Source organism: Paracoccus sp. NFXS7, assembly GCF_040148865.1.
GTDB classification, from domain to species: Bacteria; Pseudomonadota; Alphaproteobacteria; order Rhodobacterales; family Rhodobacteraceae; genus Paracoccus; species Paracoccus marcusii.
The window spans coordinates 56351-111176 of record NZ_JAKEKV010000007.1 but is presented as its reverse complement, the minus strand read 5'-3'; the positions used below and the strand labels follow the sequence as shown (position 1 = coordinate 111176).

The following is a 54826-nucleotide window of genomic DNA, read 5'->3' as shown; positions in this document are numbered from 1 at the left end:
AAGGACTGTCCCATGCCCCGATCGTTCCTGACCGCGCTGGCCTTGGGTGCCCTGACCGCCCCGGCGGCCTGGGCCCAGACCGGGCCGCCCCAGGCCCCGGCGCCCGCGCCCATCGTGATCCCCGCCCCCCAGGACGCCCGCACCCCCGATGCCCCCCTGCCGACCAATCCGGCCATGACCGGCAAGCGGTCCTGCGGCGGGGCCCGGCAGGTCACATCCTGACAGGCGCACGGCCTCGACAAGGTCCGCGCAGGCGGTGAACCGCGCGTCTCGGCCTGCGCACATGCGCCGCGGTGGCAGGTCGTGATCTGCACAGGCCCCCTGTGCGGCCCCATGCACGGGTTCGGCTGGCGTCGCTCACGCGGGTTCACAAGCCTGTGGTTGCGACCATGCAACGCCGCGCACGGGCATCCCGGGCGTCAACCTTTCGGCAGCAGGGTCAGACGGTTAGGTCTGCCCCGTCATCAGACTGAGAAGGACCCCCATCATGAAACTTGCATTCGCAACCCTGGGCGCAAGCCTGTTCGCCGTCACCGCCCATGCCGGCGGCTATGTCGCCCCCGTGGTCGAGCCCGCCCCCGCACCCGTCGTCGCCCCCGTCGCGGCACCCGTGTCCGACTGGACCGGCTTCTATGCCGGTCTGCAGTACGGCCAGGGCGATGCCGACCTGAGCGACGCCGACTCGCTGGACTTCGATGCCTACGGCGTCCACGGCGGCTACAACCGCGATTTCGGCCAGTTCGTCCTGGGCGGCGAGCTGGACTACAACCGCATCGACCTGGACGAGGCCGGCGAAGGCGACCTGGTCCGGCTGCGCGGCCGCGCGGGCTATGACCTGGGCCGCTTCATGCCCTACGTCTCTCTGGGCGCTGCGCACGTCGAAACGGACGACCTGTCCGAAACCGCCTTCACCTATGGCATCGGCGCCGACTTCAAGGTCACCGAGCGCATGACCCTGGGCGCGGAATACACCCGCCAGGACTTCGACGACGTCAACGACGTGTCGGGTTTCGACATCGATTCCGACATGGTGCAGGTGCGCGCCTCGTTCCGGTTCTGATCGAAACGGTCCGAATGCGAAAGGCGGCCCCCGCGGGGGCCGCCTTTTTCATTGCCGCAACAGGTGCGATCAGCGTGTGAACTTCTTGTACTTCACGCGCTTGGGGTTCACCGAATCAGGGCCCAGGCGGCGGATCTTGTCCTCCTCGTAGGCCTCGAAGTTGCCTTCGAACCATTCGACATGCGCGTCGCCCTCGAACGCCAGGATGTGCGTGCACAGACGGTCCAGGAAGAAGCGGTCGTGGCTGATGATCACCGCGCAGCCCGCGAAATCGTCCAGCGCCGCCTCCAGCGCCTGCAGCGTCTCGACGTCCAGGTCGTTGGTCGGTTCGTCCAGCAGCAGCACGTTGCCGCCCGACTTCAGCAGCTTGGCCATGTGCACGCGGTTGCGTTCGCCGCCCGACAGGGTGCCGACCTTCTTCTGCTGGTCGCTGCCCTTGAAGTTGAAGGCGCTGCAATAGGCGCGGCTGTTCATCGTCGCGTCGCCCAGGGCGATCAGCTCGGCGCCGCCGCTGATCTCCTCCCAGACGTTGTGGTTGTCGCCCAGCGCGTCGCGCGACTGGTCGACATAGGACAGCTGCACCGTCTCGCCCAGGGTGATCGTGCCCTCGTCGGGCTGCTCCTGGCCGGTCAGCATGCGGAACAGCGTCGACTTGCCCGCGCCGTTCGGACCGATCACGCCGACGATGCCGCCGGGCGGGATGGTGAAGTCCAGGTTCTCAATCAGCAGCTTGTCACCCATCGCCTTCTTCAGGCCGATGACCTCGATCACCTTGCCGCCCAGGCGCTCGCCGTTCGGGATGATGATCTGGGCGCTGGTGATGCGCTCCTTCTCGGTCTTGTTGGCCATCTCGTTATAGGCGTTGACGCGGGCCTTCTGCTTGGCCTGACGGGCCTTGGCGCCGGCGCGGATCCATTCCAGCTCCTTCTCAAGGACCTTCTGCTTGGACTTGTCCTCGCGGGCCTCCTGCGCCACGCGCTTGGCCTTGGCGTCCAGCCACGAGGAATAGTTCCCCTCGTGCGGGATGCCGCGGCCGCGCTCCAGCTCCAGGATCCAGGTCGTGATGTCGTCCAGGAAATAGCGGTCGTGGGTGACGATCAGGATCGTGCCCTTGTACTCGATCAGGTGCTTTTGCAGCCAGGCGATGGTCTCGGCGTCCAGGTGGTTGGTCGGTTCGTCCAGCAGCAGCATGTCCGGCGCCTCAAGCAGCAGCTTGCACAGCGCGACCCGGCGGCGTTCGCCGCCCGACAGGGTGCTGACATCGGCGTCGTCGGGCGGGCAGCGCAGGGCCTCCATCGCGACATCGACCTGGCTGTCCAGGTCCCACAGGTTCTCGGCGTCGATCTGGTCCTGCAGGGCGGACATCTCCTCGGCGGTCTCGTCCGAGTAGTTCATCGCCAGCTCGTTATAGCGGTCCAGCTTGGCCTGCTTGGCCGCGACCCCCAGCATGACGTTGCCGCGCACGTCCAGGCTTTCGTCCAGATGCGGCTCCTGCGGCAGATAACCGACGGTCGCACCCTTGGCGGCCCAGGCCTCGCCGGTGAAATCCTTGTCGATGCCGGCCATCACGCGCATCAGGCTGGATTTGCCCGATCCGTTGACGCCGACGACGCCGATCTTGACGCCCGGAAGGAAGTTCAGCTTGATGTTCTCAAACACCTTCTTGCCGCCGGGATAGGTCTTGGACACGCCGTCCATGTGGTAGACGAACTGATAGGACGCCATCGGAAACTCCTGTGAATTTGCCGCTTTGTAAGGGAAACGGGCGTCCGATGGAAGATCAGCGCACCTCGTCCACGAAATCGCCGCCCATGATGTCGCGAAGCGCGTCCATCTGGGGGGCCAGGCGCGCCTCCAGCGCGGCGATGGCCGCGGGGGGCGGCATCGGGCCGTCGGGATTGGCGAACACCTTCTGCGTCAGGTTGGCGTAGAAGCAGGGGCCCAGCCCCAGATGCGCCTCGACCGCGTCCATCACCCGGTGCGGCGCGCGCGCGATCCGACCGAAGGGCAGGACCAGCATGTCGGGATAGCGCCGAAGCCAGCGCGGCAGATAGGCGGCATAGTCGCCCCGTTCGTCCAGGACCGGGTTCGCGACCTCGGCCAGCCAGTCGGCCTCGGTCACAGGCACGCGCTTTTCCCGGCGCAGGTTCATGCGCAGCTGCGATATGGCGCGATCGACGGGGTGGCGGATCAGATAGATCACGCGCGCCTTGGGCAGCAGGTCGCGGACCGCCTGCACCCCCTCGTCCGGCAGGCCGGAATATTCCGGGGTGAAGTCCATCGGCATCGCGTGTTCGGGCGCGGGGGCGAAGACGCGCTTGTACCACTGGTTGTGGAACATCTTGCCGCTGGTGATGGCCGTCAGATAGGCGTCCAGCTCGGGCTGCAGCTCGACCTTGCGCACCTTGTGGCGGTCGCGGATCTCCTGCGGCTTGTTGCGGTAATGCCAGGCGATCCAGCGGCGGTGTTCGGGGATGTGCAGATGGTTGAAATACTGCACCTCCTTGAAGGGCGGGATCCAGACCTGCGGATGCTGGCCCAGCATCTGGGCCAGCCAGCTGGTCCCGGCCTTCTGCGCACCGATGCACAGCGCGCCGGGCTTGCGGGGCTGGCCCTGGGGATCGAAGGCCGGGCTGATCGTCAGCGTGGTGACCAGGCGCGACAGGGCGTCAGCGCTCAAGTGTTCCCCAAAGGTCATAATCGTCCGCCTCGTCCACCGTCACGGTCACAATATCGCCCGGCGACAGGGCGTCAAACCCCTCGTCGATGAACAGGTTTCCGTCGATCTCGGGGGCGTCGGCCTTGGTGCGGCAGGTGGCGCCACGCTCGTCGACCTCGTCGACGATCACCTGGATGCGCTGGCCGACTTTGGCCTCCAGCTTGGCGGCGCTGATGGCCTGGGCCTTTTCCATGAATCGCGCAAAGCGGTCCTGCTTGACCGCGTCGGGCACGTGGTCGGGCAGGTCGTTGGCCCGCGCGCCCTTGACGTTTTCGTACTGGAACGCGCCGACGCGGTCCAGCTGCGCCTCGTCCAGCCAGTCCAGCAGGGTCTGGAACTCTGCCTCGGTCTCTCCGGGATAGCCCACGATGAAGGTCGAGCGCAGGGTGATGTCGGGGCAGATGTCGCGCCAGGCGGCGATCTCGTCCAGGGTCTTGGCCGCCGCCGCCGGGCGCGCCATGCGGCGCAGGACGTCGGGGTGGGCGTGCTGGAACGGGATGTCCAGATAGGGCAGGACCAAGCCATCCGCCATCAGCGGGATCAGGTCGCGCACATGCGGATAGGGATAGACGTAATGCAGCCGCACCCAGGCCCCAAGGCTGCCCAGATCGCGCGCCAGATCGGTGATGTGGGCGCGGTGCCCCCGGTCGGTCGCGTGCTTCAGGTCCAGCCCATAGGCGCTGGTGTCCTGGCTGATGACCAGCAGTTCCCGCACCCCGGCCTGCACCAGGCGCTCGGCCTCGCGCACCACGGCATGGGCCGGGCGGCTGACCAGACGGCCGCGCATGTCGGGGATGATGCAGAACTTGCACTTGTGATTGCAGCCTTCCGAGATCTTCAGATAGCTGTAATGGCGCGGCGTCAGGCTGACCCCGCTGGCGGGCAGCAGGTCGATGAACGGATCGGGCTGCGGCGGCACGGCGGCATGGACCGCGTCCAGCACCTGTTCGTATTGATGCGGACCGGTCACGGCCAGCACCTTGGGATGCGCACCGGTGATGTAATCCGGTTCCGCCCCCAGGCAGCCTGTGACGATGACGCGGCCGTTCTCGCGCAGCGCCTCGCCGATGGCATCCAGGCTTTCGGCCTTTGCGCTGTCCAGGAACCCGCAGGTGTTGACCACCACGGCATCCGCACCATGGTAATCGGCGCTGATCGCATAGCCTTCGGCCCGCAGACGCGTCAGGATGCGTTCGCTGTCCACCAGGGCCTTGGGGCAGCCAAGGCTGACCATGCCGATGGTCGGCTGACCGTCACGGCGGTCATCCGGGACGCGCGCACGCGCAAGGTCGGGGCGAAGTTCGGGCGGGTTCTGCTGCATCCGCCGCACATAAGCGATTCTGGATCGCGGGGAAAGTCCGTTCCGCGGTCAGCGGCGGCCCATGAAACGACGGATCATCTTGAAGATGGCAAACAGCTTGAGCAGGCGGAACATGGGCTTCTCCGATATGGGTTCGCGGGCCCAACGTCCCCCGCGGGCAACCGGTTCACGGCAATGCGCGTTCCCGATGCCCGTCGTCGCCGGAACGTGATTTCACCACAGCCCGAAAAAAGGACCAGATGTCGCCATGATGAAACCCCGCCGCCTTGCCCTGATCCTTGCCGCCGCCCTGACGGTCGCGACCCCCGCTTTGGCCCAGCAGCCGCAAGGCATCCAGCGCGCGGGAGAGTTCATCGACGTGTGGAACAACCGCGGCGGCAACGTGCTGGAGATGGTGCAGACCCGGCAGGAGCTGGCATCGTCGGGCCGCACGGTGCGCATCCGCGGATATTGCCGGTCGGCCTGCACGATCCTGACGACGATGCCCAATGCCTGCCTGGGGCCGCAGGCGCGGATCGGGTTTCACGCGCCGCGCATCCAGGGCACCCAGATCATCCCGCCCTATGTCGATCAGATCATGGGCAACTTCTATCGTGGCGGCATCCGCGAGCGGTGGTTCGGGGGCTGGAACCGCTCGATGGAGATGAAGATCATCTCGGCCCGCGAATACGTGCGCCTGGACCCGCAGGCGCGGATCTGCGGCAGCCTGCGCCCCTAGTCGCGCAGGCGCCAGCCGGTGGCAAAGATCCAGCGGATGATGGCCAGGCAGATCACGACCATGATCCCCACCGCCACCAGCGACACCCCCACCGGCACGTCGGCCAGTCCGAAGAACGACCAGCGGAACCCCGAGATCAGGTAGAGGACCGGGTTCAGCTTGGCCACGCCCTCCCAGAAGGGCGGCAGCATGCTGGCCGAATAGAAGGCGCCGCCCAGGAAGACCAGCGGCATGATGACCATCATCGGCACGATCTGCAGCTGTTCGAACGACTTGGCCCACAGCCCGATGATGAAGCCCAGCAGGCTGAAGCCGATCGACGACAGGACCAGGAAGGCCACCATCCAGAACGGGTGCAGGATGTGGACGCCGACGAAGACGAAGCTGGTCAGCAGGATCACCAGCGCGATCAGGATCGACTTGACCGCCGCCGCGCCGACGAAGCCCATCGTGACCTCGATCCAGCCGACGGGCGACACCAGGTATTCATAGATCGTGCCGCTGAACTTGGGGAAATAGATGCCGAAGCTTGCGTTGCTGACGGCCTGCTGCAGCACGGTCAGCATCATCAGGCCGGGCACGATGAAGGCCGCGTATTCGACCCCCTCGACCGACTGGATGCGCCCCCCGATGGCCGCGCCGAAGACGACGAAATACAGCACCGTGGACAGCACGGGCGATGCCAGCGACTGCCAGATGGTGCGGAAGAACCGCATCATCTCGTGGTGAAAGATGGACCAGACGCCAAACCAGTTGATGCTCATGCCGCGTCCTCGGAGACCAGGGAAAGGAAGACGTCCTCGAGGCTGGATTGCCGCGTGGACACGTCGCGCACGGTGATGCCGCGCGCGGCCAGATCGCCCAGAAGGCGCGCGATGCCGGTGCGTTCGGCCCGCGTGTCGTATTCGAAGGACAGCCGCCGCCCGTCATCCGACAGCGACAGCCCGCGCCCGGACAGATCGTCGGGGATCGCGGCCAGAGGCTGGTCCAGCTCGATCGACAGGGTCTTCTTGCCGAACTCTCCCATCAGCTCGCTGGTCGGCTTGACCAGCAGCAGGCTGCCCTTGGCGATGACGCCGATGCGGTCGGCCATCTCCTCGGCCTCCTCCAGGTAATGGGTGGTCAGGATGATCGTCACGCCCTCGCGGCGCAGATCGCCCACGACCTGCCACATCTCGCGGCGCAGGGCGACGTCGACGCCCGCCGTGGGTTCGTCCAGGAACAGCACCTTGGGCTGGTGCGACAGCGCCTTGGCGATCAGCACGCGGCGCTTCATGCCGCCCGACAGTTCCCGCGTGGCGGCGTCGCGCTTGTCCCACAGCGACAGCGACCGCAGGATGCGCTCGATATAGGCCTCGTCCGGGGGCATGCCGTACAGCCCGCGGGTGAAGCGGACGCAGTTGATGACCTTCTCGAACGGTTCCAGCGCGATTTCCTGGGGGACCAGGCCAATCAGCTTGCGCGCGGCGCGCCAGTCGGTGCGGATGTCGTGCCCGCCCACGCGGACCGTGCCGCCGGTCGGCACCACCAACCCGCAGATGATCGAGATCAGCGTGGTCTTGCCCGCCCCGTTGGGGCCCAGCAGGGCGATGATCTCTCCCTCGTCGATGGACAGGGTCACGTCGTCCAGCGCCTTGGTGCCGCTGCCATATTCCTTGGACAGGTGGTCGATGTCGATGATCGCGCCCATGCGCCTCTCCTGTAGGTGAGTTCGGGGACCGTGGCGCGCCTCGCGCACAGCTGTCCGGTCCCGCAGATAGGCCCTGCCCGCCCCGATTGCCAGTGCGGGACCGCGGATTCAGCCGTCCGACGTCCTCAGCCGCCCCCGGCTCATGTGGCGCTTTCGCCCGAAACCGGGGTTGCGAAGGACCTCGAACCCGGCATCCGACAGCGCCTGGCGGACATGGCCCGCGGCGGTATAGGTGGCGAACGTGCCCCCCGGCGCGGTATGCGCGCCCACCTCGGCCATCACGTCCGCGCCCCACATCTGCGGGTTCTTGGCCGGAGAGAACCCGTCCAGGAACCACGCATCCGCCGCGTCCCGCCACACGGGCAACGTCCGGCGCACATCGCCCAGGACCACGGTCAGCGCGACCTGTCCCACGCGGATCACCCCCTGCCCCCACCCGTCGCGCAGCTGCGCCGCCAGCGCCGACAGGTCGGGAAAGGCCGCATGCGCCTGCTCCAGCTGGGCGCGGCTCATCGGAAAGGCCTCGAAGCTGGTCATCCGCACGGGCACCGTCGCCACCTGCGCCAGCGCCAATGCGTTCAGACCGGTGCCGAACCCCGTCTCGGCCACGTGGAACCCCGGCCTCAGCCGCGCGGGCAGGTCGTTGCCTGCAAGGAAGACGTGCCGCGTCTCCTCCAGCCCGCCGCCCAGGCTGAAATAGGGGTCGTCGAACTGCTGTGACACGGGAACGCCCCCATCGCGCCAGTCCAGCGCAGGCTCGTCATCGGGGCGGGGATGGGTTAGGTCGCTCATGACGCATCTGTCGGGAAAGGACGCGGCTTTGGCAAGGGTGATCCATGTGGCGGGGGCCGGCGTCTTCGGGCTGGCCTGTGCCTGGGCGCTGATCCGGCGCGGCGCACAGGTCACCGTGTTCGAGGCCGCGACCATCGGCGCAGGATCCTCGGGCGGCCATGTGGGCGCCCTGGCCCCCCATGCGCCCGACCCCTGGAACATTAAGAAACAGCTACAGCTGGACAGCCTTCTGGCCGCGCCAGGCTTCTGGGCCAGCGTCGAACTGGCCTCCCGCCTGCCCACGGGTTACGCCCGCACCGGCCGCCTGCAACCCGTGCCCGACATGGATACCGCCGCCCGCCTGCCGGACCGCATCGCGGCCGCCGCGCGCCAGTGGCCCGCCGCCATGGGCATGGCACTGACCCGCGATCCGCACGGCCCGCTGATCCCGCCCAGCCCCATCGGCCTGTGGCTGACCGACGGGCTGACGGCCCGCCTGAACCCCCGCGCCTCCCTGCAGGCCCTGGCCGCGGCGATCCGCGCCGGGGGCGGCCAGATCCATGAACATACGCCGGCCCCCGATGGCCACATCCCCACGATCTGGGCCACGGGCACGCCGGGACTTGTGGCGCTGAACAGCGCGCTGGACCGCAAGATCGGCCAGGGGGTCAAGGGTCAGTCGCTGCTCCTCTCCCACGCCGCCCCTGACAGCCCTCAAATCTTTGCCGACGGGCTGCATATCGTGCCCCATGCGGACGGCACCACGGCCATAGGCTCGACCTCGGAAAACACCTACGACACCGTACACCCCGATCATCAGGCCCAGGACCTGCTGGCCCGCGCCGTCGCGATCTGCCCGGCGCTGGCCGATGCACCCGTCCTCGACATCTGGGCCGGCCTGCGCCCCCGCGCCCGCTCGCGCGCGCCGGTGCTGGCCCCGTGGCCCGGCCGCCCCGGCCACCTGATCGTCAATGGCGGCTTCAAGATCGGCTTCGGCATGGCCCCGCTGATCGCAGACCTGACCGCGCAGATCCTTCTGGACGACCGCCGGGACATCCCCGACCTCTTCGCCCTGCCCTGAGACTTCTCCTTTGCCCAAATACCCCGGGGGGAGTCCGGAGGACGGGGGGCCGCGCCCCCCTGCCCGCTTGCCACCCGCGCGCGCCCCGCGCACACTCCCCGCGAACCAGCCGGAGCCCGCGATGACCCGCCTCGACCATGCCTTCACCGCCATCGATGCCGCCAATGCCCAGGACCCGAACCTGGACGACGGCAAGCCTGCGAACCTCCTCTATGGCCAGCGCATGACGGCGGAACAGCAGCGCCTGTTCCCCGACGCCGATGACGTGCTGCGCATCGCCTGCCGGGGCCAGCATGTCGAACGCTGGCTGCTGCCGCGGGCCGACTATCCGATGAACCGCCCCGGCTATCTGGCCTGGCGCCAGGAACAGGGCCGTCGTCACGCCGACCGCATCGCGGGCATCATGGCCGATGCGGGATACGACACCGATGACATCGACCGCGCCCGCAGGATGCTGACCAAGCAGGGCCTCAAGCGCGACCCCGAGGTCCAGGCGCTGGAGGATGTGATCTGCTTCACCTTCATCCGCTGGTATCTGGGCGATTTCATGGCCGAACAGCCCGACCACAAGATCCCCCGCATCATCGAGAAGACCGCCCGCAAGATGTCGGCCGAGGCCCGCGCCCGCGCCCTGGCCGAATTCCCCATGCCCGAGGCGTTGGCCCAGTATTTCCATGACGCCGATCAGCCGCAGACCCTGTCGCGCGCCGTCATCGTCTCGCATGGCCAGCCCGGCGACCCCGCACCCCAGCAGGCCGCCATCGAGGCGCTGGCCGCCCAGGTCGCGGCCCACGCCCCCGGCGTCGAGGTCCTGGGCGCGACGCTCGCCGACCCCGACGCCCTGCCCCGCACCTGCCGCAGCGACTGCATCATCTATCCGATGTTCATGGCCGAGGGCTGGTTCACCGGCGTCGAACTGCCCCGCCGCCTGACCCAGGCCGGCGCACCGGGCGCGCATATCATGCGCCCCTTCGGCACCGATCCCGGCCTCGACGCGCTGGTCGTCGAAAAGGCGCGCCAGGCGGCGGACGCCCAGGGCTGGGCGCTGTCAGATACGACCCTGCTCCTCTCCGCGCATGGATCGCAGCGTGGGCAGGCCAGCCACGACATCACCATGGCGCTGGCCGCCCGCATCGCGCCGCATTTCGCCCGCGTCGTCGCGGGCTTCGTCGAACAGGAGCCCATCATCGCCGACGCCGCCCGCGGCTTGGATCGTGCCATCAGCCTGCCGATGTTCGCGCTGCGCGCGGAACATGTGCTGGACGACCTGCCGCAGGCGCTGGATCAGGCAGGCTTCACCGGCCCGCGCCTGGACCCGGTGGGCTTGGCCCCCGAAGTGCCTGCGATGATCGCAGCCTCCATCGCCAGAGAAGTTTCAAGCTTGAAATGATTTCGGACCCGTGCCAGCCTGCATCGCAGGAGGTGGCACGGGATGAAGATTCTCTGTCTGGGTGGCGGGCCTGCGGGCCTTTACTTCGCGATCTCGATGAAGCTGCGCGATCCGTCGCATGACGTCACCGTGCTGGAACGCAACGGCGCGGGCGACACCTTCGGATGGGGCGTGGTGCTGTCCGATGACGCCCTGTCGCGGCTGCAGAAGAACGACCCGCCCTCGGCCCAGGCGATCCGCGACCACTTCATCTATTGGGACGACATCGCGGTCATACGCGACGGGCACCGGCAGGTTTCGGGCGGGCACGGTTTCGCGGGCATCGGACGGCGTCAGCTGCTGATCCTGCTGCAGGAGCGGGCGCGCGAGCTGGGCGTCACCCTGCAATTCCAGACCGAGTTCCAGACCGCCGAAACTTATCGCTGCGACTATGACCTGGTCGTCGCCTGCGACGGGCTGAACAGCAAGGTCCGGGCGGAATATGCGGATGTGTTCCGCGCCGACATCGACATGCGCCGCTGCAAGTTCGTCTGGCTGGGCACGAAACAGAAATTCGACGACGCCTTCACCTTCATCTTCGAAAAGACGCCGCAGGGCTGGCTCTGGGCGCATGTCTACTCCTTCGATGCCGACACCGCGACCTTCATCGTGGAATGCGCGCAAGAGACCTGGGACGCGATGGGCTTCGAGGGCATGACCAAGGAGCAGATCGTCGAGACCTGCCGCGATGTCTTCAAGGACCATCTGGGCGGGCATGATCTGATGTCGAACGCGGCGCATCTGCGCGGCTCGGCCGTCTGGATGAACTTTCCCCGCGTCATCTGCGACCGCTGGTATCATGAGAACGTCGTGCTGATGGGCGATGCGGCGGCGACGGGGCATTTCTCGATCGGGTCCGGCACGCGGCTGGCGCTCGACAGCGCCATTGCGCTGGCCGATTACCTGCATTCCGAACCCGACCTGCCCCGCGCCTTCGAACGCTATCAAGAGGAACGGCGGGTCGAGGTGCTGCGCCTGCAATCGGCGGCCCGCAACAGCCTGGAGTGGTTCGAGGAGGTCGAGCGTTACCTGGACCTGGACCCGATCCAGTTTACCTATTCCCTGCTGACCCGCAGCCAGCGCATTGGCCATGAGAACCTGCGCCTGCGCGACCCCGATTGGGTGCGCGAGGCCGAGGACTGGTTCCAGGCCCAGGCCGGCGGCCAGCCGGGCCGCGCGCCGATCTTCGCGCCCTTCCGCCTGCGCGACATGGCGCTGAAGAACCGCATCGTCGTCTCGCCCATGGCGCAATACAAGGCGCAGGACGGCTGCCCCACCGACTGGCATCTGGTCCATTACGGCGAACGCGCCAAGGGCGGCGCGGGCCTGGTCTTCACCGAGATGACCTGTGTCAGCCCCGAAGGCCGCATCACGCCAGGCTGTCCGGGGCTCTACGCGCCCGACCATCAGGTGGCCTGGCGACGGATCACCGATTTCGTCCATGCCGAGACGGATGCGAAAATCTGCTGTCAGATCGGCCATTCGGGCCGCAAGGGCTCCACCCGCATCGGGTGGGAGGGGATGGACCAGCCGCTGGCAAATGGGAACTGGCCGATCATGGCGGCCTCCGCCCTGCCCTGGTCCGACGGCAATGCCGTGCCGCAAGAGATGACCCGCGCCGATATGGAGGCAGTGACCGCGCAATTCGTGGCCGCGACTCGCATGTCCGATGCGGCGGGCTTCGACATGATCGAGCTGCATGCGGCGCACGGCTATCTGCTGTCGGGCTTCCTGTCACCGGTATCGAACCGGCGGACGGATGATTATGGAGGCAACTTGGAGAACCGCCTGCGCTGGCCGCTGGAGGTCTTTGCCGCCATGCGCGCCGTCTGGCCCGAGGCGCGGCCCATGTCGGTGCGCATCTCGGCCACGGACTGGACCGAGGATGGCGTGACGCCCGACGAATCAGTCGCCATCGCGCAGGCCTTTCACGCGGCGGGGGCGGATATCATCGACGTGTCCGCGGGCCAGACGACGCCCGACGCGCGGCCCGTCTATGGGCGGATGTTCCAGACGCCGTTTTCCGACCGCATCCGCAACCAGGCGGGGCTGGCCACGATGGCGGTGGGCAACATCACCGATGCGGATCAAGCCAACGGCATCCTGATGGCGGGGCGCGCCGATCTGGTGGCCATCGGGCGACCGCACCTGGCCGATCCCTACTGGACGCTGCATGCGGCGACGGCGCTTGGCGATGGGGCGGACTGGCCCCTGCCCTATCACGCGGGTCGCGATCAGGCGCGCCGCCTGGCCGCAAAGCAGGCCGAGGAGATCCGCGCATGACCCGCGTCCTGATCACCGGCGGGGGCAGCGGCACAGGGGCCGACATGGCCCGCGCCTTTGCCGCGCAGGGCCATGAGGTCGTCATCACCGGCCGCGATACCGCGCGACTGGAGGCGGTGGCGGGCGGCCTGATCCGCGCCGTGCCGGGCGATGTCAGCGACGAGGATCAGGTCCGCCGCATCTTCTACGACGCCGGCCCCTGCCAGGTGGTCATCGCCAATGCCGGCATCGCCGAGGCTGCGCCCTTTGCCCGCACCACGCTGGACCAGTTCAGCCGCATCATGGCGGTCAACCTGACGGGGGTCTTCCTGACCTTTCGGCAGGCGCTGTCGCAGATGGGACCGGGGGGGCGGTTGATCGCGGTATCCTCGGCGGCGGGGCTGCGGGGGGCGGCCTATGCCTCGGCCTATGCGGCCAGCAAGCATGGGGTGATGGGGCTGGTGCGGTCGATCGCGCTGGAGGTGGCTGCAAAACAGATCACCGCCAACGCCATCTGCCCCAGCTATCTGGACACGGAGATGACCGGCCGCACGCTGGACGGGATCATGGCCAAGACCGGGCGCGACCGCGACGCGGCACTGGCCGCGCTGACCGCCCGCAACCCGCAGGGCCGCCTGATCGCGCCCGCCGAGGTGACCGGCGCGGCGCTGTGGCTGGCCTCGGACGCGGCGGCGGGGGTGAACGGCCAGGCCATCGTCCTGGACGGAGGCGAGAGCGCATGACCGACCTGTCCAAGCGGCGGCTGAAGACCTGGATCCGCCTTCTGGGCGTGACGCGGGGGGCCGAGAACCACCTGCGCGACTATCTGCGCCGCGCGCATGGCACGACCCTGCCCCGCTTTGACGTGATGGCGGCGCTTTGGCGCAGGCGCGAGGGCGTGACCATGTCCGAGCTGTCGCGCCTGCTGCTGGTGTCGAACGGCAATGCCACGGCGGTCGTCGACCGACTGGAGGCCGACGGCATGGTCCGCCGCGAGGCCGAGGATGGCGACCGACGCCGCATTCGCGTGCGCCTGACGCCCGAAGGCCTGGAGGCGTTCGAGATCATGGCCCTGGGCCATGAGGCCGAGGTCGACGCGATCCTGGGTCGATTGTCCGAAACCGATCTGGAGGCGCTGCGCGACATCCTGTCCCGCGCCGGGAGGCCCGAATGAAACCCGTCACCATGGCCAATCTGGCGCCCGAACATTTCCTGTGGGAGGTCACGGACCGCGTCGCGGTGATCCGCCTGAACCGCCCCGAACGCAAGAACCCCCTGACCTTCGACAGCTATGCCGAGCTGGGCGCCTGCTTTCGACAGCTAGCCCATGCGTCGGACGTGGATGTGGTGGTGCTGGCCTCGAATGGCGGTAATTTCTGTTCGGGCGGTGACGTGCATGAGATCATCGGCCCGCTGGTCGGCATGGAGATGCCGCAGCTTCTGGCCTTTACCCGCATGACCGGAGAGCTGGTCCGCGCGATGATCCATTGCGGCAAACCGGTGATCGCCGCGGTCGAGGGGATCTGCGTCGGCGCGGGCGCGATCATGGCCATGGCCAGCGACCTGCGGCTGGCCGCGCCTTCGGCCAAGGCCGCGTTCCTGTTCACCAAGGTGGGGCTGGCGGGCTGCGACATGGGCGCCTGCGCGATGCTGCCGCGCATCGTGGGACAGGGGCGCGCGGCGGAGCTTTTGTACACCGGCCGCGTGCTGCGCGCCGAGGAGGGCGAGCGGTGGGGGTTCTGGAACAGCCTGCATGACGACGTGTTTGCCGCCGCGATGGATCTGGCGCGGGCGATCGCGGCGGGGCCCACCTGGGCGCATGGGATCACCAAGACGCAGCTGTTGCAGGAATGGACCATGGGTCTGGACCAGGCGATCGAGGCCGAAGCGCAGGCCCAGGCCATCTGCATGACCACGCGCGATTTCGAGCGGGCCTATCGGGCCTTCGTCGCCAAGCAGACGCCGGTCTTCGAGGGCAATTGAGGGCGCCGGGGCTCTGCCCCGGACCCCGGGATATTTGGGTGAAGAAGACGATGGATCGCAGCTTTCTGGACTGGCCGTTCTTCGAGGACAGGCATCGCGCGCTGGCCCAGGGGCTGGAGGACTGGGCCCTGGGCGCGCTGCCGGTGGATCACGGCGATGTGGACGGGGCCTGCCGGGGGCTGGTGCGGGCGCTTGGCGATGGCGGGTGGCTGGCGCATTCGGGGGGCGAGGCGCTGGACGTGCGCGCGCTGTGCCTGATCCGCGAGACGCTGGCGCGCCATGACGGGTTGGCCGATTTCGCCTTTGCCATGCAGGGCCTGGGCATGGGGGCGGTGACGCTGTTCGGCAGCGGGCCTCAGCGGGCGTGGCTGGAGCGGACGCGGGCGGGCCGGGCGATTTCGGGGTTCGCGCTGACCGAGCCTGCGTCCGGGTCGGACGTCGCGCGGCTGGCGACCACGGCGCGCCGGGATGGCGACGGGTGGGTGCTGGACGGGGAGAAGACCTATATCTCCAACGGCGGGATCGCGGATGTCTATGTGATCGTCGCGCGGACCGGGGAGGCCCCGGGCGCGCGGGGGCTGTCGGCCTTCCTGCTGCCTGCGGACACGCCGGGGCTGGAGGTGGTCGGGCGCATCGACGTGATGGCCCCCCATCCGCTGGCGCATCTGCGGCTGACTGGGGTACGGCTGCCGGGGGACGCGCTGATCGGGCAGGCGGGACAGGGGTTCCGCATCGCCATGACGGTGCTGGATCATTTCCGGCCCACGGTCGGGGCCGCGGCCCTGGGCTTTGCGCGTCGCGCGCTGGACGAGGCCTTGGCCCGCGTGCGGTCGCGCCAGATCCAGGGTGCGCCGATGGCCGAGCTGCAGATGGTCCAGGGGCATCTGGCCGACATGGCGCTGAAGATCGACGCCGCCGCCCTGCTGATCTATCGCGCGGCCTGGGCAAAGGACCAGGGCGCGCCCCGCATCACGCGCGAGGCGGCGATGGCCAAGCTGTACGCCACCGAGATCGCGCAGGAGGTCATCGACCAAGCGGTGCAGCTGCATGGCGGCGACGGCGTGCGGACGGGCAGCACGGTCGAGAGCCTGTACCGCGAGATCCGCGCCCTGCGCATCTACGAGGGGGCCAGCGACGTGCAGCGCGTCGTCATCGCCCGCAGCATCCTGGAGGGCGCATGACCTATACCCGCACCATTCCCATCGAATTCTGCCACTGCGACCCGGCCGGAATCGTCTTCTATCCGCGCTATGCGGAGATGGTGAACCACATGGTGGAGAACTTCTTCCTGGAGGTCGTGGGGCATGGCTTTGGCCCGATGATGGCGGCCGGCCAGGGCATGCCCACCGTCGCGCTGGAAATGGCGTTCCGCAAGCCCGCGCGGCTTGGCGACCGGCTGGACTGGACGCTGGTGGTCGAGCATCTGGGCCGGTCCAGCGCGCGCTTCCTGGTCCGCGCCGAGGATCGGGTCGAGGCGCGGACCACGGTGGTCTGGATGGACCGCGACTTCACCCCCTCGCCCTGGCCCGACGACATGCGACAGACCCTGGAGGCGCATCATGCATGAACCCCTGCATCCGGCGACGTGGAAGCGCGCCTCGGGCTATTCCAACGGGATCATGGCGCGGGGGCGGATGATCTTTACCGGCGGGCTGGTGGGCTGGAACGCGGATCAGGTCTTTCAGACCGACGATTTCGCGGGACAGGTCCGGCAGGTGCTGGAGAACATCGTGGCGGTCCTGGCCGAGGGCGGCGCGGGGCCACAGCATCTGGTGCGGCTGACCTGGTATGTCACCGACAAGCACGAATACCTGGGCGCGCTGCGCGAGGTGGGAGCGGCCTATCGCGACGTGATCGGGCGGCATTACCCGGCCATGGCGCTGGTGCAGGTCGTGGCGCTGGTCGAGGACCGCGCCAAGGTCGAGATCGAGGCCACGGCCGTGGTGCCGGAATAGGGGGACGATCATGCTGGGACCAAGCGGGCACGAGGACAGCTTCACGCGCGACAACCTGCCCCCGCGGGAGGCCTGGCCGCGGATCGACCTGTCCGGATACGACTATCCCGACTGGCTGAACGCAGGTGCGGAACTGACCGACCGCATGGTCGATCGCGGCTTCGGCGACCGGGTCGCGCTGGTCGGCAACGGGCGGGCGCGGACCTACAAGGAGCTGTCGGACTGGACCAACCGGCTGGCCCATGCGCTGGTCGCGGATTATGGGCTGCGGCCGGGCAACCGGGTGCTGATCCGGTCGGCCAACAACCCCGCGATGGTCGCCTGCTGGCTGGCCGCGACCAAGGCGGGGGCGGTGGTCGTGAACACCATGCCCATGCTGCGCGCCAAGGAGCTGTCCCAGATCATCGACAAGGCGCAGGTGACGCATGCGCTGTGCGACACACGCCTGATGGATGAGCTGGTGGCGGCGGCCAAGGGCTCGGCCACGCTGACCACCGTGGTGGGGTTCGACGGCACCGCGAACCATGACGCAGAGCTGGACCGCGCGGCGCTGACGAAACCCGTGCGGTTCGAGGCGGTGCGGACCGGGCGGGATGACGTGGCACTGTTGGGGATGACGTCGGGTTCGACGGGCGAGCCCAAGGCCACGATGCATTTCCACCGCGACCTGCTGATCATCGCCGACGGCTATGCGCGCGAGGTTCTGGGGGTGACGCCCGACGATGTGTTCGTGGGATCGCCGCCGCTGGCGTTCACCTTCGGGCTGGGCGGGCTGGCGGTGTTCCCGCTGCGGTTCGGGGCCAGCGCGGTGCTGCTGGAGAATGCCTCGCCCCCGAACATGATCGAGATCATCGAACGCCACCGCGCCACGATCTGCGTGACCGCGCCCACGGCGTACCGGGTGATGCTGCGCGCGATGGACCAAGGGGCGGACCTGTCCAGCCTGCGCGTGGCGATCAGCGCGGGCGAAACCCTGCCCGCCCCGATCTGGCAGGACTGGCACGACCGCACCGGCAAGCCGATGCTGGACGGGATCGGCGCGACCGAGATGCTGCACATTTTCCTGACCAACCGTCTGGACGACAGCCATCCGGGCTGCACCGGGCGGCCCGTGCAGGGATACCGCGCGCGGATCGTGGACGATGCGGGACAGGAGGTGCCGCGCGGAGAGATGGGGCGGCTGGCGGTGGTCGGGCCGACCGGCTGCCGCTATCTGAACGATGCGCGGCAGGCAGAGTATGTGCAAGGCGGCTGGAACCTGACCGGCGACACCTTCTGGCAGGACGATGACGGGCGGTTCCATTTCGCGGCGCGCTGCGACGACATCATCGTGTCGTCGGGCTACAACATCGCGGGGCCGGATGTGGAGGCCGCACTGCTGGCGCACGCGGACGTGCTGGAATGCGCGGTGATCGGGGTGCCGGACCCGGAGCGCGGCCAGATCGTCGAGGCGCATGTGGTGCTGGCCCCCGGCGTCGCGCCCGACACCGCGACGGCGGAGCGGCTGCAGCGTCATGTGAAGGACGTGATCGCGCCCTTCAAATATCCCCGCCGGGTGGTCTTCTGCGCGGCCCTGCCCAAGACCCAGACCGGCAAGATCCAGCGGTTCAGGCTGAAGCAATGAGTATCGACCCTGCACAGGAAGGCGCGCGCATGTCGTTCGACGGGCGCATGTCCTATGGCGATTATCTGGGGCTGGACCGGCTACTGACATCGCAGCATCCGCTGTCGGATGCGCATGACGAGATGCTGTTCATCATCCAGCACCAGACCTCCGAATTGTGGATGAAGCTGGCCTTGCTGGAGATGGGGGCGGTGCGGGAACGGATTGCCGCGGGCGACTTGCGGCCCGCCTTCAAGATGCTGACCCGCGTGGCGCGGATCATGGAGCAGCTGAATTCGGCCTGGGACGTGCTGCGCACCATGACGCCGTCGGAATATTCGACCTTTCGCCCCGCGCTAGCCGAAAGCAGCGGGTTTCAGTCGCATCAGTACCGGATGATCGAGTTCGTCGCGGGCAACCGCAACATGGCGATGATCGCGCCCCATGCGCATCGGCCCGACCTGGCCGAGGCGCTGCGGGCGGAGGCCGCGCGGCCGTCGCTGTACGACGAGGTTCTGGGGCGGCTGAGAGCGGCGGGGTTCGACGTGGCGGCGCGCACCGCGCTGGACGCGCCCCATGCGCCGGACGCGGCGGCGCGGGCGGCCTGGGCGGCGGTGTATCGCGACCCTGTGCGGTATTGGGAGCTGTATGAACTGGCCGAGAAGCTGGTGGATTTCGAGGATTACTTCCGCCGCTGGCGATTCAACCATGTGACGACGGTGGAGCGGATCATCGGCTTCAAGCGCGGATCCGGCGGCACGTCGGGGGTGAATTATCTGCGGCGGATGCTGGACGTGGTGCTGTTCCCCGACCTGTGGGAGCTGCGGACCGAACTGTGAGCGGGGCGGACGGCCTCGCCTGACCGGCCCTGACGGGCCGGGGTCGCGGCCGTCGGTGGCGCCCGGACCTGCGGTCCGGGCGCGGTCGGTCCGGTGGCTCAGGCGGCGGGGCCGTAATAGGCGTAGCTGCCGGCGGCGGTGAAGCCGAGGCTGGCATAAGTGGCATGGGCTGCGGTATTCGCGCGGCTGACGGCCAGGCCGATGCGTGTGGCACCGAGATCCTGGGCCCAAGCGGCGGCTTGGCGCATCATCCAGCCGGCGAGACCCTGGCGGCGGAAGGCAGGCAGGACTTCGACGGCGTGGACCATGGCGGTGCGGTCATGCAACGCGACGAAGCCTGCGCCTGCGGCGCGGTCCCGGATGCGGCCCAAAAGTGCGGCCTTGGGCAGGGGCACGCGGTCGATCACGGCCTGTCTTGCGGGAGTGATGTTGCCCGCGCCCCAGATCTGGCGCTGGATCGCCAAGGGGGGCCAGATGGCAAAGGCGGTCACGGGCGGGATTGGCCGGTCGGTCAGCGCGGCGATGGGTGCGGCCATGACCTGGGTCGGGATATGCGCGCCGAGGCCGCGCGCGGTCAGGGTGGCGATCAGGTCAGTCTCATCGTCCCAGGCACGGAACAGCGGCGGCTGACCCCATGCGGCATGACGGGCGCAGGCGGCGTCGATGTCGGCATCGCCCCACGGGCCCACCACGATGGCCGAGCTGACGCGCCCGCCCGCCCCTGCGCCCCGCCCAACCAGGAAGCCGCCGCAGCGGACGGTGTCAAACGCGGGCCAGGTCGCCTCGAAGGCGGCGGCCAGATCGGGGTCGGGCCTCACAGACCGATGCGTCCGCGCAGCGCGGCCATGGCCTGATCGACGCGGGCGGCATCGAGGCCCCGCACGACCAGGTTCGTCCCCCAGCCCGTATCGTCGCGGAACGGATACGACCCCAGGGACAGGTCGGCATATTCGGCGGCGACGGCCTTGAGGTCCTCGGCCACCTCGCTCTCGCCGCGGCGGACCTCGACGGTCAGGGATTGCACCGGGCGGCCCACGGGCAGCTGCGGGATCAGCCAGGCGACCATGGCGCGGAACACCTCGGGGACGCCCGCCATCACATGCGTCGCGCCGATGGAGAAGCCGGGCGCGGCCGACACGGCATTGTCGATCAGCGTCGCACCCACGGGGATGCGGGCCATGCGCAGGCGGTTCTCGTTCAGTTCGACCCCCATGCGGTCACAGCGCTCCTGCAGCAGGGCGCGGGCGGTGGGGTTGACCTCGACCGTGGTGCCATGGGCGGCGGCCACGGCATCGGCGGTGATGTCGTCATGCGTGGGCCCGATGCCACCGGAGGTGAACAGAAGGTCGTATGCCCCGCCCAGGGTCCGGTCCAGTGCGCGGATCGCATCCACGATGCGGTCGGTGTCGTCGGCCACGACGCGGATCTCCTGGAGGTCGATGCCGGTGGCGGTCAGCACCTGGGCCAGGTGATGGGCGTTCCCTTCGCGGGTGCGGCCGGACAGGATCTCGTCGCCGATGACCAGGATGGCGGCTGTGGGGTTGTCGGACTGCATCAGGCTCTCCCTTGGGTGTCGCGCCCCATCTATGCCCGCAGCCGGGGCTGGAACAAGTGGGCGCGCGTCTCTATCTAGGGCGGCAGACAGAAAGGATCAGCGATGGACGAAGGCCGTATCACGAGGGAAGGCATCCGCCTGCACATGCCCGGGGATTTCGCAGGCATGCGGGCGGCGGGCGCCCTGGCCGCGCGGATCCTGGACGAGGTGGGGCCGATGGTCGCACCGGGCGTCACCACCGGCGCGTTGGACGATTTCATCCGGGGCCGGGTGACGGAGCTGGGCGCGACCTCGGCCACGATCGGCTATCGCGGGTACCAGCATGCCAGCTGCATCAGCGTGAACCACGTGGTCTGTCACGGCATCCCGGGCGACAAGAGCCTCAAGGACGGCGATATCCTGAACATCGACGTGACGGTCATCCTGGACGGCTGGTTCGGCGACACCAGCCGGATGTATGTGGCGGGCAAGCCGTCGCTCAAGGCGCAGCGGCTGCTGCAGGTGACCCATGACGCGCTGATGAAGGGGATCGAGGCCGTGCGCCCCGGCGCGACCTTCGGCGACATCGGCGCGGCGATCCAGACCTATGCGGAGGAACGGCGGATGTCCGTCGTGCGCGATTTCTGCGGCCACGGGATCGGGCGGGTGTTCCATGCGCCGCCGAACGTGCTGCATTTCGGGCGCGCGGGCAAAGGTCCGGTGCTGGAGGAGGGGATGTTCTTCACCATCGAGCCGATGATCAACCTGGGCCGCCCGGAAACCAAGGTCCTGGCCGATGACTGGACGGCGGTGACGCGCGACAAGTCGCTGTCGGCGCAGTTCGAACATTCGATCGGCGTGACGGCCGACGGATGCGAGATCTTTACCCCTTCCGACCGGTTCTTCCCCGAACTGGCGTGATCGATTGCGTCCCGCGGTGGCCGGGGGCGCTCCGCCCCCCGGACCCCCCGGAGGTCGCAATCATTCATTGGTCAGGAAAACACCGCAAGGCGTCCTCCGCCCCAGGGGGTCCGGGGGGTGGAACCCCCCGGCGCCGCGCGGGACGCAAAGCTCAGGCGCGGCCGGACGCAGCCGACAAAAGCGACGGATCGATCCCCTGCGCCCGCAGCGCGCGCTGCCACTTGTCCTCGTGCGACAGATCAAAGATCAGATCCTCGGCGCCATCTCCGGTCAACCAGCCATTGGCCAGCATCTCGGTCTCCAGCTGCCCCGGCCCCCAGCCTGCATAGCCAAGCGCCAGAACCGCAGGGTCGGGGCCATAGCCCTGCGCCAATTCGACCAAGATGTCGCGCGTCGTGGTCATCGCCAGCGCCTGGCCGATCCGCAAGCGACCCTCGGGGTCCTGCCCGTGCTCGGCCACCTTGTGCAGCACGAATCCCCGGCCCGGCTCGACCGGGCCGCCAAAGCGAACCTCGATCGGCCGCGCATCCTCCTCGGCCTCGATGCCCAGCTGGTCCAGCAGATCGCCAAAGCCGATCTCGGGCAGCGGGCGATTCAGCACCAGCCCCATCGCCCCCTCGTCGGAATGCGCGCAGACCAGCACCACGGACCGCTCGAAACGCGGATCGCTCATGCCTGGCATGGCGATCAGGATCTTGCCGGTCAGGTTGCGGTCTTGGGCGGAATCACCGGTGATGCTGGTCATCATGTCTCCTTTTCATGACAGATCGGCACTGGGGCAGGATGTTGCAAGGCTTGCGCGGAATTGTGACTTTCCGCCCCCGCCGCGCGGGCGCTAGGACAGGGGCATGACACATTTCCCCCGCCCGCTTCTTGCCACCGCCCTGGCGCTTTTCCTGACCGGACCCGCCATCGCCCAGGACGACCTGCCGCCCGGCCTGCGCGGCGCACAGCTGCTGCCCGGCTGGACCGAACCCGGCGGCGCGCGCATCCTGGCGCTGGAACTGCTGCTGGAGCCGGGCTGGAAGACCTACTGGCGCAGCCCCGGCGACACCGGCCTGCCGCCCCAGCTGGACTGGGCGGGGTCACGGAACCTGTCCCATGTCACCCTGCACTGGCCCGCGCCCCAGGCCATCCGGTCCGGAGAGACGCTGGAGATGGGCTATCACGACCGCCTCGTGCTTCCGCTGACCGCCCATCCGCAGGACCCCGGCAAGCCCGTCGACATCTCCGCCCAGATCGATCTAGGCCTGTGCGAGAACATCTGCGTTCCCGTGCACCTTGAACTGCAGGCGCCGCCCGTGGGCAGGCAGTCGGACCCGGTGATCGCCAGCGCCCTTGCAGCGGAGCCGCAGCGCCTGGACGGCAATCCCGCCTGCGAGGTGACGCCCCTGGCAGACGGGCTGCGCGTCGCGATGGACCTGCCGCAGGGCCCGGCCACGCTGGCCGCGGTCGAACTGACCGACAATCCGCAGATCTGGGTCTCGGCGGCGGACATCCTGCCCGGACCCACGGGCCCCCAGGCGGTTGTCGAAATGGTCGCCCCCTCGGGCAAGCCCTTCGATCTGGACCATGACGCGCTGCGCCTGACGGTGATCCCGGCCGATGGGGGCCGGGCGACCGAAACCACCGGCTGCACCGCGGACTAGGTCCCCGCGCGGCGCCCCCGCCGGACCTGCGCCAGGGTTGCCCCCGCCATGATCGCCGCCAGCATCGCCAGATAGGCCAGCAGCGCGCCCCCCGCCCCCGGCCACCCGCCGGGCGCGGCCAGGCCCATCGCGGGCAGCACCGTCACCGGCCCCAGGATCAGCAGCAGCCCCGCGACGGCCGCGATCACCGCGCCGCGCATCACGACGCGCACCGGCCCGGCCCGCAGGCTGCGGCGAAAGGCCCGGCGGGCGCGGGCCAGATCGTCGCCTGCGACCAGCACGGCCGGCACCACCAGCAGCACCAGCACCATCCCGAACCCCAGCCCATAGGCCAGCGTGACCACCGTGGGCTTGAGGAACAGCGCCTGCGACGAACGTTCGTACAACAGCGGGGCCAGGCCCAGGACCGTGGTGGCCGTGGTCAGCAGCACGGGGCGGAACCGGTCGGCGACCGCATCGACGATCGCGGGCCGCAGGGCCCGGGTGGCCCGGTATTCGTCGATGGTCGAGATCAGCACGATGGAATCGTTGATGATGATCCCCGACATGCCGATCAGGCCCACCACGGAAAACAGGCTCAGCGGCAGGCCCCAGGCCGCGTGCCCCCAGACCGCGCCGATCAGTCCGAAGGGGATGACCGACATCACCACCAGGGGCCGCGTCCAGCTGGCAAAGATCCACGCCAGCACCATGTAGATGCCGGTCAGCGCCAGCGCGAATCCGATCAGAGCTTCTGACAGGAACGCGCGCTCCTGCTGGGCCAGGCCGGTGACGTCATAGGTCACACCGAACTGCGCGGCGATGTCGGGCAGCAGGCGCGTCTGCAGGTCGGCGGTGATCGCCGCCGCCCGCGCCGGATCGTCGCCCGAGATGTCGCCGGTGACCTCGATCATCCGCTCGCCGTTCTCGCGGCGGACGACCGAGAAGCCCGCCTCGGTGCTGACCGACACGATGTCGCCCAGGGGCACCCAAGCCCCGGACGCGGTGCGCATCTGCATCCGGTCCAGGAAATCGGCGCGGCGGTCGTCTTCGGCCAGTTCCACGGTGATGGCGCCGGTGCGGGTGCCCTCGGGCCAGGTTGCGGCCTCGATCCCGCCAAGGCGCTGGCGCAGCTCGCGCGCAAACCCGTCGGTGGTGAAGCCCAGGGCCTCGCCCTGGGGCGTCAGGCGCAGCGCCAGCTCGTCCTTGTCATAGTCCAGGCTGTCCTCCAGCGCCGAGACCTCGGGCGCCTCGGCCAGCCGCGCCTTCAGCGCCTCGGCGGCGGCCTTCAGCGTCGCGGCATCCGCGCCGGTCATCAGCACCGAGATGGCATCGCCGCCCGGTCCCGACCGCCCGCCGCGAAAGCTGATCGTTTCCAGCTGAGGGTCGGTGGGCATGGCCTCCTGCAAGGCGGCGACCAGCTCGAAGCTGGAATAGGGGCGGAAATCGGGGTCGATCAGCTCCATCTGGACGGCGCCCAGCAGGTCGGCATCCTTGGTCTCGGCCCCCGGCAGGGGACGGCCCGCATTGCCGCCGACCTGGGTCATCACATGGGTCAGCGGGCTGACGCCGTATTCGGCCTCATATTCGGCCGCGACCCGGTCCACCGCGTCCTGCACCAGTCCCATGACGCGCAGGGTGTCGTCGCGGGTGGCCCCCTCCAGCATGGCGAAATTGCCCGACACACTGCCCTGTTCGGGCGAATCGAAGAACCGCCACGGCACCGACCCGCTGATCAGCGCCGCCGTGGACCAGGAAAAGCCCACCATGACCAGCGCCAGCACCGGATAGCGGGCGACAAGCACCAGACGCGCCAGCGGGCGCAGAACGCCCGCCACGAACCGGTCCAGCCAGCGGTTCACGACGACCGACGGCCGGTCGTACCAGCGGTCCTTGCCGTGATGGGCCAGCGCATGCGCCATGTGGTTGGGCAGGATCAGGAAACATTCGATCAGCGATGCCGCCAGCACCAGAATGACGGTCAGAGGAATGTCCGACACCAGCGACCCGAACTGTCCGCCGATCAGCACCAGCCCGGCAAAGGCGATGATCGTGGTCAGGGTCGATGCGATCACTGGTGCGCCCATCGCGCCCGCCGCCCGTTCGGCGGCGATCAGCGGCGGCTCGCCCAGCTTGCGGGCGCGATAGTCGGCATGTTCGCCCACCACGATGGCGTCGTCCACGATGATGCCCAGCGTCAGGATCAGCGCGAACAGAGAGATCATGTTGATCGTCATGCCGACCGCGTACATCATCGCCACCGCCGCCAGCAGCGCCGCCGGGATGCCCGCCGCGACCCAGATCGCGGTGCGGGCGTTCAGAAACAGGAACAGCAGGCCCAGGACCAGCGCCAGCCCCATCAGCGCATTGTCCATCAGCAGCGACAGCCGGGCCGAGATCTGTTCCGCCCGCGCCCGAACCAGTTCCGCCGTGACCCCCTGCGGCAGGGTCGGCGCCAGCGCGTCGACGGCCGCCTGCACGTCCTGCTGCATGCCGATCGCGTCGCCCGATGCGCTGCGCTGGACGGACACCGTGACCGCCGGGTTGCCGTCGACGAAATAGGCCACGCCACGGTCGATGCCCGTGTCGCGCACCTGCGCCACGTCGCCTATGGTCAGCTGCGTCCCGTCGGGCAGCGCGGTCAGGACCAGAGCCGAGACCTGTTCGGGGGTGCGTGTCTCGGCCCCCGTGCGCACGCGCGATATGCCCGATGCCACGTCGCCCGCAGGCGTGGGCGCGGCGGCGGCGGCGATGGTCGCCGCGATCTGGTCCAACGTGATGTCGTGCTGCACCAGGTCGGCCATGCGCAGCTGGACCAGGGTTTCGGGGGCGGACAGGCCGGTGACGGACAGCCGCGTCACCCCACGGGCGTACAGGCGGTTGGTCAGGTCGTCCGCGATGCGGCCCAGCTGATCCAGGCCCACAGGGCCCGAGATCACCACGTCGGTGACCGCGTCGCGCCAGGCGCGGCGCGTGACCTCGGGGTCCTCGGCGCCCTCGGGCAGGTCGCCCGCGGCGGCGATGGCGGCCTCGACCTCGCCGGTGGCGCGGGACATGTCCCAGCCCGGCTCGAACTCCAGGGTGATGCGGGCGCTGCCTTGGCTGGACTGGCTTTCGGTCAGGGACACGCCCTCGACCGCGATCAGCGCGGGTTCCAGCACGCCGACCACCGAGCGGTCCACATCATCCGCCCCGGCCCCGTCCCAGCGGACGGCCACCTGGATCTGCTGGACGACCGTGTCGGGAAAGAATTGCGCCCTGAGGCGCGGCGCGGAATAGAGGCCCGCCACCACCATCACCGCCAGCAGCAGGTTGGCCAGCGTAGCATGGCGCACAAAGGTGCCGATCAGGCCCGGGCGCCTATCCACGGGTGGGACCCCGGCCCTGCGCCCGCTGATCGGGCCCCTGCGCGGGCACGGGGGCTGCGGCGTCGCGGACGCGGATGCCGGTGCCCAGCTGCGGCGCGCGTTCGGCTACGATGCGCGCCCCTGCCAAGTCGGCCGGCACCGCGATGATCAGATCGTCACCCTGCCGGCGCAGCACGGTCACGAGCGTCGCCTGCAGGCGGCCGTCCGCCCCCGCGACAAGCACGCCGCCATCCGACCCCAGGGTCGCCGCCGGGATGATCGCCGCGTCGGACAGCGCCGGTTCGGCGATGCGCGCGGTCACGAAATCGCCCGGGCGCAGCGCCTGCGCACCCTGGACCAGCCGGGCATAGACCACCCGCCCCGCCGTCCCTTCCGCGACCGAGGCCGCCGCCCGGTCCAGCCGCGCCTGCGCGACCACTGCGCCGGCGCTGCCGTCCAGCGTCACCGTCACCTCGCGGTCCAGCAGGGCACCGTCCGGGCCCAGCAGGCGCCCGAACTGGTCCAGCGACAGCGGGATCTGCAGTTCCAGCGCCGCGGGGTCGATGATCGTGGCCAGCTGTTCGTTCACGCCGACCAGCGCGCCCTCGACCGCGGTGACGGCGGTGACGCGCCCGTCGAAGCCCGCGCGCAGTTCCGTGTCGGCCAGTGCGCGGCGGGCCTCGGTCACGGCGATCTCGGCCCGGCGCAGGGCGTTCTCGGCCGCGGTCACGGCGCTTTGCGCGTCGGCCTGGGAGGCGCGGGCGGCGATCACGGTCTGGCTGGCGGTGGATGCGGCCAGTTCGGCGGTCTCGCGGTCCAGGCTGGTGCCCAGGCCGCGGTCGGCCAGCTGCTCCTGCCGCGTCACCGCGGCGGCGCGCAGTTCGGCCTGGCGGTCCGCCGCGGCCACGTCCTGGGCCGCGATGTCGACGCGGCGGCGCGCATCCTCCAGCACGCCCTGGGCGTCTGCGCGTTCGGCCTGGCTGCTGTCCAGCGCCGCCTGTGCGGCGGACGGGTCGATGCGCGCCAGCAGCTGGCCCGCGACGACCGTGCCGCCCTCCTGCAAGGCGGGGTCCAACTGGACGATGCGGCCCCCGGCACCCGCGCGCAGCTGCAGTTCGCGTCGCGACAGGACCTGGCCGAACACCTGCATCTGCGGCTGGACCACCCCCGGCGCGACCGTGACCAGCCGCGCGGCATAGACCTGTTCGGCAGGGGCGCGCACCGCGGGTCCATCCCCGTCCGGCGTCACCGTACGCCACAGGATCCCCGCGGCCAGCATCAGCAGGGCCAGCGTCAGGAAGGTCAGGAACAGCCCCAGAAGGCTGCGGGACAGGAAATGCATGCGGATGGTCCATCTATGGGATGGCCGGGATAGCGCATGATGGGCAAACGAAACCTAAACGGAAAGCGATTCCAGCCGCGCCTGCAGCGACAGAAGGTCCGCCCAGGCCTCGCGCTTGGCGGCGGGGTTGCGCAGCAGATAGGACGGGTGCGTCATGGGCAGTGCGGGCCGTCCGAACGCCTGCACCCACTGGCCGCGCAGGCGCAGGATGCCGCGTTTCTCGATCGCCGCCTGACAGGCAATGTTGCCCATCAGCACGATCAGGTCGGGCGCCACCAGATCGACATGGCGGCGCAGGAACGGCAGGCTCACGGCAATTTCATCGGGCTCGGGGTCGCGGTTGCCGGGCGGGCGCCATGTCAGGACGTTCGTGACATAGAAGGCGCGTTCCGCATCGACCCCGTCGCGCGACAGCCCGATGGCCGCGAACATGCGGTCCAGCATCTGTCCCGCGCGCCCCACGAAGGGGCGGCCCTGCCGGTCCTCCTCGTCACCCGGCGCCTCTCCAAGGATCAGGACGCGGGCCTTGGGATTGCCATCGGCAAAGCAGAAATTGCGGGCGCCCTTCTTCAGCTCGATCCCGTCAAACCCCTGCTGGGCCTCGGCCAGCGCGGCCAGGGTGCCGGCCCCGTCGGCCAGTGCCTGCGCCAGGGCCACGCTGCCGGCCAGATCGTCGTCGGCGGGCGGCGGCAGGGCCTGGGGCACGGGGGCCGCGGGCGCCACGCGGGTCGGCAGGTCGAACCGGTCGACCGGCGCATCCAGCATGGGCACGTCGCAGCCCATCTCCAGCTGCCAGTCCAGCAGCGCCAGCGCGCTGTCCCCGTCCAGCGTGATTCCCCGATATGTGGCCTGATCGTTCATCGCCGCACGCTAGGGCCGCGGACCGCCCTAGTCCACCACCAGCATGTAACCGGTGCCCCGCACCGTCTGCAGGAAGCGCGGCTCTCGCGGGTCGGGCTCGATCTTGCGGCGCAGGCGGGTGATCTGGACGTCGATGGCGCGCTCTCCGTTCTCGTCCTCGCCGCCGCCCCGGCCCAGGTCGTCGATCAGGTCGGCGCGGCTGACCGGCTGGCCCCGGCTGGCCGCAAGACGGCGCAGCAGCGCGGTTTCCGTGCCCGTCAGGCGCAGCGGCGCGTCGCCGTTCCACAACTCGCCCTTGTCCGTGTCATAGCGCAGCGCGCCAAGCGTCAGGTATTTCGGCTGCGCCACCTCGACCACCGGCACCCGGCGCAGGATCGCACCGATGCGCAGCAGCAGTTCGCGCGGCTCGAAGGGCTTGGGCAGGTAATCGTCGGCGCCGCTTTCCAGCCCGCTGATCCGGTCCTCTGTCTCGCCCTTGGCGGTCAGCAGCAGGATCGGCGTGTCGATGCGCTCGCGCAGCGCCCGCGTCAGGGCCAGGCCGTCCTCTCCGGGCATCATCACGTCCATGACGATCAGGTCGAATTCCAGCCCCGCCAGCAGGCGGCGCGCCTGGACCGCGTCGCGGGCCATGGTGACCATGTATCCGTTCTTGCGCAGGAACCGCCCCAGCAGCGCGCGGATGCGTTCGTCGTCGTCGACGATCAGCAGGTGGCAGTCGGTATGCGTCATGGCGGCCTCAGCGGTCTTCGGGAAGATCCTTCAGCGCCTGATACTGCGCCCGGGTCTCGGGGTCCATCATCGCTTCCAGAACCTGGCGGAACCCCGACACGGCCTGGGGCCCGGCATTGCGATAGGCGGCGCGCATCCGTGCCCGCTGCGCCTCGGACAGGCGGCGTTCCAGGGCGGTGCCCTTGGCCGTCAGGTGCAGCTGGCGTTCGCGCCGGTCGCGCCGGCCGATGCGGCTGTCGACCAGCCCGTCCTCGATCAGGGTGCGCAGCACGCGGTTCAGCGACTGCTTGGTCACGCCCAGCACCGCCAGCAGCGAGGTGACCGTCAGCCCCGGATCGCGGTTGACGAAATGCAGCGCGCGGTGATGGGCGCGGCCGTAATCCAGCTCGGCCAGGATCAGGTCCGGATCGGCGGTGAAGGCGCGATAGGCAAAGAACATCGCCTCGATCCCGCGGCGCAGCTGGTCGTCGGTCAGGAACAGCAGGTCCTCGCCCATCATCGCCTGGATCCGCGCTTTTTCCTGCATCTGCACCCTCTGTTCGTCACCTGCCCCGGATATGGCAGCGTTGTTGACTTTCTAATCCGTGATTGCTAGCCGTCAAGCATCTTGCGTAACAAACATGCCAAATCCGCCCTGACAGGCGCAAGAATCGAAAAACCGGGCGGCGGATGGAGACATATGATGCTGGCTTACGACGATCGCGACGGCAAGATCTGGATGGACGGGGATCTGGTGGACTGGCGTGACGCCAAGGTACACATCCTGACCCATGCGATGCACTATGCCAGCTCGGTCTTCGAGGGTGAGCGGTGCTATGACGGCAAGATCTTCAAGGGCCACGAACATTCGCTGCGCCTGATCGAATCGGGCCGCCTGCTGGACATGCCGATCCCCTATTCCGCCGAGGAGATCGACGCCGCCAAGGAGGCCGTGCTGAAGGCCAACGGCTTCGAGAACGCCTATGTCCGCGTCGTCGCATGGCGCGGGTCGGGCCTGGACATGGGCGTGTCCGCGGCGCGCAACCCGGTCCGCATGGCCGTCGCGGCCTGGGAATGGGGCAGCTATTATGGCGACGCGAAATGGCAGGGCGCGAAACTGGACGTGGCCAAGTGGAAACGCCCCAGCCCCGAGACCATCCCCACCGCCGCCAAGGCCGCGGGCCTCTACATGATCTGCACCATGTCCAAGCACGCGGCCGAGGCCAAGGGCTGTTCGGACGCACTGTTCATGGACTGGGAGGGTTACGTGGCCGAGGCGACCGGCGCCAACATCTTCTTCGTCAAGGACGGAGAGGTCCACACGCCGCTGGCCGATCGCTTCCTGAACGGTATCACCCGTCAGACCATCGTGCAGATGCTGAAGGACAAGGGCTATACGGTCCACGAACGCCGCATCACGCCCGACGAGCTGGAGGGGTTCCAGGAATGCTGGCTGACCGGCACCGCAGCCGAGGTGACGCCCGTGGGCCAGATCGGCGACTGGCATTTCCAGGTGGGCCAGATCACCCGCGACGTGGCCGAAAGCTATGAGGCCTTGGTCCGCGCCTGAGGTCTGAATGCGGGACCGCCCCTGCGGGCGGTCCCCCTCGGGGTCACCGCAGGTGACCCCGCGCGATGCGGGCGTATTCGGCGGCCTTGCGGCTGTCCTCGGCCCGGGCATGGGGGCGCGCGTGCAGGGCGCGGATGGCACTGTGCATCCCGCCCTCGCGGTCAAGGCGCAGGAATTCGCGCAGGCGCGCCGCCCCCTGCATCCGCGGCTTGTCGGCATGATGTCTGGTCATGGTCAGCCCTCCCGTGGGTGTCACCCCCTGGACTATAGGGCCGATCCGGTCCGATTTGAACAGTGTTGTTCGAAATGCAGGCTCAGGCGGCCTTGATCCCCTGTGCCGCCGACAGGACCGCGTGCAGCGCGACGGGGTCGTCATTGGCGCGCAGCTTGGCGCGCAGGTCCTGATCGCGCAGCGTGCGCGACACCAGCGCCAGCGCCTTGAGATGGTCCACGCCGCTGCTTTCGGGGGCCAGCAGCGCAAAGATCAGATCGACCGGCTGGCGGTCCACCGCGTCGAAATCCAACGGCTTGTCCAGCCGCAGGAACAGCCCCGCGACCTTGTCCAGCCCGTGCAGCCGCGCATGCGGCAGCGCCACGCCCTGCCCCACCCCGGTCGGCCCCAGGCTTTCGCGTTCCTGCAGCGCATCCAGCACCTCGGAGGCGTTCAGCCCGTATTCCGCATGGGCCAGATCGGCCAGCTCCTGGAACAGCCGCTTCTTCGAGGTGACCTGTCCCAAGGAACGGACCGCCCCGGGCCGGAGGATTTCAGCAAGTTGCATGGCGCCTTTGTCTTTCCCAAGCTGTCCGCCCCCCGGACATGGCTGTCAGGGGGGCGGCATCCAGTGCGGCCGTCGTCCCGCGTCGTCTGGACGCGGACGTGCGGTCAGCCGTTTCCGCGCGGATCGATCCAACCGACGTTGCCGTCGTCGCGGCGGTGGACGACATTGACGCCGCCGTGTTTCTCGTTGCGGAACACCAGCAGAGGGGTGCCCGACAGTTCCATCTGCATCACCGCATCGCCGACCGACAGGGTGGGCACGCGGCTTTGCATTTCGGCGATGATGATCGGCTGCAGGCTGTCATCCTGCGATTCCCACGCATCCTCGTCGGCGGCCAGCACATAGCTGCCTGCCTCGCCGAAGACAACCGGTTCGGGCCGTTCCTTGTGGTGGTCCTTCAGGCGGCGCTTGTAGCGGCGCAGCTGCTTGTCCATCTTCTCGCGGCAGGCCTCGAAGGCGGCATAGATGTCGGTATCCGTCCCGCGCGCGGCCACGTTCAGGCCGGTGGACAGGTGCACGACCGAATCGCACATGAACTGATGCGCGTCCTTGGAAAAGGTCACCGCCGCATCGGTCGGACGCTGAGAGTACTTCTCGATCGTGGCGCCCAGTTCGGTCTTTACATGCGTGCTGAGGGCATCACCCACATCGATGTGTTTTCCGCTGATGGTATAGCGCATCGTCACTCCTCTCCGGTTGCCCGTCGTCGCGGCGCCTGCCCGCACTGGTGCCGGCAAGGGCGCGAACGGGTTGAACGGGGCGGCATCTCCGCACCCGCATATCTCAATTTGGTGACAGCGCGCGCCGACTGTCAACGGCCCACACGGGGGCGTGACCCTGAATCGGATTTCCGCGCGCTCAGGACAGCGAGAAGCTGTCGCCCAGATAGACCTCGCGCACGCGCGGATCGGCCACGATCTGGTCGGTCGTGCCCGACATCAGCACATGCCCGTCATGCAGGATATAGGCCCGGTCGACGATGCCCAGGGTCTCGCGCACGTTGTGATCGGTGATCAGGACGCCGATCCCGCGCGACTTCAGCGCATGGACCAGGGTTCGGATCTCGCCCACGGCGATTGGATCGACGCCCGCAAAGGGTTCGTCCAGCAGCAGGAAGCCCGGATCGGACGCCAGGCAGCGGGCGATCTCGGCCCGCCTGCGTTCGCCGCCCGACAGGGCCAGCGCCGGCGCCCCGCGCAGATGCGTGATCGAGAAGTCGGCCAGCAGCTCCTCCAGCCGGTCGCGCCTGTGGCGGGGGTCGTCGACCGCCACCTCCAGCACCGCCATGATGTTCTGCTCGACCGTCAGGCCGCGAAAGATCGACATCTCCTGCGGCAGATAGCCGATGCCCATGCGCGCGCGGCGGAACATCGGCAGGCGCGTGACGTCGCGCCCGTCGATCAGCACCTGTCCGGCATCGGCCGTGACCAGCCCCGCGATGCAGTAGAAGCACGTCGTCTTGCCCGACCCGTTCGGGCCCAGCAGCGCCACGACCTCTCCGCGCTGCAGGCTGACGGACACGTCGCGGATCACGGGGCGGTTGCGATAGGACTTGCGCAGGCCGCGCACGTCCAGCCCGGAACGGTCGGTCATCAGTTGGACCCCGGCTGCAGGACGGACCGCACGCGACCCTGGACCTGCGCCGCGCCCGTCGCCAGGTCGACCGTCATGCGCTCTCCGGCCAGCACGTTGCCCCCCTGGGTCAGCAGCACGTCCCCGGTCAGCAGGACCGACCCCGCGGCGACGTCATAGACCGCCTCGGCGGCCTCGGCCGCGTCCTCCCCAGACACCAGGGTCACGTTGCCGGTCGCGGTCAGGCTGTCGATGCGCTGCTGGTCGCCGGATGCGTACTGCACGGCGACGCGGTCTGCCGACAGGCGCATCTCTCCCTGGCCGATGACCACGTTGCCGGTGAACAGCGCGGTGCCGTCGGCCTGGTTGACGTCCAGATTGTCGGCCGACACCTCGACCGGGGCCGAGGTGTCGGCCTGCATCCCCCCGAAGGTGGTCTGCGCCAGGGCGGGCATCGGCGCGGCCAGCGCCAGCGCGATCAGCAGGGGGCGAAGGGTCATCGGGTCCTCGATAGGGCTTCGGGCGGAAAGCGGCCCGGTGTCAGGGTTGGTATATCAGACGCACGCCGTCCGAGAAATTCAAGACTGCGGCCCCGTCGCCCGCCGAATCGCCGGCGGCGGCCCCGGCATCGGCATCGGTCGCAGCAGGGGCCAGCCGCATGCGGCCCGCGGTGATGCGGCCAAAGGGCGCCTGCGCCTCGACCCCGCGGTCGGCCTGAAGGACCGACGTATCGGTCCGCGCGTCGATCTGCGGCGTGTCCAGCTGCCAGCCGCTGCTGGTGGTCATGCGCACGCCGCCCTCCAGCCGCACCAGCCCGTCCAGCAACCCGCCCTGCGGCGCGGTCAGATCGGCACGCAGCCCGTCAGGGCGCAGCCAGTCCAGCGCCACGTCCCCCGCCGCCCCGCCGGACCCGCCCGGCGTGACCCGCGCCGCGCGCAGGGTCAGCTGCGCCCCGTCGCCGGTCACGCCGCTGTATTCGGGCGCGACGATGCGGTTGTCACGCGCCGCGGCCTGAGCATCGACCTCGGCATAGGGAATGCGCGATTCCACGTCAGAGCCCCGGCTGAACAGGAACATCGTCGACAACATCGCCAGCGCCACCAGCGGCAGCAGCACGCGCAGCCAGCGAACGATGCGGGTCCGCGACATGGTCAGACCAGCCCCGCACGCAGGCAGTCGTGGATGTGCAGGATGCCGCGGGGGCGCCCGTCCTCGACCGCGAACAGGCAGGTGATCTTGCGCTCCTGCATCTGCGCCAGGGCGGCCTCGGCCAGGGCGCCGGGCCCGATGGTGCGCGGGGCGGGCGTCATCACGGCGCGCGCGTCCAGGTCCAGCAGGCCCTGCATGTGGCGGCGCAGGTCGCCGTCGGTGATGATCCCCGCCAGCGCACCGTCCCCGTCCACGACCCCGGTCACGCCATAGCCCTTCTGGCTGATCACCAGCAGTGCCTCGGACATGGGGGCATCAAGCCCGACCAGCGGCAGGTCGGTGTGCATCAGGTCGCCCACCTTCGCCAGCAGCGCGCCCAGCTTGCCGCCGGGATGAAAGGTGCGGAAATGTTCGGGCGTGAACCTGCGATGCTCCATCAGCGCGATGGCCAGCGCATCGCCCAAGGCCAGCGTCATCGTGGTCGACGTCGTGGGCACGATCCCGTTGCCGCAGGCCTCCTGGGCGGCGGGCAGCACCAGCCCCAGGTCTGCCTGCCGCATCAGCGTCGATTGCGGCCGCGCCGCAACCCCGATCAGCGGGATCGAGAACCGCCGCGTATGCGCGATCAGATCGGCCAGCTCGGGCGTCTCGCCGCTGTTGGACAGAACCAGCGCCAGGTCGGATTCGGTGACCATGCCCAGATCGCCGTGGCTGGCCTCGGCCGGGTGCACGAACTGCGCGGGCGTCCCGGTGGAGGCGAAGGTCGCCGCGATCTTGCGGCCCACATGGCCCGATTTGCCCATGCCCGACACGACCACCCGGCCGCGCACCGCCAGGATCATCTCGACCGCGCGCGAGAACTCGTGGCCCAGACCCGCCGACAGGGCCTCCAGCCCTGCGATCTCGACCCCGATCACCCGTCGCGCCGTCTCGATGTAATCCGCCACGCCCTGCCCTTCTTCTTTGTCCAAATACCCGTTGCCCGCTCAGTGGCGAAAGATGTCGCCCTCTTCGCCCCAGCCCAGCAGGTCCAGATGGGCACGCGCGGGCAGAAAGTCAAAGCAGGCCTGCGCCAGGCCCAGCCTGTTCTCGCGCTTCAGCCGCTCCTCCAGGGCATCCTTCAGCTTGTGCAGGTGCAATACGTCCGACGCGGCATATTCCAGCTGCGCGTCCGACAGGTCGGCCGCGCCCCAGTCGCTGGTCTGCTGCTGCTTGCTGACATCGACGCCCACCAGCTCCTGCAGCAGGTATTTCAGCCCGTGCCGGTCGGTAAAGGTTCGCACCAGCCGCGAGGCGATCTTGGTGCACCAGACGGGCGAGGTGACCACCCCGAACGCGTTCTCCAGCGCGGCGATGTCGAAACGGCCGAAATGGAACAGCTTGACCACCTTGGGGTCGGTCAGCAGCTTGGTCAGGTTCGGAGCCTCGGTCTGGCCCCGGTCTATCTGGACCAGATGCGCCTCGCCGTCGCCCGACGACAGCTGCACCAGGCACAGCCGGTCACGGCGCGGGTCAAGGCCCATCGTCTCGGTGTCGATAGCCACGACCGGGCCCAGCACCAGATCGTCGGGAAGGTCGTTCGGGTACAGATGGATGCTCATCGCCGGTCCTGCCTGAATTGCGCGCCGCCCGGCCCGTCCCCGGACCCGCGGCTTGGCGCCCCTTCGACCAGAAACCGGCCCGCCAATCCAGCGAAAATCGCGTGACCGGTCAGGCAGGGGGCGTCCAGGCCGGGGGCGCGGGCTCCTCGCGATGCGCAAACCGCATCAGGTGGCTTTCGATCACCGCGCGCAGACGCTCCAGCGCCGCGGCGTCCGGGGCCTCCAGCGCCAGGTGCAGGGATGCCTCCCGCGCCTCGATCCGGGCCTGTCCCATCTCAAAGCTCAGCACAGCTTGGCGGTCGTCGTGGGTCACCGGGATCTTGTGACCGAAATGCTTGGCCATCGTGCCGGTCAGCGCGGCGGCGCGGGCGGTGGGGAAATCGGCAGTCATGCGCATGGGATGTCCTTTCGCGAATGCCCCGCAGCTAGGATGCCAAAGTGATTGAGTCAACAATTCGCCGCGATACTCCGACAAAAAGACCCTGACATTCTTGCGCGGCGCGCACGACGGCGCTAAGCCCGCCCTGCGTGCAGCCAGGATCCAGCCACCACGCGCAACCTTGATCGAAAGGATCGCCATGCGCCGCATCGCATCGCCCGCCCTGTTGGCCACCGCCCTGATGACCGCGCCGGTCGCGGCCCTGGCCCAGGTCACCGTCGATACCGCCCAGGGGCCCGTGACCCTGCAGGACACCCCCGACAGCGTCGCGGTCTATGACATGGCCGCGCTGGACACGATCACCGCCCTGGGCGTGACGCCCACGGGCAGCATCGACAACATCCTGGTCCCCGCCCTGCGCGATGCGGCGGCGGGCGCCACCCCCGTCGGCACCCTGTTCGAACCCGATCTGGAGGCGCTGGCGGGGCTGGCGCCCGACCTGGTGATCGTCGGCGGCCGCTCCTCGACCCAGCTGGCGGCGGTGTCTCAGGTGGCACCGGCGATCGACATGACCTTCGGCCCGGATCTTTTGGCCGATACCCGCGCCCGGATCGACGCCTATGGCGCGCTGTTCGCCAAGACCGCCCAGGCCGAGGAAATGACCGCCACCCTGGACGCCAGGCTGGCCGACCTGCGTGCCGCCGCCGATGGCCAGGGCACCGCGCTGATCGTGATGACCAACGGCCCCAAGATGTCCGCCTATGGCGCCGGGTCGCGCTTTGGCTGGATCTTCGACGCCACCGGGCTGGAGGAGGCCGTGCCGGGGCTGGACGACGCCACCCACGGGCAGGCGATCAGCCATGAATTCATCGCCCAGGCCAATCCCGACTGGCTGCTGGTCGTCGACCGCGGCGCCGCCATCGGCGAGGACGGCCAGGGCGCGATGGAGACGCTGCGCTCGGACCTGGTGGCGGGCACGACCGCCTGGCAGCAGGATCACGTGATCCAGCTGGACCCGGCGGCGACCTATATCTCGGCCGGGGGCTACGGCTCGACCATGGCGGTGCTGGATCAGCTGACCCAGGCCTTCGCGGACTGATGCGCCCCCTGCCCGCCCTGGCATCGGCGCTGGTCGCGCTGATGCTGGCCAGCCTGACGGTCGGCGCTGCCGACATCCGCGTGACGCAGGCGTTCAGCGATCCGCAGGCCCTGCTGGTCCTGCTGGAATCGCGCCTGCCGCGCACGCTGTCGGTGGTGCTGACCGGGGCCGCCCTGTCGGTGGCGGGGGTGCTGATCCAGGCGCTGGTCCGCAACCGCTTCGTCGGCCCCGACACGTCGGGCACGGCCGAGGGCGCGGCGATTGGCCTTCTGGCCATCACCATCCTCTGGCCCGCCAGTCCCCTGTGGCTGCGCATGGTCGCGGCCAGCCTGTCGGCCATGGTCACGACCGCGCTGTTTCTGGCCGTGATCCGCCGCCTGCCCGTGCGCGAGGTGATGCTGGTCCCCATCGCGGGGCTGGTCCTGTCGGGGGTGCTGGGCTCGGTCGTGACCTTCGTGGGCTGGCAGAGCGACCTGATGCAATATGTCGGCACTTGGCTGTTCAGCGGCGAATTCTCGGGCGTAATCTCGGGGCGCTATGAACTGCTGTGGATCGCGGGGGTGGCGGCGGGGCTGGCCTGGTTCTCGGCCGACCGCTTCGCGATCCTTGGCCTGGGCGATCAGGTGGCGACGGGGTTGGGCCTGTCCACGGCGGCGGTGATGCGACTTGGGCTGGCGGTGGTGTCGGTGCTGACCGCGATGGTGGTCACGACGGTGGGGATGATCCCCTTCGTGGGCCTGGTCGTGCCGAACCTGGTGGCGCGGATCATGGGCGACAACCTGCGCGCCTCCCTGCCCGTCGTGGCGCTGGCCGGGGCGGTGCTGGTCCTGGCCTGCGATCTGGCCGGGCGGCTGGTCATCCACCCCTACGAGGTGCCCGCCGGCACCATCCTGGGCGTGCTGGGCGCGGTCCTGTTCCTGTGGCTGCTGCATCGCAGGCCACCGCGGTCGAAGCCCGCCCATGGATAGGCGGTCGGGGCTGATGCTGGGCGCGATGGCGCTGCTGCTGGCGGGGCTGTCGGCGGTCTGGATGCTGCAGGGCATCGGCGGCGGCAACCGCGCCTTTATCCTGGGCCTGCGCGGGACCAAGCTGGCGGCGCTGATCACCGTGGCCACCGCTATCGGCGTCGCCACGATCCTGTTCCAGACCGTCGCCGCGAACCGGGTGCTGACGCCGTCGATCATGGGGTTCGACGCGCTTTACGTGCTGCTGCAGACGGCGCTGGTCGTGGCCTTGGGCGGCGCGGGCCTGACCGGCCTGCCCGCGGGCCCGAAATTCCTGGCCGAGATCGCGGTAATGACCGCCCTGGCAGCCCTGCTGTTCGGCACGCTGCTGCTGCGCGGCGCGCGGGACCTGCCACGAATGATCCTGACCGGGGTGATCCTGGGCGTGCTGTTCCGTTCGCTGTCGGGGTTTCTGGGCCGCATCCTGGACCCCAACGAATTCGCGGTGGTGCAGTCGGTCAGCTTTGCCAGCTTCAACCGGGTCGATGCCACGCTGCTGCCTTGGGCGGCGGCGATTACCGCGGCGGCGGTTCTGGTCGCCTGGCGGCTATCGGCGCGGCTGGACGTGCTGGCGCTTGGGCGCGATCCGGCGGTGTCCCTGGGGCTGGCGCATCGCGCCATGGTGCTGGGCGTGCTGGCGCTGGTCGCGGTGCTGGTCGCGGTCTCGACCGCGCTGGTCGGGCCGGTGGCCTTCTTCGGGCTGATCGTGGCGGGGCTGGCGCATGGACTGATGCGGACCGCGCGCCACGCGGCGCTGCTGCCCGCAGCGGCGCTGTCGGCGGCGATCCTGCTGGTGGGGGGGCAGTGGCTGTTCGAACGCCAGCTGGGCCAGGCCGCCACGCTGTCGGTCGTCGTGGAATTCGCGGGCGGCCTGTTTTTCCTCTATCTGCTGCTGAAGGGGCGCATCCGATGATCCAGATCGAAGGGGTCAGCCACGCGATCGGCGGCACGCCGATCCTGCATGACATCACCACCACCCTGCCCAAGGGGCGGCTGACGGCCCTGATCGGCCCAAACGGGGCGGGGAAATCGACGCTGCTGCGCCTGGTCGGGCGGTTGGAGCCGCTGCAGCAGGGCCGCATCACCGTGGCCGGGCACGACGTGGCCGCGACGCCGACGGACCGGCTGGCCCGCGTCATGGCGATCCTGGGCCAGCAGACCGCCATCGCCAGCCGGTTGCGGCTGGCCGAGCTGGTGGCCTTCGGCCGCTGGCCGCATCACAAGGGGCGCCCGGGTCCGCAGGATCACGCGCTGGTCTGGCTGGCGCTGAAGACCTTTGCCCTGGCCGATCTGGCCGACCGGTTCCTGGACGAGGTGTCGGGCGGGCAGGCGCAGCGCGCGCATATCGCGATGGCCTGGGCGCAGGATACCGACTGGCTGCTTCTGGACGAGCCGCTGAACAACCTGGACATGGCCCATGCCCGCGCCCTGATGGGCCGGCTGCGCGGGCTGGTCGATCAGGGCGGGCGCAGCGTGGCGATGGTCGTGCATGAGATCAATTATGCCGCGGCCTGGGCCGATCACGTGATCGCCATGAAGCACGGCCGAGTGGTCGCCGAAGGCACCCCAGCCGAGGTGCTGACCGAGGCGGTGCTGTCGGACCTCTACAACGCGCCCATCCGCGTCGGCGCGCATCAGGGCCGCCCGCTGGTCCTGCACCACGTCTGACGCGCCGTTGCCGGGCCTGCAGCCCGGCGGAGCCCCGGGGGGCTGCACCCCCCGGACCCCCCGCGCCGGCCACGGATCGCACGGGACGATCCTCACGGCACCGTACCGCGGGGGCGCAGCCCCCGGCGCAAGACGCCCCTTCGATGGGGGCGGCTTGCGCGACCCTGCGGTCAGCGGACGTCCAGACGGATCGGCAGCGTGAACGAATAGATCGGATCGGTCAGCGCTGCAGGGGCTGCGGGACAGCGACCTGCGCGCTGCGCGGCGGTCAGCGCCGCCTGGTCCACATTCGGGCTTCCCGACGATCCGGCGATGCCAACACCCTGGATGGCACCGCTGCGCGAGACCGTCAGCGCCAGATTGACCCGCCCCCCCTGACGAACGTTCCGGGGCAGCGATGCGCGCCGCTGGATGCAGGCCCCGACCTGCGCGCCCCAAAGCGATGCGGCATCGGCCGCAGCCTGCCGTGAGGCCCCGCCGCCCTGGGCATTGCCCGCCGGGCGACTGGTCTCGGCCTGACCGCGCTGCCCGGCGGCCTGTGCCGCCTGCCGGCGTTGCGGTTCGGGCTGACGCTCTGCCGCCGGTTCCGGGTCGCGGCGCGGTTCGGGTTCGGGTTGCGGCTCGGGACGCCGCTGCGGGCGGGTCGAGCTGTCCAGAGCCAGCGCCGTCTGGACCGGAATGTCGGGGGGCGCGAACTGCTGGAAATCGGGTAGGTCCAGCGTCGCCGGGTCGATGGGTTCGACCACCTGATCGGGTTCGGGCTCGGCTTGGGGTTCGGGCTCGGCCTGGGGTTCGGGCTGCGGCTCCTCAGGCAATGGCTCCTCCTCGGCCTCGACTTCGGGACGGGCGTCCAAGCCGGCGGCAGCCTCCGCGCCCTGGGGCATGTCGGCGGCGGGCGGCATGGCGGGGGCAAGGTCGACGAAGACCGCATCGGGCAGGCCCGGCGGGGCGCCCGCATCCGCGCGCCCCATGATCCAGATCCCCGCCCCCACATGCGCCGCCAGCACCAGGACCGAGGCACCCGCCCACAGCCCCCCTTCGCCCAGCATGCGCAGGGCGCGACCGCTCATGGCGCGGCACCCGCGGCAGGCACGGCCGGGACCTCGGGCGGGGCCTGCACGGCGTCCAGCCCCACCAGGGCGATCTTCAGATAACCGGTGTCGCGCAGCGTGTTCATCACCCCCATCAGGTCGCCATAGGCCACCGCACGGTCTGCGCGCAGGAAGATGCGCTGTTCGCGGTCGCCGCCTGTCGCCGCGGTCAGGGCCGCGGCCAGAGCGCCGGGGGCCACGTTGTCATCGCCCACGGCCAGGCTCAGATCGGGCCTGACGCTGACATAGACGGGCTGCTCGGGGCGTTCGGCCTGGGTCGCGTTCGACACCGGCAGATCGACGTTCACGTCGACGGTCGCCAGGGGCGCGGCCACCATGAAGATGATCAGCAGCACCAGCATCACGTCGATGAAGGGCGTGACGTTGATCTCGTGGTTGTCGGCCAGGTCATCGGTGTCGCGGATGCCTCCGGCCATGGCCTAGACCCCCGCCGCAGGGCCGCGGCCGCGAAAGTCCAGATCGCGGCTGACCATCTGCTGGACCCCCGCCGCGGCATGGCCCAGACGCATCCGGTAGCCGGTGACGGCGCGGGCAAAGACGTTGTAGATCACCACGGCGGGGATCGCCGCGACCAGGCCGATGGCGGTGGCCAGCAGCGCCTCGGCGATGCCCGGCGCGACGACGGCCAGGTTGGTCGTCTGCGATTCGGAAATGCCGATAAAGCTGTTCATGATCCCCCAGACGGTGCCGAACAGACCCACGAAGGGGGCGGTCGACCCGATGGTGGCCAGCACCCCCGTGCCCCGTGCCATGCGGCGACCGGCTGCGACCTCGATCCGGTCCAGCTGGGAGGCGACGCGCTCTTTGATGCCGTGATCGCCCGCCTGCGCCAGGGCCGGTTCGGACCGGCGGTATTCCTCGGCGGCAGAGCGGATCATGCGCGACACCGGATCGCGGCGGCGCCCGATCCCGGCTTGGGCGTCCGGCAGGGACGGCGCGGCCTGGATGCGCCGCGTGGCCGACGTGACCCGGCGCGAGGCGGCCCACAGCTCGATCAGCTTCACCAGAAGGATCGTCCAGGTGATGACCGACGCCACCGCCAGCCCGATCATGACCCCCTTCACGACCCAGTCCGCAGCCAGGAACATGCCCATCGGCGACAGGTCATGCGGCAGGCCGGGGTCGCGTTCGGCCACGACCGGCACCGGTTGCGCCGCATCGGCAGGGTCAGCAGGTGTCGCGGTCCGGCCCGGCGCGGCAGGCTGCGCGGGGGACGTGGCTTGCACGCCCGCCGCAGCGTCATCCGGGGTCGCGGCGTCGGGGACGGCCGCAGGCGCCGCGGCGTCGGGCGCAGCCGCCGGTGCGGCCCCGTCGGCGGCGGGTTGCGGGGCGGCAGGAACTGCAGCCTCTGGCTGGCCCTGGGTCGTCGGCACGTCCTGGGCCAGGCCTGCACCGGCCAGCGTCGCGGCGACCAGAAATGCGGCAAGCCCCGCGCGAAGCGGCTGTCTGGGCAGATGGGTCATGGCGGTCCTTGCATCCAGTTGGTGTCGGGCAGGCGGGCGCGAAAGGGCGTCGGGCCTGCGGCGGTCCGGGGGGTTATCGGCCCACCAAGCAAAACTGTCAACTATTGGAAACGCGGTGATGCCTTGTGCCGCCGATGCGGCGAGGCCACAGTCGCGCCATGACATCGCCCCCCCGCATCCCCGCCCTGATCCTTGCCGGAGGCCGCGCGACCCGCATGGGCGGCGGTGACAAGCCCCTGATGGCGCTGGCCGGGCGGCCGATGCTGGCGCATGTGCTGGACCGCCTGCGCCCGCAGGCCGGGCCCCTGGCGCTGAACGCCAACGGCGATCCGGCGCGCTTTGCCCGGTTCGGTCTGCCCGTGCTGCCCGACAGTCTGCCTGACCGCCCCGGGCCGTTGGCGGGGGTGCTGGTGGCGATGGATTGGGCGCAGGACCTGGGGGCCGCGCATGTGCTGACCGTGCCGGGCGATTCGCCATTTCTGCCATCAGACCTAGTGGCGCGGCTGTGGGCGGCGCGGGGGCCCATGGGGCTTGCGCTGGCGGCGGGCGACGATCCGCAGGGGCCGCGCGATCATCCGACCTTCGGGCTGTGGCCCGTGGCGCTGCGCGACGATCTGGCCGCGACGCTGGTCGCGGACCAGCGCCGCGTCCGCCGCTTTGCCGAACGCCATCAGCCGGGGCGTGCGGTCTGGCCGGACGCGGTCTTTGCCAACATCAACACCCCCGCCGACCTGGCCCTGGCCGAGGCGCGTCTTGCCGCGCTTTGACCGGATCGTGGTCCTGGACTGGTCGGCGGCGGGACGCCCGACACGAGGGGCCGATTCGATCTGGATCGGCGACGACCGCGGCCTGCTGGCCAACCCGCCGACCCGGATGCAGGCCCACCACCTGCTGCAGGAATTGGCCGAACCGGGAACGCGGCTGCTGATCGGGGCGGATTTCGCCTTTGGCCATCCGTCGGGGCTGGCGCACCAGATCACCGGACGGGCCGACGCGCTGACGCTGTGGGACCACCTGGACGCGCAGCACAGCGACGACGCGCGCAACTGCAGCAACTATCGTGACGTGGCGGCGGGGCTGAACCGGGCGCTGGATGCGCCGGTCTTCTGGGGGGACGGGCGGCAGCTGCCCACGCCGGACCTGCCGCGGCTGAGGCCCCCGCCCCATCCCGACCTGAAACCGCACCGCGTGACGGAAACCCCGGCCCCCGGAGGCCCGCGCCCAAAATCGCCCTTTCAACTGGCCGGCGCGGGTGCGGTCGGCGCGCAGAGCCTGACGGGCATCCCCTGGCTGAACCGCCTGCGCCAGCGGGCGGGCACGGCGGTCTGGCCGTTCCAGCCATGGCAGGACGCGGAACTGGTGCTGGCCGAGGTCTATCCCTCGATGCTGGGGCGGCTGGATGTTGCGGGCTGGCCCTGCCTGGATGCGGCGCAGGTGGGGCTGCTGGCCCGCACGTTGCGCGCGCTGGACGACCGCGACGCACTGGTGCCGATGCTGACCCCCGACCCCCGCATCACCGATCTGGCGGCCGAAGGGCAGATCCTGGGGTTCGGCCATGACGCGGCCCTGCGCGCGGCGATGCCCCGGACGGGCAACGGGCCGATGCTCTAGGCCGGCGGCGCGGTGGACCGGCCGACGACCAGTTCGGCCTCCAGCAGCTCCTGCACCGGATCACCGGGTCCGCCGGTGATCCGGTCGATCAGCAGCGCCGCACAGCGCGCCCCTGCCACCCGCACCGGCGACCGCATGGCGCTGAACACCGGCACCGCATCGCGGTTCGCGTAATAGGACAGGTCGTCATCGAAGGTCAGCACCGACACGTCGCGGCCCAGGACCAGCCCCCGCTCCTCGATCGCCTGGCGCACGCCGGTTGCGATCATCGTGGCCGCGCACAGGAACGCGGTCGGCGCCTCGGAGCCCGCCAGCAGGGCGCGGGCCTGGGCATAGCCATAGGCGGCCGTCATCTCTCCGGTGGTCATCAGCGCGGGCCGCGGCGCATGGCCCGCATCGCGCAGCGCGCGCAGGTATCCGTCGCGGCGGCGGCGCGCGAAATCCAGCCGTTCGTCCCCGTTCAGCAGCGCGATGCGCAGATGACCAAGCTGCAGCAGGAACCCCGTCCCGCGTTCAAAGGCCCGCAGGTTGTTCACGTCCACCCAGCTGTAGGGACCGTCATGCCCGGTCACCCGCCCATGCACGACATAAGGCAGTCCGATCCGATCCAGCAGCGCGGGGCGCGGGTCGTCATGGCGCGGGAACTGCACGATCACGCCCCCGATCAGACCTTTGGACGACAGCGCGCGATAGGCGTCGGGCTGATCCTCCTCGGGGACGACGGTCAGGTTGATTTCGAACCGGCGGCGGGCGCATTCCTCGCCGACCCCGGCCAGGAAATCGGCATAGATCGGGTTCACGATCTCGTTCCGGCCGCCGATGGGGATCACGCAGCCGATGGTGCTGGCATGGCCCATCGCCAGAAAGCGCGCATGGGCGTTGGGCTGATAGCCGTGCTGGCGGGCGGCGGCGACAAGGCGGGCGCGGGTCGCCTCGTTCACCTCGGGGTGGCCGTTCAGGGCACGGCTGACCGTGGTCGCGGACATGCCCACCAGCTTGGCGAAATCCTTGAGCTTCATCGTCTGCACGGGCCATCGGGCTGCGGCGCGGTGTCGCGCCGGGATGCGGGGGCCCTATCCATGGCGCGAACGCGCGCCCATGGCAACCGCCGCGCCACCCTGCACGTTGACAAACGCGCACAACGCGCCAACCTGCACCCCGCGCCCCAGCAGAAAGCCCTGCCCATGCCGAACCGCACCCTTGCCCTTCTGGTCCTGCTGGCGGCGGTGGCCTTTGCCGTCTCTCCGCTGCTGTTCCCGGGCTTTGCGGGCTACGACCCCGACCGCTTTCCGATTCCCCAGCCGGACCCGCCGATCCAGCCTGCGGGTTGGGCCTTCTCGATCTGGGGCCTGATCTATCTGTGGCTGATCGCCGGCGCCGCCTTCGGCCTGTGGCGCCGTGCCGACGACGAGGGCTGGCTGCCGCTGCGGGCGCCGCTGCTGGTCAGCCTGGTCATCGGTTTCTTCTGGTTGCCGGTGGCGCAGCGCCTGCCGGGGCTGGCCACGCTGATGATCATCGCGATGCTGGTCAGTGCCATCGTCGCGATGATCTGGGCCGGTCGCCGCGACCGCTGGCTGGAGGGGCGGCCCATCGCGCTTTACGCGGGCTGGTTGACGGCGGCGTCGGGCGTGTCGGTGGGGATCTGGCTGGGCGGTCACGGCTGGCTGTCGGCCCAGACCGCCGCGATCCTGTGCCTGGTCGCCGTCAGCGCGCTGGCGCTGGCGGTCCAGTCGCTGCGCCCGCGCGAATGGGCCTATTCCGCGGCGGTGATCTGGGCGCTGGCCGGGATCGTCGTCGCCAATTGGGGCGCCGGAAACTGGCCCGTGATCCTGATCGCGACCCTTGGTGCCGCGGCGCTGGCGGGTCGCCTTGCCACCGCCCGATGAGTTGACCCGCACCCAAGGAGAAAGCCCATGAGACGCCGCCTTTTCCTGTCCCTTGCCACCGCCCTGCCCGCCCTGGGCCTGACCCGCGCGCGGGCAGAGGACGTGCCGCATTTCACCTTTCCGTCCGTCGACGGGGGCAGCTATGACACCGCGCAGTGGCGCGGCAGCCCGGTCCTGGTCGTCAACACCGCGTCGATGTGCGGCTTTGCGGGCCAGCTGGCCGACATGCAGGCGCTGCACGATGCCTATGCCCCACGCGGTCTGGTGGTGCTGGCCGTGCCGTCGGACGATTTCAACCAAGAACTGGCCAGCGGGGCCGAGGCCAAGGAATATTGCGAGCTGCAATACGGGCTGACCCTGCCGATGACCGACATCCTGCACGTGGCCAAGGGGGACGTGCACCCGTTCTATGCCTGGGCGCGGGCGCAGACGGGGTTCGTGCCGCAGTGGAACTTCAACAAGGTGCTGCTGGACCCGCAGGGCCGCATCGCGGGCACCTGGGGGTCGTTCGTCAAGCCGGGCGGGCGTCAGATCATGGGCGCCGCGTCGCCCTATCTGACCTGATCACCACGGCACCCGCGCGCCCTTCCAGTCCCAGAAGCTGCCGGTATCGTCGGTCGTCAGCCCGTCGATCACCGCCAGCAACGCCTCGGCGCTGCGGTCGGGGGTGATGGTCGGATAGCGGGAGGCGTATTTCGCGGTCAGCGGCGTCTGGACCGTGCCCGGATGCAGCGCAACCAGGATCGCGTGACGGTTCCGGCGGCGGTATTCGATGGATGCGGTGCGGATGATCTGGTTCTGCGCCGCCTTGGCTGCGCGATAGCCGATCCAGCCGCCCAGATCGTTATCGCCGATCGAGCCCACGCGCGCCGACAGCGACGCGAACACCGCACGCCTGTCCCGCGCCAGCAGCGGACCAAAGGCCTGGATCGCCAGCGCGACCCCGGTGGCGTTCAGCGCGAACTGTCGTGCCATGGCGTCCGCATCGACCGCGTCCAGCGACTTTTCCGGCTGGTGCCCGTCGATGACCAGCGCGCCAGTCGTGTTCACGATCAGGTCAAAGGACTGCCCCGCCAGCCGCGCGGCGTGATCCGCGACCGTGTCGGGCCGCGTCAGGTCCATCCCGTCGGCGGATCGCGACAGGCCCGTGACCTGCGACCCCTGCGCCTCCAGCCGCGCGGACAGCGCCCGCCCGATGCCGCCCGTCGCCCCCAGGATCAGCGCGCGCGTCACGATTTCACCTCCTCATAGGCCGTCAGGGCGCGGGCGCGGCCCTCGGCCAGCGAGATCCGCGGCATAGCGCGTTTCGTCAGGTCCAGGTCCCAGGCCCGCGGGATGGCCGCCGCGAATTCCCGCGCGCCGGGCGCGTCGGGGCGCATCCAGTGGTCCTGGTACTGGCTCTTGCCGTCGAACTTCTCGGCCTGCGTCTCCGGATTAAAGATCCGGAAATAGGGCGAGGCATCCGGCCCGCAGCCCGCCACCCATTGCCAGTTCATGGCGTTCGACGCAGCGTCCCAATCGGCCAGGCAATGTTCGAACCACGCAAGCCCCACGCGCCAGTCGGTCAGCAGATGTTTCGTCAGATAGCTGGCGGTGATCATCCGCACGCGGTTGTGCATCCGCCCCGTGACGTACAGCTCTCTCATCCCGGCATCGACGATGGGCACGCCGGTGCGGCCCCGCCGCCAGGCCTCGGCGTCGTCATTGTCGGCGCGCCAGGGAAAGTCGTTCCACTCCTTGCGCCAGCAGCTGCGGTCCATATCGGGCGTCTCGAACATCAGCTCGCGCGCGAACTCGCGCCAGCAGACCTCGGACAGGAACGGCTCGATCCCCGGAATGCCCTGCTCGAACTCTCCGCGGCAGCGCGACCAGATGCGCCGGGCGCTGATCTCTCCGACGGCCAGCGCATCGGACAGGCCCGACGTGGCCTGGGGACGCCAGGGATGGTTGCGGTCCTGCTTGTAGCCTGCGACGTCGCCCGACATGAACTCCTCCAGCCGGGCATGGGCCTCCTCCTCTCCGGCGCGGACATGGGCGGCCATGACATCCCAGCCCCGGTCCATCGCGGCGCGGGCCTCGGGCCAGTCGGTGCCGTCGCTGTCGGGCCAGGCATCGGGTGCGGACAGCGACGGGGGCGCCAGGGGCGGCGCGATGTCCACTTGGCGCACTGCCTTCCAGAACGGAGAGAAGACCTTGTAGACCCCGCCCGACCCGGTCAGCACGGACCCCCGCGGCACCAGGTCGGCCAGGTCGTGCAGATGCAGCCGCGCCCCGCCGCGTTCGACCACCTCTGCCAGCCTGTCGTCTGAGGCGAAGGGAAACCCCACCGTGGTGTGCACCGCATCGGCCCCGGTTTCCTGCAGGACCTGTTCCAGCACCTTGGCCGGATCACCCCGCCGCACGATCAGCCGGCTGCCGATCTTGCGCAGCGCGCGGTCCAGCGGCGCCAGCGCCATCGCTTGGCGCTGCGCGCTGGCGGGCCGGTCGCTTGCCTCGCGCGGGTCCAGGATCACCAGCGGGATCACCGCCCCCGCGGCGGCGGCCGCGACCAGCGCCGGGTGGTCGTCCAGCCGCAGAACCCGCCTGAACCAACAGATGACCGTCATCGCATTCTCCCTTGATGCCCGGATGATCACGCGCCAGCGGCGATATGGTTTCATCGCCCGTGCCGCGTGCAAAGAAAACGCGCGGCATTGTCACACCGGGCCGGGGTGGTATAGCTGAAACCCCGCCCGCCCATAAGGCCCACAGCCCTTGTCCGATCCCAGCTTTCCCCCCGGCTTCGTCTCGCTTGTCTCGGCGGGTCCGGGCGATCCCGACCTGCTGACGCTGAAGGCCGCGCGCAGGCTGGCCCATGCCGACGTAGTGCTGTTCGACGACCTGGCATCTGGGCCGGTGCTGGACCATGCGGGTCCGCAGGCCGACCTGATCGCCGTGGGCAAGCGCGCGGGTCGCCCGTCGGCCAAGCAGGACGCCGTGAACGCACTGATCGTGCAGCATGCGCAGGCCGGGCGCCGCGTCGTGCGCCTGAAGTCGGGCGACAGCGGCATCTTCGGCCGGCTGGAGGAGGAGCTGGTGGCCCTGACCGCCGCCGGCATCCCGTGGGAGATCGTGCCCGGCGTCACCTCGGCCAGTGCCGCGGCGGCGGCGATGGGCATGCCGCTGACCCGGCGCCTGACCGCGCGGCGGGTGCAGTTCGTGACCGGTGCCGACATCACCGGCCAGCTGCCCGGCGACATCAACTGGGCCGCGCTGGCCGACCCGCTGACCACGACCGTGGTGTTCATGGGCCAGCGTAGCTTTCCCAAGATGGCACAGGGGCTGATCGACCACGGCCTGCCCCCCGAAACCCCCGCCCTGCTGGCCGAGGCCGTTGGCCATCCCGGCCAGCGCCTGCTGCCCGGAACGGTGTCGTCGCTGGCCGATCTTCTGTCGCGCGACGGGCCGGCCAGCCAGCCGGGGCTGATCCTCTATGGGCCGCTGGCGCTGCCCGCCTGAGGGTTCCCGCCCTGGCGCGGGCCTTTGCCTAAAATGCACGTCAAGCAAGACTGGCCAGGCGGCGCGGTTAAGACCATCTTAACACCTGCCCCCTGTTCCCGGCGCCGATGGCCGGACAACCCGCAGTATTGCCATGATCGTGTATCGCCACGTGACGACCTTTGGCGTCACGGAACAACGCTGGCTGTCCAATCTGACCGACCTCGAGATCGTCGAGGCCGACGGCCGCCTGCTGCTGGTGGCGGCGAACCAGGTCCGGGGCGGGATCAGCACCTATGCGATCAGCGACCCCGCGGCCCCCATCACCATGCTGCGCACCCGCCCCTATCTGGCCGACTTCACCTATCAGGGACCGCCGCAGATCACCGCGATCCACATGGGTGGCGACACGCTGATCCATGTGGGCCAGATGGGTGGGGCCAGCAACCTGGGCGTGACGCTGCGCGGCGACATCGGGGCGATGTCGACCTTTGGCTGGCTGTTCGGCACCAGCCTGGGTCCGCAGGTGACGGCCCTGGGCCAGGTGGACACGGGCCAGGCGCAGGTGCTGTATTCGGCGCAGGGCGGCGGGCTGACGCTGACCACCCACCGGATGGGCGCGGACGGCGCGCTGGTCCGGGCAGGCCAGGCCACCATCGCCACCCCGGCGGGCACGACCGACGCGAACCTGGACAAGATCACCGATGTCAGCGTGGACGGGCAGCGGATCCTGATCTCGATTTCGGGGAACGGGAACTTCATCGCGACGCATCTGGTGTCGGCGTCGGGCGCGCTGACGCCGGGCATGGTGCACGGGGCGGACCGCGGCACCGGCTATGACGTGCCATCCGACGTGGACGCGGTGCAGTTCGGCGGCCGCACCTATGTGGTGATGGCGGCGACGGGGTCCGGGACGCTGACCGTGTTCCGCCTGACCGCCGACGGGCGGCTGACCACCGTCGATCACGTCCTGGACGAGGGGTCGACCCGGTTCCAGAACGCCACCGCGCTGGAGACCGTGGTCCTGGGCGGGCGGGCCTTCGTCTTTGCAGGCGGGGCCGATGACGGGATCAGCGTGTTCACCATGCTGCCCGACGGGCGGCTGCTGCACCTGACCACCATCATCGACACCGACGCGATGACCCTGGCCGATGTCACCGACATCGAGGCGCGGGTGATCGACGGCCGCATCCTGCTGTTCGTCGGTTCCGGGACCGAGACGGGCGTGACGCAACTGGTCTTCGAGCCCGGCCCGATCGGGGCCACGGCCACGGCGGGGGCGGGCACCGCGCGTGGCGGCACCGGGGGCGACTTGCTGGTCGCCGGCGCCGCCACCACCCGGATCGAGGGGGGCGACGGCAACGACATCCTGGTCGCGGGCGCGGGCCCGGTGACCCTGGTGGGTGGCGCGGGGGCCGACATCTTCGTGCCGTCGCGGGTGACCGGGCGGATCACCATCCTGGACTATGACCCTGCGGTGGACCGGCTGGACATGTCGATGCTGGGCAACATCCGCAGTGTCTGGCAACTGCGCTTCATCCCCACGGCGAACGGGGTGATGATCATCTATGGCGACACCATCCTGGACATCACCACCCGCACCGGGCGCGGCCTGACCGCGGCCGATTTCTCGAACGCGCTGTTCCCGGTGGGCCACTATCTTGCGCCCGAGACCGACCCCGTGGTGACGCCCCCCGTCCCGCCCCCCTCGACCGAGGCGCTGTGGATCTTCGGTACGGCGGACGCCAATCACCTGATCGGCGGCGCCCGGCGCGAACAGATCATGGCCGGGGCGGGCAACGACACCGTCTCCGGCGGGGCGGGCGACGACACCTTGCGCGGAGAGGCGGGCAACGACTATCTGCGCGGCAGCGACGGCCATGACAGCCTGCATGGCGGCCCGGGCCGCGACACGCTGTTCGGGGATGCGGGCGACGACCTGCTGCACGGCGACGATGACGACGACCTGCTCTATGGCGGCGACGGAACGGACACGCTGCATGGCGATTCGGGCAACGACACGCTGTATGGCGGGGTGGGCAACGATCGGCTGTCGGGGGGGGACGGCAACGACGTGCTGTCCGGAGAGGCGGGTAACGACTGGCTGGAGGATCTGTCCGGCAACAACCGCCTTCTGGGCGGGGACGGTGATGACACGCTGATCGCCGGGGCCGGGATCGACTACCTGGACGGCGGCGCAGGCCATGACAGTCTGCAGGCGGGCGACGGGCGCGACACGCTTTTGGGCGGGGATGGCGACGATCGGCTGTTCGGCGATGGCGGCGATGACCTGCTGATCGGCGGGGCGGGCAACGACCACTTGGAGGGGGGCGACGGCACAGACCGCCTGTCAGGCGGCACCGGCCGCGACACCCTGCTGGGCGGGGTCGGCGACGATGTCCTGGAGGGAAACGAGGATGACGACCAGCTCGACGGCGGCGAGGGCAACGACACGCTGTTCGGCGGGACGGGGGGCGACCGCCTGCTGGGCGGTGCCGGGCATGACGTGCTGTGGGGCGGTGACGGCAATGACATGCTGTGGGGCGGCGATGACCAGGACACGTTGTGGGGCGGCTGGGGCTGGGACACGCTGTACGGCGATGGCGGCAACGACGTCCTGAACGGCGAGGGCGGCAATGACATGCTGTTCGGCGGCATGGGCGACGACCGCCTGTTCGGCGGATCCGGCAACGACCGCCTGTTCGGAGAGGACGGCAACGACCTGTTGATCTCGATGGTCGGATGGAACGTGCTGGACGGCGGCACGGGCAATGACACGCTGACCGCGGGGATCGGGCGCGACCGCCTGATCGGCGGGGTGGGCAATGACGTCCTGCAGGGCGGAGCGGGCGACGACACGCTGGATGGCGGGGCGGGCAACGACCGCATGAACGGCGGCCCCGGGCATGACCGCATGTTCGGCGGCACGGGGTTCGACCTGCTGATGGGGGGCGGCGGCAACAACGTCATGTCCGGCGGCATGGGCAACGACACCCTGCTGGGCGGCGGTGGCAACGACTGGATGAACGGCGATCTGGGCAATGACATCCTTCGCGGCGGGGCCGGCAACGACCGCATGTCCGGCGGCGCGGGGGCGGACCGCCTGTTCGGAGAGGCCGGCAACGACCGCATGTTCGGGGATGCGGGCGACGACGTCATGGATGGCGGCATCGGGGCGGACTGGCTGGTCGGCGGGCTGGGCAACGACCGCCTGAACGGCGGCTGGCACAACGACACGCTGGACGGGGGCGTGGGCAATGACTGGCTGTCCGGAGGGCCGGGCAACGACCTGCTGCGCGGCGGGCCGGGGTCGGACCGGATGCTGGGCGGGCCGGGCAACGACGTGCTGGTCGGCGGGACGGGCGGCGATGTGATGCAGGGCGGTGCGGGGCGCGACACGTTCCGGTTCTTCGGCGCGATGGACAGCCCGCGCCGTGCCCCCGACCTGATCGCCGATTTCCGGACGGGCGAGGATCTGCTGGACCTGCGCGCGATGAACCTGGCCTATGCCGGGTCGGGCGGGCATCAGGGCCAGCGATCCCTGCGGTGGGAGCATGTGGGCCAGCAGACGCACCTGCTGATCGACGTGAACGGCGACCGACAGGCCGACATGCTGATCCGGCTGGACGGTCGGCTGTCGCTGGACGGCGACGACTTCCTGCTCTAGCGCGCCAGCCGCCCCGCGGCCCAGGACGCGGCCTCGGCTACGACCGGATCGGCGTCCCCGGTTAGCCCCCGCGCCACGGGTGCCAGCGCGGCATCGCCGGAATTTCCGATGGCGTACAGCACGTTCCGGACAAAGCGGTCGCGCCCGATCCGCTTGATCGGCGACCCCGAAAACCGCGCCCGGAACGCCGCGTCGTCCAGTCCCGCCAGCTCCGCCAGCGGCGGCGCATCGATGATCCCCCGATAGCGCATCTCGGAGCCTGCCTGCGCGAACTTGTTCCACGGACAGACCGCCAGGCAATCGTCGCAGCCATAGATCCGGTTGCCCATCAGCGCCCGCAGGTCGGGGTCCACCGACCCCTTGTGCTCGATCGTCAGGTAGGAAATGCAGCGCCGCGCATCCAGCTGATAGGGCGCAGGAAAGGCCCCGGTCGGACAGACGTCCAGACAGGCGCGACAGGACCCGCAATGCCCGGCTTCGGGCGCGTCCGGTGGCAGCGGCACTGTCGTAAAGAGCGCGCCCAGAAAGAACCAGCTGCCCAGATCGCGCGACAAAAGGTTGGTGTGCTTGCCCTGCCAGCCCAGGCCCGCGGCCTGCGCCAGGGGCTTTTCCATCACCGGCGCGGTGTCGACAAAGACCTTGATCTGGTGCCCCGACTCGGGCGCCGTTTCCAGCAGCCAGCGCCCCAACCGCTTCAGCCGCTTCTTGACCAGGTCGTGGTAATCGCGCCCCTGCGCATAGACGCTGACGGCGGCGCGGTCGCGCTGATCCAGCACCGCCAGCGGATCGCCCTCGGGGGTGTACAGCTCGGCCAGCATCACCACCGACCGCGCCTCCGGCCACAGCGCCGCCGGATCGCCGCGCCAGCTCATCCGTTCGGCCATCCAGCCCATCTGCCCGTGCCGCCCCTGGGCCACGAAATCCGCCAGCCGCCCGGCCAGCTCCGGCACGCCGTCCGGCCGCATGACGCCCATCGCGGCAAATCCCACTGCGCGCGCCTCGGCCTGCATCCGGGCC

57 protein-coding genes are annotated in these 54826 nt (G+C 69.7%); 27 read left to right on the top strand and 30 right to left on the bottom strand.

What is annotated here, in order from left to right:
* The first annotated feature begins 12 nt into the window (after window positions 1-12).
* On the top strand, window positions 13-222 hold the full coding sequence (locus LZ686_RS12805) for a hypothetical protein (protein WP_045983312.1): 210 nt from the start codon (window positions 13-15) through the stop codon (window positions 220-222).
* A gap of 265 nt (window positions 223-487) precedes the next feature.
* Complete coding sequence (locus tag LZ686_RS12800) at window positions 488-1060, top strand: outer membrane protein (protein ID WP_046001250.1); 573 nt, start codon at window positions 488-490, stop codon at window positions 1058-1060.
* Between the two features lie 69 nt (window positions 1061-1129).
* Here LZ686_RS12800 and ettA read toward each other — a convergent pair whose 3' ends face one another.
* From ettA to rimO, 3 genes are read right to left on the bottom strand one after another with little or no spacing between them, the layout of a single operon-like run.
* Complete coding sequence (gene ettA / locus LZ686_RS12795) at window positions 1130-2785, bottom strand: energy-dependent translational throttle protein EttA (RefSeq protein ID WP_045983314.1); 1656 nt, start codon at window positions 2783-2785, stop codon at window positions 1130-1132.
* Window positions 2786-2840: 55 nt separating this feature from the next.
* The gene (locus LZ686_RS12790; RefSeq protein ID WP_252927706.1) at window positions 2841-3740 is read right to left on the bottom strand and encodes a sulfotransferase family protein; all 900 of its coding nucleotides are present in this window, start codon (window positions 3738-3740) and stop codon (window positions 2841-2843) included.
* Window positions 3730-5100, bottom strand: a complete 1371-nt coding sequence (gene rimO / locus LZ686_RS12785) for a 30S ribosomal protein S12 methylthiotransferase RimO (protein ID WP_349548050.1) — start codon at window positions 5098-5100, stop codon at window positions 3730-3732. Before rimO ends, LZ686_RS12790 begins: the two co-directional genes overlap by 11 nt.
* Window positions 5101-5347: 247 nt before the next feature.
* Here rimO and LZ686_RS12780 point away from each other — a divergent pair, with 247 nt between their 5' ends.
* Complete coding sequence (locus tag LZ686_RS12780) at window positions 5348-5818, top strand: hypothetical protein (protein ID WP_239441348.1); 471 nt, start codon at window positions 5348-5350, stop codon at window positions 5816-5818.
* On the opposite strand, the gene LZ686_RS12775 is transcribed toward LZ686_RS12780, so the two are convergent.
* The 3 genes from LZ686_RS12775 to mnmC2 all read right to left on the bottom strand — a co-directional run bounded on the left by LZ686_RS12775 (window position 5815) and on the right by mnmC2 (window position 8300).
* Window positions 5815-6576 carry an ABC transporter permease gene (locus LZ686_RS12775; RefSeq protein WP_045983333.1) on the bottom strand — a complete coding sequence of 254 codons (762 nt, stop codon included), beginning with the start codon at window positions 6574-6576 and terminating at the stop codon, window positions 5815-5817. The genes LZ686_RS12780 and LZ686_RS12775 overlap by 4 nt on opposite strands.
* A 2-nt stretch (window positions 6577-6578) precedes the next feature.
* Window positions 6579-7508 (bottom strand): ABC transporter ATP-binding protein, encoded by a 930-nt coding sequence (locus tag LZ686_RS12770; protein WP_045983316.1) that lies wholly within the window; start codon window positions 7506-7508, stop codon window positions 6579-6581.
* Between the two features lie 108 nt (window positions 7509-7616).
* The gene (mnmC2, locus tag LZ686_RS12765; RefSeq protein ID WP_349548049.1) at window positions 7617-8300 is read right to left on the bottom strand and encodes a tRNA (5-methylaminomethyl-2-thiouridine)(34)-methyltransferase MnmC2; all 684 of its coding nucleotides are present in this window, start codon (window positions 8298-8300) and stop codon (window positions 7617-7619) included.
* A gap of 28 nt (window positions 8301-8328) precedes the next feature.
* Between mnmC2 and LZ686_RS12760 the strand changes: the two genes are divergently transcribed.
* The 11 genes from LZ686_RS12760 to LZ686_RS12705 all read left to right on the top strand — a co-directional run bounded on the left by LZ686_RS12760 (window position 8329) and on the right by LZ686_RS12705 (window position 19431).
* Window positions 8329-9360: an NAD(P)/FAD-dependent oxidoreductase gene (locus LZ686_RS12760; RefSeq protein WP_349548048.1), complete on the top strand. Its 1032-nt coding sequence runs from the start codon at window positions 8329-8331 to the stop codon at window positions 9358-9360.
* Between the two features lie 121 nt (window positions 9361-9481).
* Window positions 9482-10750, top strand: coding sequence for a DUF4202 family protein (locus tag LZ686_RS18840; RefSeq protein ID WP_502922010.1), 1269 nt, complete (start codon window positions 9482-9484; stop codon window positions 10748-10750).
* A 42-nt stretch (window positions 10751-10792) separates the two neighbouring features.
* Window positions 10793-13072 carry a bifunctional salicylyl-CoA 5-hydroxylase/oxidoreductase gene (locus LZ686_RS12745; protein WP_349548047.1) on the top strand — a complete coding sequence of 760 codons (2280 nt, stop codon included), beginning with the start codon at window positions 10793-10795 and terminating at the stop codon, window positions 13070-13072.
* Window positions 13069-13794 (top strand): SDR family NAD(P)-dependent oxidoreductase, encoded by a 726-nt coding sequence (locus tag LZ686_RS12740; RefSeq protein WP_349548046.1) that lies wholly within the window; start codon window positions 13069-13071, stop codon window positions 13792-13794. Before LZ686_RS12745 ends, LZ686_RS12740 begins: the two co-directional genes overlap by 4 nt.
* On the top strand, window positions 13791-14225 hold the full coding sequence (locus LZ686_RS12735; RefSeq protein WP_349548045.1) for a MarR family winged helix-turn-helix transcriptional regulator: 435 nt from the start codon (window positions 13791-13793) through the stop codon (window positions 14223-14225). Before LZ686_RS12740 ends, LZ686_RS12735 begins: the two co-directional genes overlap by 4 nt.
* Entirely contained in the window at window positions 14222-15034 is an 813-nt protein-coding gene (locus LZ686_RS12730; protein WP_349548044.1) for an enoyl-CoA hydratase family protein, read from the top strand. Before LZ686_RS12735 ends, LZ686_RS12730 begins: the two co-directional genes overlap by 4 nt.
* A gap of 50 nt (window positions 15035-15084) precedes the next feature.
* Window positions 15085-16215: an acyl-CoA dehydrogenase family protein gene (locus LZ686_RS12725; RefSeq protein ID WP_347919145.1), complete on the top strand. Its 1131-nt coding sequence runs from the start codon at window positions 15085-15087 to the stop codon at window positions 16213-16215.
* Window positions 16212-16601, top strand: coding sequence for an acyl-CoA thioesterase (locus LZ686_RS12720; protein WP_349548043.1), 390 nt, complete (start codon window positions 16212-16214; stop codon window positions 16599-16601). Before LZ686_RS12725 ends, LZ686_RS12720 begins: the two co-directional genes overlap by 4 nt.
* Complete coding sequence (locus tag LZ686_RS12715; RefSeq protein WP_349548042.1) at window positions 16594-16989, top strand: RidA family protein; 396 nt, start codon at window positions 16594-16596, stop codon at window positions 16987-16989. The genes LZ686_RS12720 and LZ686_RS12715 overlap by 8 nt, the downstream gene beginning before the upstream one ends.
* Before the next feature lie 10 nt (window positions 16990-16999).
* The gene (locus LZ686_RS12710; RefSeq protein ID WP_349548041.1) at window positions 17000-18613 is read left to right on the top strand and encodes a benzoate-CoA ligase family protein; all 1614 of its coding nucleotides are present in this window, start codon (window positions 17000-17002) and stop codon (window positions 18611-18613) included.
* A complete protein-coding gene (locus LZ686_RS12705) occupies window positions 18610-19431 on the top strand; it encodes a tryptophan 2,3-dioxygenase (RefSeq protein ID WP_349548040.1) in 822 nt (273 codons plus the stop codon). The genes LZ686_RS12710 and LZ686_RS12705 overlap by 4 nt, the downstream gene beginning before the upstream one ends.
* Window positions 19432-19529: 98 nt before the next feature.
* On the opposite strand, the gene LZ686_RS12700 is transcribed toward LZ686_RS12705, so the two are convergent.
* Together LZ686_RS12700 and LZ686_RS12695 are read right to left on the bottom strand one after the other, a co-directional pair.
* Window positions 19530-20249, bottom strand: a complete 720-nt coding sequence (locus LZ686_RS12700) for a GNAT family N-acetyltransferase (RefSeq protein WP_349548039.1) — start codon at window positions 20247-20249, stop codon at window positions 19530-19532.
* The gene (locus LZ686_RS12695) at window positions 20246-20986 is read right to left on the bottom strand and encodes a competence/damage-inducible protein A (protein WP_045983329.1); all 741 of its coding nucleotides are present in this window, start codon (window positions 20984-20986) and stop codon (window positions 20246-20248) included. Before LZ686_RS12695 ends, LZ686_RS12700 begins: the two co-directional genes overlap by 4 nt.
* Window positions 20987-21088: 102 nt before the next feature.
* Here LZ686_RS12695 and map point away from each other — a divergent pair, with 102 nt between their 5' ends.
* On the top strand, window positions 21089-21886 hold the full coding sequence (map, locus tag LZ686_RS12690) for a type I methionyl aminopeptidase (protein ID WP_349548038.1): 798 nt from the start codon (window positions 21089-21091) through the stop codon (window positions 21884-21886).
* Window positions 21887-22037: 151 nt separating this feature from the next.
* Here map and LZ686_RS12685 read toward each other — a convergent pair whose 3' ends face one another.
* Window positions 22038-22631, bottom strand: a complete 594-nt coding sequence (locus LZ686_RS12685) for a YqgE/AlgH family protein (protein ID WP_046001439.1) — start codon at window positions 22629-22631, stop codon at window positions 22038-22040.
* Between the two features lie 103 nt (window positions 22632-22734).
* Between LZ686_RS12685 and LZ686_RS12680 the strand changes: the two genes are divergently transcribed.
* Window positions 22735-23535, top strand: a complete 801-nt coding sequence (locus LZ686_RS12680; RefSeq protein WP_349548037.1) for a protein-disulfide reductase DsbD domain-containing protein — start codon at window positions 22735-22737, stop codon at window positions 23533-23535.
* Here LZ686_RS12680 and LZ686_RS12675 read toward each other — a convergent pair.
* From LZ686_RS12675 to LZ686_RS12655, 5 genes are read right to left on the bottom strand one after another with little or no spacing between them, the layout of a single operon-like run.
* Window positions 23532-26882 carry an efflux RND transporter permease subunit gene (locus LZ686_RS12675; protein WP_349548036.1) on the bottom strand — a complete coding sequence of 1117 codons (3351 nt, stop codon included), beginning with the start codon at window positions 26880-26882 and terminating at the stop codon, window positions 23532-23534. The genes LZ686_RS12680 and LZ686_RS12675 overlap by 4 nt on opposite strands.
* Window positions 26875-28203 (bottom strand): efflux RND transporter periplasmic adaptor subunit, encoded by a 1329-nt coding sequence (locus tag LZ686_RS12670; RefSeq protein WP_349548035.1) that lies wholly within the window; start codon window positions 28201-28203, stop codon window positions 26875-26877. Before LZ686_RS12670 ends, LZ686_RS12675 begins: the two co-directional genes overlap by 8 nt.
* A 54-nt stretch (window positions 28204-28257) precedes the next feature.
* Window positions 28258-29064, bottom strand: a complete 807-nt coding sequence (locus tag LZ686_RS12665; RefSeq protein WP_349548034.1) for a uracil-DNA glycosylase — start codon at window positions 29062-29064, stop codon at window positions 28258-28260.
* 27 nt (window positions 29065-29091) lie between these two features.
* The gene (locus tag LZ686_RS12660; protein ID WP_046001231.1) at window positions 29092-29793 is read right to left on the bottom strand and encodes a response regulator; all 702 of its coding nucleotides are present in this window, start codon (window positions 29791-29793) and stop codon (window positions 29092-29094) included.
* Between the two features lie 7 nt (window positions 29794-29800).
* Window positions 29801-30319, bottom strand: coding sequence for a MarR family winged helix-turn-helix transcriptional regulator (locus LZ686_RS12655; RefSeq protein WP_046001230.1), 519 nt, complete (start codon window positions 30317-30319; stop codon window positions 29801-29803).
* Between the two features lie 156 nt (window positions 30320-30475).
* Here LZ686_RS12655 and LZ686_RS12650 point away from each other — a divergent pair, with 156 nt between their 5' ends.
* Window positions 30476-31342 (top strand): branched-chain amino acid aminotransferase, encoded by an 867-nt coding sequence (locus tag LZ686_RS12650; protein WP_369799449.1) that lies wholly within the window; start codon window positions 30476-30478, stop codon window positions 31340-31342.
* Between the two features lie 43 nt (window positions 31343-31385).
* Here LZ686_RS12650 and LZ686_RS12645 read toward each other — a convergent pair whose 3' ends face one another.
* The 9 genes from LZ686_RS12645 to LZ686_RS12605 all read right to left on the bottom strand — a co-directional run bounded on the left by LZ686_RS12645 (window position 31386) and on the right by LZ686_RS12605 (window position 36840).
* Window positions 31386-31574 carry a hypothetical protein gene (locus tag LZ686_RS12645; RefSeq protein ID WP_349548033.1) on the bottom strand — a complete coding sequence of 63 codons (189 nt, stop codon included), beginning with the start codon at window positions 31572-31574 and terminating at the stop codon, window positions 31386-31388.
* Window positions 31575-31656: 82 nt separating this feature from the next.
* Window positions 31657-32121, bottom strand: coding sequence for a PTS sugar transporter subunit IIA (locus LZ686_RS12640; protein ID WP_046001228.1), 465 nt, complete (start codon window positions 32119-32121; stop codon window positions 31657-31659).
* A 104-nt stretch (window positions 32122-32225) separates the two neighbouring features.
* The gene (hpf, locus tag LZ686_RS12635) at window positions 32226-32801 is read right to left on the bottom strand and encodes a ribosome hibernation-promoting factor, HPF/YfiA family (protein WP_045984022.1); all 576 of its coding nucleotides are present in this window, start codon (window positions 32799-32801) and stop codon (window positions 32226-32228) included.
* Between the two features lie 178 nt (window positions 32802-32979).
* The gene (gene lptB / locus LZ686_RS12630) at window positions 32980-33714 is read right to left on the bottom strand and encodes an LPS export ABC transporter ATP-binding protein (protein ID WP_127897355.1); all 735 of its coding nucleotides are present in this window, start codon (window positions 33712-33714) and stop codon (window positions 32980-32982) included.
* Window positions 33714-34193 carry a lipopolysaccharide transport periplasmic protein LptA gene (lptA, locus tag LZ686_RS12625; protein ID WP_349548032.1) on the bottom strand — a complete coding sequence of 160 codons (480 nt, stop codon included), beginning with the start codon at window positions 34191-34193 and terminating at the stop codon, window positions 33714-33716. Before lptA ends, lptB begins: the two co-directional genes overlap by 1 nt.
* A 40-nt stretch (window positions 34194-34233) precedes the next feature.
* The gene (locus tag LZ686_RS12620; RefSeq protein WP_349548031.1) at window positions 34234-34842 is read right to left on the bottom strand and encodes a hypothetical protein; all 609 of its coding nucleotides are present in this window, start codon (window positions 34840-34842) and stop codon (window positions 34234-34236) included.
* A gap of 2 nt (window positions 34843-34844) precedes the next feature.
* Window positions 34845-35789 (bottom strand): KpsF/GutQ family sugar-phosphate isomerase, encoded by a 945-nt coding sequence (locus LZ686_RS12615; RefSeq protein ID WP_304615118.1) that lies wholly within the window; start codon window positions 35787-35789, stop codon window positions 34845-34847.
* Between the two features lie 39 nt (window positions 35790-35828).
* On the bottom strand, window positions 35829-36443 hold the full coding sequence (locus LZ686_RS12610; protein ID WP_127897359.1) for a ribonuclease D: 615 nt from the start codon (window positions 36441-36443) through the stop codon (window positions 35829-35831).
* A 109-nt stretch (window positions 36444-36552) separates the two neighbouring features.
* On the bottom strand, window positions 36553-36840 hold the full coding sequence (locus tag LZ686_RS12605) for a DUF2218 domain-containing protein (protein ID WP_349548030.1): 288 nt from the start codon (window positions 36838-36840) through the stop codon (window positions 36553-36555).
* A 181-nt stretch (window positions 36841-37021) separates the two neighbouring features.
* On the opposite strand from LZ686_RS12605, the gene LZ686_RS12600 reads away from it, so the two are divergent.
* The 4 genes from LZ686_RS12600 to LZ686_RS12585 are packed head-to-tail and all read left to right on the top strand — an operon-like array spanning window position 37022 to window position 40593.
* Window positions 37022-37921 (top strand): siderophore ABC transporter substrate-binding protein, encoded by a 900-nt coding sequence (locus LZ686_RS12600; protein WP_349548029.1) that lies wholly within the window; start codon window positions 37022-37024, stop codon window positions 37919-37921.
* Window positions 37921-38889 carry an ABC transporter permease gene (locus tag LZ686_RS12595; protein ID WP_349548028.1) on the top strand — a complete coding sequence of 323 codons (969 nt, stop codon included), beginning with the start codon at window positions 37921-37923 and terminating at the stop codon, window positions 38887-38889. The genes LZ686_RS12600 and LZ686_RS12595 overlap by 1 nt, the downstream gene beginning before the upstream one ends.
* On the top strand, window positions 38882-39838 hold the full coding sequence (locus LZ686_RS12590; RefSeq protein ID WP_347917426.1) for an iron chelate uptake ABC transporter family permease subunit: 957 nt from the start codon (window positions 38882-38884) through the stop codon (window positions 39836-39838). The genes LZ686_RS12595 and LZ686_RS12590 overlap by 8 nt, the downstream gene beginning before the upstream one ends.
* Window positions 39835-40593, top strand: coding sequence for an iron ABC transporter ATP-binding protein (locus LZ686_RS12585; RefSeq protein WP_349548027.1), 759 nt, complete (start codon window positions 39835-39837; stop codon window positions 40591-40593). The genes LZ686_RS12590 and LZ686_RS12585 overlap by 4 nt, the downstream gene beginning before the upstream one ends.
* Window positions 40594-40763: 170 nt before the next feature.
* On the opposite strand, the gene LZ686_RS12580 is transcribed toward LZ686_RS12585, so the two are convergent.
* The 3 genes from LZ686_RS12580 to exbB are packed head-to-tail and all read right to left on the bottom strand — an operon-like array spanning window position 40764 to window position 43168.
* On the bottom strand, window positions 40764-41663 hold the full coding sequence (locus LZ686_RS12580; RefSeq protein WP_349548026.1) for an energy transducer TonB family protein: 900 nt from the start codon (window positions 41661-41663) through the stop codon (window positions 40764-40766).
* The gene (exbD, locus tag LZ686_RS12575) at window positions 41660-42121 is read right to left on the bottom strand and encodes a TonB system transport protein ExbD (RefSeq protein ID WP_127897366.1); all 462 of its coding nucleotides are present in this window, start codon (window positions 42119-42121) and stop codon (window positions 41660-41662) included. The genes LZ686_RS12580 and exbD overlap by 4 nt, the downstream gene beginning before the upstream one ends.
* A 3-nt stretch (window positions 42122-42124) precedes the next feature.
* Entirely contained in the window at window positions 42125-43168 is a 1044-nt protein-coding gene (gene exbB / locus LZ686_RS12570; RefSeq protein ID WP_349548025.1) for a tonB-system energizer ExbB, read from the bottom strand.
* A 158-nt stretch (window positions 43169-43326) separates the two neighbouring features.
* Between exbB and mobA the strand changes: the two genes are divergently transcribed.
* Both mobA and LZ686_RS12560 read left to right on the top strand, forming a co-directional pair.
* Window positions 43327-43935 (top strand): molybdenum cofactor guanylyltransferase MobA, encoded by a 609-nt coding sequence (gene mobA, locus LZ686_RS12565; RefSeq protein ID WP_349548024.1) that lies wholly within the window; start codon window positions 43327-43329, stop codon window positions 43933-43935.
* Complete coding sequence (locus LZ686_RS12560) at window positions 43922-44779, top strand: hypothetical protein (protein WP_349548023.1); 858 nt, start codon at window positions 43922-43924, stop codon at window positions 44777-44779. The genes mobA and LZ686_RS12560 overlap by 14 nt, the downstream gene beginning before the upstream one ends.
* On the opposite strand, the gene LZ686_RS12555 is transcribed toward LZ686_RS12560, so the two are convergent.
* Window positions 44776-45798: a LacI family DNA-binding transcriptional regulator gene (locus LZ686_RS12555; RefSeq protein WP_349548130.1), complete on the bottom strand. Its 1023-nt coding sequence runs from the start codon at window positions 45796-45798 to the stop codon at window positions 44776-44778. The genes LZ686_RS12560 and LZ686_RS12555 overlap by 4 nt on opposite strands.
* Window positions 45799-45858: 60 nt before the next feature.
* Between LZ686_RS12555 and LZ686_RS12550 the strand changes: the two genes are divergently transcribed.
* Together LZ686_RS12550 and LZ686_RS12545 are read left to right on the top strand one after the other, a co-directional pair.
* Window positions 45859-46665 carry a TspO-related membrane protein gene (locus LZ686_RS12550; RefSeq protein WP_349548022.1) on the top strand — a complete coding sequence of 269 codons (807 nt, stop codon included), beginning with the start codon at window positions 45859-45861 and terminating at the stop codon, window positions 46663-46665.
* Between the two features lie 27 nt (window positions 46666-46692).
* Entirely contained in the window at window positions 46693-47229 is a 537-nt protein-coding gene (locus tag LZ686_RS12545) for a glutathione peroxidase (protein ID WP_046001215.1), read from the top strand.
* Here LZ686_RS12545 and LZ686_RS12540 read toward each other — a convergent pair whose 3' ends face one another.
* Entirely contained in the window at window positions 47230-47898 is a 669-nt protein-coding gene (locus LZ686_RS12540; protein ID WP_349548021.1) for an SDR family NAD(P)-dependent oxidoreductase, read from the bottom strand.
* Window positions 47895-49271: a cryptochrome/photolyase family protein gene (locus tag LZ686_RS12535; protein ID WP_349548020.1), complete on the bottom strand. Its 1377-nt coding sequence runs from the start codon at window positions 49269-49271 to the stop codon at window positions 47895-47897. The genes LZ686_RS12540 and LZ686_RS12535 overlap by 4 nt, the downstream gene beginning before the upstream one ends.
* 148 nt (window positions 49272-49419) lie before the next feature.
* Here LZ686_RS12535 and cobA point away from each other — a divergent pair, with 148 nt between their 5' ends.
* Both cobA and LZ686_RS12525 read left to right on the top strand, forming a co-directional pair.
* The gene (cobA, locus tag LZ686_RS12530) at window positions 49420-50163 is read left to right on the top strand and encodes a uroporphyrinogen-III C-methyltransferase (RefSeq protein WP_217845329.1); all 744 of its coding nucleotides are present in this window, start codon (window positions 49420-49422) and stop codon (window positions 50161-50163) included.
* 133 nt (window positions 50164-50296) lie between these two features.
* On the top strand, window positions 50297-53809 hold the full coding sequence (locus LZ686_RS12525; RefSeq protein ID WP_349548019.1) for a calcium-binding protein: 3513 nt from the start codon (window positions 50297-50299) through the stop codon (window positions 53807-53809).
* Here the strand turns inward: LZ686_RS12525 and queG are convergent.
* Window positions 53806-54819 carry a tRNA epoxyqueuosine(34) reductase QueG gene (queG, locus tag LZ686_RS12520; RefSeq protein WP_349548018.1) on the bottom strand — a complete coding sequence of 338 codons (1014 nt, stop codon included), beginning with the start codon at window positions 54817-54819 and terminating at the stop codon, window positions 53806-53808. The two genes, LZ686_RS12525 and queG, sit on opposite strands and share 4 nt — an antisense overlap.
* Window positions 54820-54826: the final 7 nt, after the last annotated feature.

What these genes read in the sequence shown, in the direction of transcription:
- LZ686_RS12590 (WP_347917426.1), top strand. Translation starts at nt 38,882, where the DNA reads ATGGATAGGCGGTCGGGGCTGATGCTGGGCGCGATGGCGCTGCTGCTG.
- ettA (WP_045983314.1), bottom strand. Translation starts at nt 2,785, where the DNA reads ATGGCGTCCTATCAGTTCGTCTACCACATGGACGGCGTGTCCAAGACC.
- LZ686_RS12610 (WP_127897359.1), bottom strand. Translation starts at nt 36,443, where the DNA reads ATGAGCATCCATCTGTACCCGAACGACCTTCCCGACGATCTGGTGCTG.
- LZ686_RS12550 (WP_349548022.1), top strand. Translation starts at nt 45,859, where the DNA reads ATGGCGCGAACGCGCGCCCATGGCAACCGCCGCGCCACCCTGCACGTT.
- rimO (WP_349548050.1), bottom strand. Translation starts at nt 5,100, where the DNA reads ATGCAGCAGAACCCGCCCGAACTTCGCCCCGACCTTGCGCGTGCGCGC.
- LZ686_RS12545 (WP_046001215.1), top strand. Translation starts at nt 46,693, where the DNA reads ATGAGACGCCGCCTTTTCCTGTCCCTTGCCACCGCCCTGCCCGCCCTG.
- LZ686_RS12710 (WP_349548041.1), top strand. Translation starts at nt 17,000, where the DNA reads ATGCTGGGACCAAGCGGGCACGAGGACAGCTTCACGCGCGACAACCTG.
- LZ686_RS12665 (WP_349548034.1), bottom strand. Translation starts at nt 29,064, where the DNA reads ATGAACGATCAGGCCACATATCGGGGAATCACGCTGGACGGGGACAGC.
- LZ686_RS12735 (WP_349548045.1), top strand. Translation starts at nt 13,791, where the DNA reads ATGACCGACCTGTCCAAGCGGCGGCTGAAGACCTGGATCCGCCTTCTG.
- LZ686_RS12525 (WP_349548019.1), top strand. Translation starts at nt 50,297, where the DNA reads ATGATCGTGTATCGCCACGTGACGACCTTTGGCGTCACGGAACAACGC.
- mobA (WP_349548024.1), top strand. Translation starts at nt 43,327, where the DNA reads ATGACATCGCCCCCCCGCATCCCCGCCCTGATCCTTGCCGGAGGCCGC.
- LZ686_RS12730 (WP_349548044.1), top strand. Translation starts at nt 14,222, where the DNA reads ATGAAACCCGTCACCATGGCCAATCTGGCGCCCGAACATTTCCTGTGG.
- LZ686_RS12680 (WP_349548037.1), top strand. Translation starts at nt 22,735, where the DNA reads ATGACACATTTCCCCCGCCCGCTTCTTGCCACCGCCCTGGCGCTTTTC.
- LZ686_RS12620 (WP_349548031.1), bottom strand. Translation starts at nt 34,842, where the DNA reads ATGTCGCGGACCCGCATCGTTCGCTGGCTGCGCGTGCTGCTGCCGCTG.
- LZ686_RS12650 (WP_369799449.1), top strand. Translation starts at nt 30,476, where the DNA reads ATGCTGGCTTACGACGATCGCGACGGCAAGATCTGGATGGACGGGGAT.
- LZ686_RS18840 (WP_502922010.1), top strand. Translation starts at nt 9,482, where the DNA reads ATGACCCGCCTCGACCATGCCTTCACCGCCATCGATGCCGCCAATGCC.
- exbD (WP_127897366.1), bottom strand. Translation starts at nt 42,121, where the DNA reads ATGGCCGGAGGCATCCGCGACACCGATGACCTGGCCGACAACCACGAG.
- LZ686_RS12605 (WP_349548030.1), bottom strand. Translation starts at nt 36,840, where the DNA reads ATGCGCATGACTGCCGATTTCCCCACCGCCCGCGCCGCCGCGCTGACC.
- LZ686_RS12780 (WP_239441348.1), top strand. Translation starts at nt 5,348, where the DNA reads ATGATGAAACCCCGCCGCCTTGCCCTGATCCTTGCCGCCGCCCTGACG.
- LZ686_RS12695 (WP_045983329.1), bottom strand. Translation starts at nt 20,986, where the DNA reads ATGCAGTCCGACAACCCCACAGCCGCCATCCTGGTCATCGGCGACGAG.
- hpf (WP_045984022.1), bottom strand. Translation starts at nt 32,801, where the DNA reads ATGCGCTATACCATCAGCGGAAAACACATCGATGTGGGTGATGCCCTC.
- LZ686_RS12660 (WP_046001231.1), bottom strand. Translation starts at nt 29,793, where the DNA reads ATGACGCATACCGACTGCCACCTGCTGATCGTCGACGACGACGAACGC.
- LZ686_RS12535 (WP_349548020.1), bottom strand. Translation starts at nt 49,271, where the DNA reads ATGACGGTCATCTGTTGGTTCAGGCGGGTTCTGCGGCTGGACGACCAC.
- LZ686_RS12580 (WP_349548026.1), bottom strand. Translation starts at nt 41,663, where the DNA reads ATGAGCGGTCGCGCCCTGCGCATGCTGGGCGAAGGGGGGCTGTGGGCG.
- LZ686_RS12555 (WP_349548130.1), bottom strand. Translation starts at nt 45,798, where the DNA reads ATGAAGCTCAAGGATTTCGCCAAGCTGGTGGGCATGTCCGCGACCACG.
- LZ686_RS12745 (WP_349548047.1), top strand. Translation starts at nt 10,793, where the DNA reads ATGAAGATTCTCTGTCTGGGTGGCGGGCCTGCGGGCCTTTACTTCGCG.
- LZ686_RS12720 (WP_349548043.1), top strand. Translation starts at nt 16,212, where the DNA reads ATGACCTATACCCGCACCATTCCCATCGAATTCTGCCACTGCGACCCG.
- LZ686_RS12705 (WP_349548040.1), top strand. Translation starts at nt 18,610, where the DNA reads ATGAGTATCGACCCTGCACAGGAAGGCGCGCGCATGTCGTTCGACGGG.
- LZ686_RS12645 (WP_349548033.1), bottom strand. Translation starts at nt 31,574, where the DNA reads ATGACCAGACATCATGCCGACAAGCCGCGGATGCAGGGGGCGGCGCGC.
- queG (WP_349548018.1), bottom strand. Translation starts at nt 54,819, where the DNA reads ATGCAGGCCGAGGCGCGCGCAGTGGGATTTGCCGCGATGGGCGTCATG.
- lptB (WP_127897355.1), bottom strand. Translation starts at nt 33,714, where the DNA reads ATGACCGACCGTTCCGGGCTGGACGTGCGCGGCCTGCGCAAGTCCTAT.
- LZ686_RS12595 (WP_349548028.1), top strand. Translation starts at nt 37,921, where the DNA reads ATGCGCCCCCTGCCCGCCCTGGCATCGGCGCTGGTCGCGCTGATGCTG.
- LZ686_RS12805 (WP_045983312.1), top strand. Translation starts at nt 13, where the DNA reads ATGCCCCGATCGTTCCTGACCGCGCTGGCCTTGGGTGCCCTGACCGCC.
- lptA (WP_349548032.1), bottom strand. Translation starts at nt 34,193, where the DNA reads ATGACCCTTCGCCCCCTGCTGATCGCGCTGGCGCTGGCCGCGCCGATG.
- LZ686_RS12725 (WP_347919145.1), top strand. Translation starts at nt 15,085, where the DNA reads ATGGATCGCAGCTTTCTGGACTGGCCGTTCTTCGAGGACAGGCATCGC.
- LZ686_RS12800 (WP_046001250.1), top strand. Translation starts at nt 488, where the DNA reads ATGAAACTTGCATTCGCAACCCTGGGCGCAAGCCTGTTCGCCGTCACC.
- LZ686_RS12655 (WP_046001230.1), bottom strand. Translation starts at nt 30,319, where the DNA reads ATGCAGGAAAAAGCGCGGATCCAGGCGATGATGGGCGAGGACCTGCTG.
- LZ686_RS12640 (WP_046001228.1), bottom strand. Translation starts at nt 32,121, where the DNA reads ATGCAACTTGCTGAAATCCTCCGGCCCGGGGCGGTCCGTTCCTTGGGA.
- LZ686_RS12670 (WP_349548035.1), bottom strand. Translation starts at nt 28,203, where the DNA reads ATGCATTTCCTGTCCCGCAGCCTTCTGGGGCTGTTCCTGACCTTCCTG.
- LZ686_RS12770 (WP_045983316.1), bottom strand. Translation starts at nt 7,508, where the DNA reads ATGGGCGCGATCATCGACATCGACCACCTGTCCAAGGAATATGGCAGC.
- mnmC2 (WP_349548049.1), bottom strand. Translation starts at nt 8,300, where the DNA reads ATGAGCGACCTAACCCATCCCCGCCCCGATGACGAGCCTGCGCTGGAC.
- LZ686_RS12740 (WP_349548046.1), top strand. Translation starts at nt 13,069, where the DNA reads ATGACCCGCGTCCTGATCACCGGCGGGGGCAGCGGCACAGGGGCCGAC.
- LZ686_RS12600 (WP_349548029.1), top strand. Translation starts at nt 37,022, where the DNA reads ATGCGCCGCATCGCATCGCCCGCCCTGTTGGCCACCGCCCTGATGACC.
- LZ686_RS12585 (WP_349548027.1), top strand. Translation starts at nt 39,835, where the DNA reads ATGATCCAGATCGAAGGGGTCAGCCACGCGATCGGCGGCACGCCGATC.
- LZ686_RS12685 (WP_046001439.1), bottom strand. Translation starts at nt 22,631, where the DNA reads ATGACCAGCATCACCGGTGATTCCGCCCAAGACCGCAACCTGACCGGC.
- exbB (WP_349548025.1), bottom strand. Translation starts at nt 43,168, where the DNA reads ATGACCCATCTGCCCAGACAGCCGCTTCGCGCGGGGCTTGCCGCATTT.
- LZ686_RS12715 (WP_349548042.1), top strand. Translation starts at nt 16,594, where the DNA reads ATGCATGAACCCCTGCATCCGGCGACGTGGAAGCGCGCCTCGGGCTAT.
- map (WP_349548038.1), top strand. Translation starts at nt 21,089, where the DNA reads ATGGACGAAGGCCGTATCACGAGGGAAGGCATCCGCCTGCACATGCCC.